Raw genomic sequence first — 57671 nt, 5'->3', positions numbered from 1 at the left:
GCGACAGCCGGAGGAAGTTATTACTTGTATATAGATAAGATTACAAATAACGATCTGTCATATCTGAAATGGACTTCCGGACAAAATATGGACTACCAATTGGGAGGTCCTCAGATGGCATATTATGCAATGTCCGGTCTGGGATGGGAAAAGGTAAAGAAGCTCGATATCGGTGTTGATTTCACGCTGTTCCGCAATTGGACATTTACATTCGACTATTTCTACGACAAGCGTTACGACATCTTTATGAACCGTGAAGCATGGCCGCAGTCTTTGGCATACCATATAGCCAAACCCTGGAGTAACATTGGAAAAATGGATAATAAGGGAGTGGAATTCAGCATTAATTATGCCAACAACTTCTCTAAAGATTTGTCAGTCAGCCTGCAGGCAAACTTCACATACAACAAAAACAAAATGGTCTATGTAGACGAACCGGAATATCCGACTATATGGAAGTCAGAAACCGGAAAGCCTTATTCACGCATTACCGGCTACATCGCAGAAGGTTTGTTTAAATCGCAGGAAGAAATAGACAACAGTCCCGCACAGAACCTGGGGTCTACACCTAAAGTCGGAGATATTAAATATCGTGACCTCAACGGTGACGGAATCATTGACTCGGATGACCAGACGATGATCTCCAAATATGGAAGTACTCCCCGCTTGCAATATGGGTTTGGCGGAACACTCAACTACAAAAAGTTTGATTTGGGTATCTTCTTCAGTGGCTCTGCCTTGCGCTCTATCATGACAAACGGCATTGATCCTTTCCAAGAAGGAATTGCCGTCGGCAACAGAAATGTATTGAAATATATAGCCGACAATTATTGGTCGGAAGAAAAGCAGAACTGGGATGCAACCTATCCTCGCTTGGGACTACTTGCAACAGACGTTGCCAACAATACGGTAAACAGCAGCTACTGGCTAAGAAACGGCTCCTTCCTCCGCCTAAAGAATGTAGAGATAGGATACAAAATACCTTACGGACGCATTTTCGTCAGTGCAGCCAATCTATTCACATTCAGCCCGTTCGACCTTTGGGACCCGGAACTTTCATCCTGGAACAGTTATCCTATGCAAAAGACTGTCAATGTGGGAATTCAACTTCAGTTCTAATTTATTATGATAAAAAATATGAAACTAACACGCATTTTTCAACATATAAGTATAGCAGTTATGATAACTGCATTTAGCTTAACTTCCTGTGATTATCTGGACGTTGTTCCACCTGAACAACCCAATATCGACGATGCTATGTCAAGCCCCACCAGAGCTTTGGGCTTCCTTTATTCCTGTTACGGAGGCGTCGGTACAGATTTACCTTCCGCCTATCTGGGAGAAATAAATTCTACGACAGACGAATACGTACTTCCGTATTCATGGAACACAGATGGCTACTGGGGCGCATATGCTTTCAATACCGCATCATCTACTAACCAAAACTGGCTATGGTCAACTACCTATCAATATATAGGTCAATGCTACCTCTTTTTACAAAAGCTGGAAAATGCAGGAAGCGACATTGCATCCGATGCCGAAAAAGAACTATGGAGAGCTGAATGCCAGTTTCTGGTAGCTTATTATCACTTTGTGACCTTAAGAAGATATGGCCCCATTCCAATCACGGACTCGTATATTCCGATGGATACCCCAACGTCAGAGTACAATGGACGTTTCCACTTTGACTATTGTGTAGACTGGATTGCGAATCAGCTGGATGAAGCAGCTAAAGTGCTTCCAGCCAACCGTACTGTTACTAATGAATGGGGACGTGCTACCTCTACTATAGCGAAAGCCGTAAAAGCCCGCTTGCTACTTTATGCCGCATCTCCTTTATGGAACGGAAGCTTTCCTTATCCTAACTGGCAGAATGAGAATTTCGAAACTCCGGGTTACGGCAAAGCACTGGTTAGCAATACTTATGATAAAAGTAAATGGGAAAGAGCACTGGCAGCATGTCAGGAAGCACTGACATTGGCTACCACTTCCGGCGACCGTGAACTGTACGATGACGATGAATATTATTCAAGACAATCATTGAGCTTGCCTTTCGTTCCCGGAGTAGCGGACGTAGATGATAATAAAGAATTTCTGAAAAACGTAATGAAGATGCGCTATGCAGTAAGTACACGCGAATCTGAAGGAAACAAAGAAATTATCTGGGGATTATCAAACCAGTTTGATTTTTATTCCCGTTATCCACTTCGCATTCTGAAGAAATCTGATGGTACCTGGCATGCAGGTTACAGTGGCGTGTCTCCTACATTATATACAATCGAACATTTCTATACAGCTAACGGAAAATTACCGGAAAAAGACCTCGATTTCACTCCGTCTTCGGAATGGTTCGAGTCGGCAGGACTTTCTTCCCGCGAAGACATTATCAAGTTGAATGTAGGTCGTGAGCCCCGTTTCTATGCATGGATGGCTTTTGACGGTGGCGACTACGGAACAAAATTTGCCGCAGGTTCTCCGCTGAAGCTGGAAATGAGAAATGCAGAAATGCACGGTTATAATCCGTCTCTGTTCAACCGAGACCATAGTGTCACAGGATTCCTGACGCAGAAATTCGTTGATCCGGTAACAGAATTCTATACAGCCGGCGGTTCTACAAGCGGAACAAGTGCACCTACTATTTTATTCCGTCTGGCTGAACTCTATCTGAACGTGGCAGAATGCCAGGCAGCATTGGGAAATACCCAGGAAGCCATTGATGCGTTAAATCCTGTTCGCGAACGTGCCGGTATTCCTAAATTAACGATAGCTGATGTCACAAGCAATATGACTATCAAGGACTGGGTACACAACGAGCGTTTTGTTGAATTATGGAATGAAGGCCATCGCTTCTTCGATGTCCGCCGTTGGGCAGAAGGAGCAAAATACTTCGGAGCAGGCAAACGGGAAGGTTTGAATGCAGAAGTTCAAAGCCCCACATTTGAAGAGTTTAACAAGCGGACCATCGTTGATGCACCCTATGTTTGGGAAAACCGCATGTACCTGAATCCGGTATTCTATAACGAGGTATACAAAAATCCGCAGATGGTACAAGCGCCCGGATATTAATTATTTTTTATTCATTCATAACAATACATAGAATATATGAAACATATATCAATAGCCTTGTGTTTGTGCGGGATGATTCTGATGAATACTTCCTGCGACAATTATGACGATACGTATCCACAGGAATATGAAAAAATACTATCATTGCAAACCACCGGTGAGCAAGCTGTAGATCTTTACAAAACAGGAGAAGCTACCAACTATTCAATCACGGTAATCAAATCCGGAAGCAACCCCACACTGACAGCTTCTGCTCATATCGGTGCAATGGATGCAGCCAATTTCGAACAGTACATCTCCGAAAGAGGTTTGAACTATGTAGCAATGCCTGCTGACTGTTACTCATTCAATATGGAAGACCTTGATTATTCTTCTGCGGAAACCTACAAAATCATCAATCTGCAGTTGAACACCAGCGAAATAGACCGTTTTGAGCAGACTCTTGAAGAAGGACAAACATGTGTTCTTCCAATCATGCTGACCAGTACATCCGATTCTATTCTGGCTGATAAGAATACATTAATTCTGAAACCGGAGGTCATTATTCCATCTCTTTCTGTCACCGAATCCAGCTCAGGAACCGTGACTAAATACTTGCCACAAAGTGGAGGTACAATCAGTCTTTCTTTAGGACTGCAAGTTGAAAACCAATGGAGTTTCACCTGTAAAGTGGCAATTGACGAAGCTACCACTACATTACAAGGAGCGACATTAGCATCGGATATCATCTCATTTGAACCGGGAAATACTTCTTCCGTACAAGTCAATATTCCTAAATTTACGCAAACCTCCGGTAATGTCGGCATCAAGATTCTGGAAATAAATGGAAAAGACGGTTTCGAATTCAATCCGGACCCATTTATTCTGGTTGCCTCCGTCGAGAAATACAATCTGACGACAGACATGCTTTCCAGCAACGCGACAGAACCGTCAGAGGGTTCATTGGCTAATTTGTTGGATGGAGATGTAGGTACCTACTTCCATAGTGCATGGAGTGTATCGGTAGCTGACAAACATTATGTACAGGTAAAACTACCCGTATCTACCAAGACATTCCGTTTCACCTATACCAACAGGTCCAATAACGGAAATGCTGCTCTGGCATGGTTCAACTTATACACCGGAGCCACTGAGAACAATTTGCAACTCTACAAGCGTTTTGCATGGGATGTGGACAATCTACCGTCCGGTGCCGCAGGTGTTTATGTTTCCCCCGACATCACAATAGACAATGCAGCAAGCACATTACGCTTTGAATGTGAGCAAAACTGGACGGGTGGTTCCTTCTTTGTATGGAGTGAATTCAGTCTGTTTATACTGTCTGAATAATAAAAAGGAAACAGAGGGCGAGTCGGGAGTCTGACTCACCCTCCCCCTCCTATCTTAAAAACTAATACTGCAAAAAGATGACAATCAAAAGATTTCTTATTAACCTATTAGCCCTTTTTTCCCTATTTACAGTGTCACTGGCATGTAAGGATAGCGAAAAATCACTCATAACCCCCTCTTTCAGTATCAACGAAGAGTACCTGATACAGAATCTGGACAAATCGAGTACATCTGTCCAGATCCCAATCAACACATCCCTGGAGTTAACTCAATGGAATGTCTCTTATGAGGCAAACTGGTTGCAATGCTCGAAACAAAAAACAGCGGCAGAAGGAACCTTCCTGAAAATTACAGTGAACGAAAATACAGGCGAGGCCAAAAGAACAGCCAGTATAAAAGTAACATCGACCACTGCAACCTATACCATCACTGTCAACCAATATGCTAAAGGTGAAGTGATTGTAGAGGGAGACATCAAGGTGACTCCAACCGGTGGCAAAGCAAGTGAACATCAGAGTGGACAAGATATTGAGAACACCTATGACGGCAAATTTTCGACTGATGGTGCCGATCCTTTCCATACCCCATGGGGACAATCCGCCAAATTCCCTGTCACGCTGGAATATTATTTCAAAGGAGATACAGAAATAAACTACTTAATTTATTATACCCGATCCGGTAACGGAAATTTCGGAAAGGTCAATGTATATACAACCACAAGCCCCGACCGGTCGGACTATACACTGCAAGGAGAATATGACTTTAAAGAGCAGAACGCTCCATCCAAAGTCTCATTTTCAGAAGGCATAAAAGCGACTGGAATCAAGTTCGAAGTCTTAAGCGGACTCGGAGATTTTGTAAGCTGTGACGAAATGGAGTTTTACAAGACCAATACGGATAAAACGCTGGACAAACAGCTGCTTACCGTCTTCACCGACATCACCTGTACGGAAATAAAAGACAATGTCACCGATGAGCAGATACAGGCTCTGCCGGACTACTTCGTCAGAATAGCAGAAGCAGTCCGCGACAACACATACGACAAATGGGAAAAAGAATTCCGTATCCGTAATTATGAGCCATACAGTAATATCACCGAGTGGGCAGACAAACTAATGACCAAGAAATACAGTGATCTCGACAATCCGACCGGCATATCAGTGAAAGCAGGAGATGACGTTATTGTATTGGTAGGTGACACATACGGACAGAACGTTTCAGTGCAGTGTATCTGGGAAACGGGCACCGAATACAAACAAACAGCCTCTTCAGGAGATGTCTATATGCTAACCCCCGGCGTCAACAAACTGACAATGAAAGGAGAAGGCCAGTTGTTTGTCATGTACAACACCGACCTGGCTTCAAATTCAGCAAAACCTATCAAGATTCACATACCTCTGGGAAGTGGTACAGTAAACGGCTTCTTCGACCTGAAAGAACATAAGACAGACGAAAAGTACGCTGAACTGTTAAAAAAATCAACACACAAATACTTCTGCATACGCGGAGAAAAGATCATGTTCTATTTCCACCGCAACAAATTGCTGGAATATGTACCGAACAATATCCTCTCTGCCATCCATTTATGGGATAACATTGTCAGCTGGCAACAAGAATTAATGGGAATCGATGATGTACGCCCATCGCAGGTCAACAACCACTTGTTTGCCATCTCACCGGAAGGAAGCTATATGTGGGCATCCGACTATCAAATCGGATTTGTTTATACCTATTTAGGTAATATACTGCTAGAAGATAATGTAATGGCAGCGGAAGACAACGCATGGGGACCTGCCCATGAAATCGGACATGTTCATCAGGCCGCCATCAACTGGGCCAGCTCTACGGAATCATCCAACAATCTGTTCTCCAACTATATTATCTATAAATTAGGTAAATACAAATCGCGCGGCAACGGACTGGGAAGCGTTGCAACCGCCCGTTACGCCAATGGTCAGGCATGGTACAACATGGGAGACGCGACCCACCAGAACGAAGATACGGAAACTCACATGAGAATGAACTGGCAATTGTGGACTTACTATCACCGTTGTGAATATAAGACTGATTTCTGGCAAACTCTTTTCAAACTGATGCGCGAAGTGAATATGACCGAAGGAGAAGACCCCGGAAAGAAACAACTTGAGTTTGCTAAAATGGCAAGCAAAGCCGCCAACGAGAATCTGACTGACTTTTTCGAAATGTGGGGATTCTTCGAGCCTGTCAATACCACTATCGAGCAGTACGGAACATACAAATACTATGTAAGTGACGCGATGATTCGTGAAGCCAAAGAATACATGGCACAATTCCCTACTCCGAAACATGCTTTCCAGTACATCGAAGACAGGAAGAAAAGTGAATTCCCATCGGATGACTACCGTTATTCGGCAGTCGGAGATGTCGGATACTACACGCAATTCAAAGAAAACCAGAAGATTACCAAAACAATCACGGCAGAGATAACGGGACGTAAGGTTTCCATCCGAAACGGAGATGAAGCGGTTGCTTTCGAGATCAGAGAAAATAATGAAAACGGAAAATTACTTTATTTTTCTACCTTCACGACTTTCGAGATTCCATCATCCGTATCAATGGTAAATGCCAAAACATACGCCGTACAAGCTGACGGAAAACGTATTTTGTTATAAGAACAAATTAACTTAACACACATTGCAGCTATAAAAACGGCATCGCCCAACATGGGGCGATGCCGAAAATATCACGATAGCGCAGGAAATAGTGAGACTCTTTTTCTACCAAAAAGATGAATGGACAGTGAAAATATCTACAATAATTACACCAGATTGATTAATTAATTAGTATTTTTGACACCGAAATGAAAAACCAATTAATAACCCCCAATTAAAAACCTAAAAGAAAGATGAAGAGACTACTACTTAACACACTCATCGGTCTTGCATTGTTGACCTGCCAGACCAGTTTTGCTCAAAAGACAAAAGCAAAATTCTCACCGATTAAAGTGGAAACTCCGGCTCGTCCGGCAAATCAGCAAGACGTTATCCAACTTGTCACTCCAAAACTTGAAACTGTCCGTGTAGGCTTTATCGGGTTAGGAATGCGTGGTCCCGGTGCCGTTGAACGCTGGACACATATTCCGGGAACTCAAATCGTAGCTTTGTGCGATCTCCTCCCCGAACGTGTCGAGAGTGCACAAAAGATTCTGGAGAAAGCCGGTCTGCCTAAAGCCGCTTCATATGCGGGAGACGAGAAGGCATGGAAAAAACTCTGCGAACGGGATGACATCGACATCGTATATATAGCTACCGACTGGAAACACCATGCGGAAATGGGTGTATATGCTATGGAGCACGGTAAGCATGTGGCTATCGAAGTACCTGCTGCCATGACACTGGACGAAATCTGGAAACTAATCAATACTTCCGAAAAGACTCGCAAGCATTGTATGCAACTGGAAAACTGTGTATATGACTTCTTTGAATTGACATCACTCAATATGGCACAGCAAGGTGTATTCGGTGAAGTACTTCATGTAGAAGGTGCGTATATCCACAATCTGGAAGACTTCTGGCCGTATTACTGGAACAACTGGCGTATGGATTACAACCAACTGCACCGTGGCGATGTATATGCCACTCACGGCATGGGTCCGGCTTGTCAGGTACTTAATATCCACCGTGGCGACCGCATGAAAACGTTAGTATCTATGGATACCAAGCCTGTGAACGGTCCTGCATACATCAAAAAGAAAACCGGAAAAGAAGTGAAAGACTTCCAGAACGGCGACCAGACATCCACTCTCATCCGTACCGAGAATGGCAAGACAATGCTGATCCAGCACAACGTAATGACACCACGTCCTTACAGCCGCATGTATCAAGTGGTCGGAGCAGATGGTTATGCCAGCAAATATCCGATTGAAGAATACTGTCTGAGACCTTCGCAAGTAGACTCAAATGATGTACCGAATCACGAAAAGCTGAATGCACACGGTTCCGTATCCGAAGATGTGAAAAAAGCATTGATGGCTAAATACAAAGACCCGATTCACAAAGAACTGGAAGAAACTGCCAAGAAAGTAGGCGGTCATGGCGGTATGGATTATATCATGGACTATCGTCTGGTATACTGCCTGCGCAACGGCCTGCCACTCGATATGGACGTTTATGACCTGGCAGAATGGTGCTGCATGGCTGAGCTGACCCGACTTTCTATCGAGAATGGTTCTGCTCCGGTAGAAATACCCGATTTCACCCGTGGCGGATGGAATAAAGTGCAAGGCTACAAACATGCTTTTGCCGAATAAGCCATTATACCTTATTAATATGTAAACTTACGGATAGCCCGACTGAGAAAAAGTGGGGTTATCCGTAAGTTTATGTTCGGCGCTCCACTGATTATTATAATCACCTATATGAAAGCAGATATTTTAAAACCCTCTAGACAGACTATCCTTCGGGAAGCCAAAGATTATGTGATGATCGCCGTAGGTATGATACTATATGGCATCGGATGGACCGTTTTCCTACTCCCCAACGACATTACGACGGGCGGAGTGCCGGGTATTGCATCTATTGTATATTGGGCAACGGGATTCCCGGTACAGTATACATATTTCAGCATTAACTTTTTCTTATTGTTGCTTGCCCTCAAGCTGTTGGGATTAAAGTTCTGTATTAAAACCATTTTCGGAGTATTTACCCTGACTTTCTTCCTTTCCGTTATCCAGCAACTGACCTCCGGTGTCGCCCTTCTTAAGGACCAGCCTTTCATGGCATGCGTCATCGGAGCATCGTTCTGCGGCGGCGGTATCGGAGTCGCCTTCTGCGCCAACGGAAGTACCGGCGGTACGGACATCATTGCCGCTATCATCAACAAGTATCGGGATATCACCTTGGGAAGAGTCATACTGATCTGCGATATGATTATCATTACCTCCAGTTACTTCGTTCTGAAGGATTGGGAGAAAGTAGTATACGGATTTGCAACCCTTTACATTTGCAGTTTCGTCCTCGACCAGGTAGTGAACAGTGCACGTCAGTCCGTCCAATTCTTCATCATATCCGGCAAGTATGAAGAGATAGGACGACACATCAACGAGTACCCTCATCGTGGAGTAACGATTATCAATGCAACCGGCTTCTATACAGGCAAAGAAGTGAAAATGATGTTTGTACTTGCCAAAAAGCGGGAGTCTACCATCATCTTCCGGCTGATCAAAGATATCGACCCCAACGCATTTGTATCGCAAAGTGCCGTTATCGGAGTTTACGGAGAAGGCTTCGACCACATCAAAGTAAAATAAATAAAGAAACAAGATTGAGAAACATGAAATATAGATCATATCACCTATTACTGGCAGGAATATTCTCTCTGTTAACAACAGGCGCTATGGCCGAAAAAACATCCGATAAACCTTACTGGCAGGATGTACAAGTCGTATCGGTCAATAAAGAATATCCGCGTACCTCTTTCATGACGTACGACAACCGGACAGACGCATTGACCGGAAAGTTTGAGAAAAGCAATTATTATCAATTATTGAACGGCACCTGGAAGTTCTTCTTTGCAGACAGTTACAAAGATCTTCCGGCCAATATCACCGATCCTTCCGTGAGCACTGACTCCTGGAATGATATCAAGGTTCCGGGCAACTGGGAAGTACAAGGATATGGAGTGGCCATATACACCAATCACGGTTATGAATTCAAGGCACGCCATCCGCAGCCTCCCATACTTCCGGAAGCCAATCCCGTCGGAGTCTATCGCCGTGATATCGACATCCCTGCCGATTGGCAGGAACGTGATATCTACCTCCACCTCGCCGGAGCCAAATCGGGAGTATATGTATACGTCAACGGACAGGAAGTAGGATACAGCGAGGATTCCAAAAATCCGGCAGAGTTCCTGATCAGCCCATACGTAAAACCGGGCAAGAATGTACTTACACTGAAAATCTTCCGCTGGAGCACCGGATCTTATCTGGAATGTCAGGACTTCTGGCGTATCAGCGGCATTGAACGGGATGTATACCTGTATTCACAGCCCAAAGCTGCCCTGAAGGATTTCCGTGTGAAATCAACTCTGGATGACAGCTATAAGAACGGAGTATTCGCTTTGAACGTTGATTTACGGAATCATCGTCCGGCTGCAACCAATCTTACACTGGTATATGAACTGCTCGACGCTCAGAGAAAAGTAGTTGCCAGCGAAGAGAAGACAACTTATGTCCCCACCAACGAGACACGCACCCTTTCTTTTGACAAGAATCTGGCAGACGTCTGCACATGGACATCGGAACAACCGAACCTCTACAAACTGATGATGACTGTCAAAGAGGACGGCAAAGTCAACGAGATTATTCCTTTCAATGTAGGATTCCGCCGCATCGAGATCAAACCAATCGACCGGAAAGCCGCCAACGGGAAACCTTATGTATGCCTGTTCATCAACGGGCAACCCCTGAAAATGAAAGGAGTCAATATCCACGAGCATAACCCGGAAACAGGACATTACGTCACTGAGGAACTGATGCGCCGGGACCTCGAACTGATGAAACAGCATAATCTGAACAGTGTACGTCTCTGCCATTACCCGCAGGACCGCCGTTTCTATGAACTTTGTGACGAATATGGCCTTTACGTGTACGATGAAGCCAATATCGAAAGCCACGGTATGTATTACGACCTTCGCAAAGGCGGCTCATTAGGCAACAATCCCGAATGGCTGAAACCACATATGGACCGTACGATCAACATGTTCGAACGCAATAAGAACTACCCCAGCGTCACTTTCTGGTCGTTAGGCAATGAAGCCGGAAACGGATACAACTTCTACCAGACGTACCTCTGGCTGAAAGAAGCTGACAAGAACATCATGGAACGCCCCGTAAACTATGAGCGTGCCCAATGGGAATGGAATACCGATATGTACGTACCACAATATCCGGGAGCCGACTGGCTGGAAGATATCGGTAAGAATGGCAGCGACCGCCCCGTCGTTCCGTCAGAATATGCGCATGCGATGGGCAACTCTACCGGAAACCTGTGGGGACAATGGCAAGCCATCTACAAATATCCGAACCTTCAGGGAGGATACATCTGGGACTGGGTAGACCAGGGCCTGCTCCAAAAAGACAAGAACGGAAGAGAATACTGGGCTTACGGAGGCGACTTCGGAGTAAATGCCCCCAGCGACGGCAATTTCAACTGCAACGGGCTGGTCAACCCCGACCGTAGTCCGCATCCGGCAATGGCAGAAGTGAAGTATGTACATCAGAACATCGGTTTTGAAGCGATCGATGCCGCATCGGGCAAGTTCAACATAACCAATCGTTTCTATTTCACTAACCTGAAAAAATACCAGATACACTACAGTGTAGTAGCCAACGGAAAAACGGTCAGAAGCGGAAAGGTATCACTGGATATCGCCCCACAAGCCTCGAAAGAGTTTACCGTACCGGTCAATGGTCTGAAGGCCCGTCCGGGAACGGAATATTTCGTTAACTTCAACGTAATAGCAGTAGAGCCGGAACCACTGATTCCCGCAGGATACGAAATCGCATACGATCAGTTCCGTCTGCCTGTCGAGGCCGAAAAGAATACTTATAAAGCAAACGGACCCGCATTGCAGACCCATACCCAAGGAGATGAACTCACTGTTTCTTCTTCAAAAGTAAACTTCGTATTCAATAAGAAGAGCGGCCTGGTCACCTCATACAAAGTGGACGGAACAGAATACTTCAAAGACGGATTCGGCATCCAGCCCAATTTCTGGCGTGCGCCTAACGACAACGATTACGGTAACGGTGCTCCCAAACGCCTCCACGTATGGAAACAGTCCAGCAAAGACTTCCACGTGACGGATACGAAGGTAAGTACAGAAGACAAAGCTGTCCTGTTGCAGGCTACCTATCTGTTGGCAGCCGGCAATCTGTACGTTGTCACCTATAAGATATACCCGAGCGGAGTGGTGAATGTGAATGCCAGATTTACTTCTACCGATATGCAGGCCACCGAGACAGAAGTTTCCGAAGCTACCCGCATGGCTACCTTCACTCCCGGAAGTGATGCAGCCCGCAAAGCTGCTTCCAAGCTGGAAGTTCCCCGCATCGGTGTACGTTTCCGTCTGCCGGCCCGGATGAACAACGTGCAGTATTTTGGCCGTGGTCCGGAAGAGAACTACATCGACCGCAATCATGGAACCATAGTAGGTGTCTATCAGACTACTGCCGACAAGATGTACTTCAACTACGTACGTCCTCAGGAAAACGGGCACCACACGGATACACGCTGGCTCACCCTGTCTCCCAACAAAGGAAGCGGACTTGCCATCGTAGCCGACAGCCTGGTGGGTTTCAACGCTTTGCGCAATTCCATCGAGGATTTCGACTCGGAAGAAGCACTGCCCCACCCCTATCAATGGAATAACTTCAGCCCGGAAGAGGTAGCCAACCACGACGAAAATGCCGCCCGCAATGTATTACGTAGAATGCATCATGTCAATGACATCACTCCGAGAGACTTCGTCGAAGTTTGTGTCGACATGAAGCAGCAGGGAGTAGGCGGTTATGACAGTTGGGGAGCACGTCCCGAACCTTTCCACCAGATTCCCGCCAACCGCGAATATAACTGGGGATTCACCCTGGTACCGGTTCGCTCGGGCAGTCAGGCTGCCGAAGCCGCCCAATATGATTATCGATAACCTTAGTATAAATTTAAAGAAAAGACTCATGAAAGATTTATCAAGTATTGTAGCTAAGTTCAACACCCAAGGCACTATCACCGAAATCAAGCCTTTGGGAGCAGGACTCATCAATGACACATACAAAGTGAATACACAAGAAGCAGACGCCCCCGACTATGTTCTGCAACGCATCAACCATGCCATTTTTCAGAATGTAGAAATGCTTCAAGCCAATATTGCCGCAGTCACCGGACATATCCGCAAGAAACTGACCGAAGCCGGAGAAACAGATATCGACCGCAAAGTTCTCTCTTTCCTCGAAACCGGAGAAGGAAAGACTTACTGGTTCGACGGAGACAGCTACTGGCGTGTCATGGTATTCATCCCGCGTGCCCAAACGTATGAGACCGTAAACCCCGAATATTCCAATTATGCAGGTGAGGCTTTCGGAAACTTCCAGGCTATGCTTGCCGACATTCCGGAAACGCTGGGAGAAACCATCCCTGACTTTCATAACATGGAATTCCGTCTCAAGCAGCTACGTGATGCTGTCGCTGCCAATGCTGCCGGACGAGTAGCCGAAGTACAGTATTATCTGGACGAGATAGAAAAACGTGCGGATGAAATGTGTAAGGCAGAACGCCTGTACCGCGAAGGAAAGCTTCCGAAACGTGTATGCCACTGCGATACGAAAGTGAACAACATGATGTTTGATGAAGACGGAAAAGTACTCTGCGTCATCGATCTGGATACGGTAATGCCAAGCTTCATCTTCTCCGACTACGGCGATTTCCTCCGTACAGGTGCCAATACCGGCGATGAAGATGACAAAGACCTGGATCGTGTAAACTTCAATATGGAGATATTCAAGGCATTCACCAAAGGATATCTGAAAGGTGCCAAGTCTTTCCTCACTCCTATTGAAATAGAGAATCTGCCTTATGCTGCTGCCTTATTCCCTTATATGCAATGCGTACGTTTCCTTGCCGATTACATCAACGGTGATACTTACTACAAAATCAAATATCCCGAACATAATCTGGTTCGTACCAAAGCACAGTTCAAACTACTCCAAAGTGTAGAAGAACATACCCCGGAAATGACCGCATTCATCAACAACTGTCTGAGAAATGAAGAATGAAAAATAAATGTGAGAATGGAGGGGAGTTTATCTGATAAACACTCCATTCTTCCACTGGTAAATAATGGGACGGCGGAGAAACGGTTTAAGTTTTTCTGCCGTTTCTTTCGACATATAGTCGGGAGTGGACAGAGTGACGGTCAGTTCTGTGTTTTCTTTGCTCAGTTCCACTTTCATCAATAAGATATCTGCCGAACGGGAGGCTTCATCAAATTCATATATGGAAGTGGAGTCGGGAGTTATCAGAAAATCGCTCATGACCGGAAGGGTAATGAATGAATGGTCAGTCAGCAGTTTCCAGTCCGTTGTATAGAAGCGGATGCTACTGTCACATGCCGGAGCACATGCCGTAGCTACTGTACAAATCACGTTTGTCGTATCATTCAAAGCCAATACTTTCATTTGCCAACTGGTTTCCGGTGTCATCTGCATCCGAATATAGTCCTTGCTCAGGTCGGTCATTTCCGATTTCTGTCCGAAGCGGTTTTCCACTTGCGCTTTCATCTTGCTGCTCAGGAAGTCGATGCAGTCTTCACGATTCACCTTCGTAAGTAAGGGACAAAGTGAATCCGGAATATTGATAAAAAAAGTCTTGGCTTCCTGTGCCTGCAGCGAGGTAAAAGAGAACAGACCGATGGCGAAAAATACGATGGCAAGAGTTATCTTATTTGATTTCATATTGTACTTATTATTTAGACCCCAAATATAAGAATATCATTCCGATTAACACGAGGATAAGGTCAATCGCTTTGCTTTTTAAATTCTTTTCACGGAAGAAGAGCGCTCCGAAAATGAAAGACACAATCACACTTCCCCGACGCACCATCGAAACTATGGAAATCATGGAATCGTCATAGCTCAGTGCATAAAAGTAGACAAAGTCCGCTGCCGAAAGGAAAACGGAGATCAGGATGATGGTCCAGTCCCAGCGGAAAGGAGTCGTTGACTTCCGTTTGGGCCACCAGAGGAGGAACACGATGGTTCCCATAATAAAGAGCTGGTAGACATTATACCACGATTGCACCAGCATCGGATTCAGTTGTTTCATCAGAAACTTGTCATACAGTCCGCTGATGGCTCCCATCACTGCCGCCAAGACAATAAAGAGAATCCATTTGTTATGTTTGAAGTCGATTCCTTCTTTCTTACCTGAACGGCTCAACATGAAGAAGGAAGCTACTGCCAGCATTACTCCGATCCATTGGTAAAGATTCAAACGTTCGCCAAATACCAGCATCGCTCCGACAAGCACCATCACGGGACGAGTAGCATTGATGGGCCCCACAATGGTAATAGGCAGGTGCTTCATTCCGAAGTAACCGAATATCCACGATGACAGCACGATAAACGACTTGATGATAATATATTTATGCTGCTCCCACCCTGCAACGGGAACATTAAAAATGGTTCCCCCAAGGATATCAGGCTCGAATGCCGATACCAAAATGAACGGCAGAAAAATCAGACTGGAGAAAAGCGTATTCAAAAACAATACAGGCAACACCGCATTATCTTTCAACGACTGTTTCTTGAATACATCATAAAATCCCAGCAAAGTAGCCGAGAGAAAAGCTAATAATAACCACATGGTGAAATAAGTATTAAGTATCAGGTATTAAGTATTTCTTCCGGATATTCCACGTTGACAAGGAAGAGCGCATTTCCCGGAGCGGAAGTTCCGGCTTTGCAACGGTCCCGTTGTTCTATCACTTTGCGAAAACCTTCTACGGTCAGTTTGCCGCGTCCTACCTCGAGCAGTGTTCCTACGATGGCACGCACCATGTTACGGAGAAAGCGGTCGGCACGGATGGTAAATACCCAAGTGGTATCTTCCCCCTCCATCTTTGTCCATTCGGCATGGGAGATGTGGCAGATATTGGTCTTTACGTCCGTATGCAGTTTACTGAAACTTGTAAAATCGATGTATTCGAACAGCGTTCGTGCCGCCTCATTCATGAGGTCATAATCCAATGCCCCGTACACACGGCAACGATACTGACGGTTGAAAGGATATTTGGCAGTCGTCACATAATACTTATACGTCCGGGCAGTCGCATCAAAACGGGCATGCGCATCCGGTTTCACCCGGCGGATACGGTAGACAGAAATATCGGGAGGCAACAGACGGTTCAACTTGTCGGCAACGGTCACTGTATCGAGCACTTCTTCCTGATCAAAATGTGCCACCATCAGCGAGGCATGCACCCCCGCGTCTGTTCGCCCGGCACCTATCACTTCCACATCACGACGCAGAAAAGTAGACAAAGCTTTCATCAAGCATTCCTGCACACTACTCCCGTTGGGTTGTATCTGCCAACCGTGATAGTTGGTTCCATCATAAGCCAAATAAATAAAATACCTTTGCACGCCGATTCCTTATTTTAGGGTTTTCGAGTGCAAAAGTAGTCATTTTTTTCATTCATACGTCGAAGGAGTCGTACCAAATGCATCTACAAAATGTTTGCGGAACGTCGGGATATCATTGTACCCCACCATTTCGGCCACTTCCTGCACCGCATATTGTTTCGTTTTCAACAGCACTCCGGCACGACGCATACGTACACCTCTGATCAGTTCTATAATGGTATAGTCGGTACTTTGCTTCACTTTTCGGTAGAGAGTGGGCTGGCTCATATTCATTTCCGCTGCCAGTTTCTTCACACTGAAGTCCGCCTCGCAAATATTCTCTTCTACAATTTTGATAACGGCTGTGATAAACGGATCTTCCGTCTTCACTTCCTCACCCGTCTGTTCCTGCTCGTTCGCGGCAATCGTATCTGTTCCCGGCAACTTGAACAATTTCGTATACATCTGCTTCAATGTCTGGCGACCGTTAATCAGATTACTGACTTTCGCTTTCAGAATGCCCGGAGTAAAAGGTTTCAGCACATAATCATCCGCACCCAACTCTAATCCGCGAATAATGTCATCATCCTCCACCTTCGCTGTCAGCATAATAAAAGGAATACTGCATGTTTCCGGATTCTCCTTTACCTCACGGCAACATTCAAAGCCGTCTTTAACCGGCATCATAACATCACTGATAATCAAATCGGGCATCTCCTTGGTTGCCATATCTACCCCCTCCTGACCATTCGTTGCCATCAGCAGGTTATATTCATTGCCAAACAGCACTTTCAGATAGAGGCGGATATCTTTATGGTCTTCTACAATCAATATCGTCTTTTTATTTCCACCCACTGCAGAGGGTGCTGCTTCTTCAGGCGTCTCCTCCGTAAAAAGTGGTAATTGCTGATCTTGTTTTACTTCTGTATCCTCTATTATCACCTCCTGTTTCGATAGTTCTTCAGCCGATGCCGGTTCTGCCACATCCGGCAGTTCCTCCGGATCGGTAAACTGAATATTCGGGTTATTTTCGAAGACAGCTCTGTCGACAGGAAGATTCACCGTCACTTTCGTACCTTTTCCTTCGGCACTTTCAAGAGCAATCGTTCCCAAATGCGCTTCCACCATCTGCTGCATGATAGTGAATCCTAATTGTGCAGCTGATAAATCATGCCCCAATCCCTCATCCTCTCTCATCAGTTGTTCGGCGGTTCTCACTTTTTCTTTTCCATTATCTTCTATTACCAGACTGACATAATGCCTGTTGTCACTTACGATCTCACAGACAGATAAGGAAACGACTCCTGCATAATGCGTATGAGTGAAAGCATTCGTCAGCAGATTATGAATAATAAATTCGACCTTCTTTTTATCCACATAGAATTCCGTCTCCTTCTTGATTCTCTTCTCGCAATGAAAATCAATGGTGTATGCCTTCAACAGATCTCGGATACCCAAAAGAGAACTGTCGATCATCTTGTCTACCGAATACGGAGCAACCTTCAGTTTTTCTTCCAGATCTCCCTGTCCATATACCGACATTAGCTGGTCGCAAGCATCCACCATACGAAGTGAATTCCGGTATGCCACTTGCAGAGAAAATTTCGAAATCTGAAAGTTATCTTTCTGCAAATCCTTCAGCGGAGCGATGATAAGCGACAACGGAGTACGCAGTTCCTGCACAAACAGCATAAGCAAGCGGTTCCTCATCGCTTCTATCTCTTTCTTCTGCTCCCGCTTCAACTTTTCCATGTTTAGGTTTTCCTTCAATATCATCTCCCGATCGCGATGCATCTGTTTACGCTGATCCCTCTTTCTGAAATAGCCATAGAAGAAATAAGATAATCCGAGCAGTAACAAACCATATATGATATAAGCCCATATCGTCTGATACCACTTGCCCTTCACTACGAGAGGAATCTCGATCAACTCTCCCTCTTTTCCATCCGGGAAAACAAGTTTTGCTTGCAAAGTATATTTTCCGGCAGACAATCCATTGAACCACAAACCTTCCGCAAGTGGTATCATCTTCCAGTCTTTATCCACTGGAAGCAGACGATAGGCAATTTTGCGCTGTGCCAGTCCGTAGCGCAAGTCGGAGAAGTACAAATGAAAATCATTATTATCGGAAGCGAACGCCAGCTTCTCCTGCCTTTCCGGAGAAACAGACAGAATTATCTGCCCGTTCCGTTTCTCTCCGGCCAGCACTGTTTCTCCGCCGACTTCCACGTCCGTCAGCATCAGATGCTTCTTGCCGCTGTCTCCTTTCGTAGCAGACGGATCAAAGAAAATCAGTCCCCACGAATTCGCCCATAGCAAGCGCCCATCATTCAAACGGCATACCGCACTACAGTTTCCCGCTGACAGATAATTATAGAAAGCTTCCTGTCCGTTTCTGATTGTCATCACGCCGACATTGTTTCCTGCCCAGGTATTTCCGATATGATCATCGACCATACAACTGACGTGTCCGTTTGTCAATCCGTTCCGCAGGGTATAAACCGATTCTATTTTTTCTTTTTCTCTTCCGTCGATGCGGACAACGACATTCAGATAAGCCGCATAAATCTGATTATAATTATTCACATAGATGGTACGGACACCGGCTTCCTCCAGCCCGTTCTCCTTTTCGTAGTTTCCTTCCACCCGTATCTGGTTACCGGTCGTTTCAATCCTCTTCAGTCCTTTGTCTGTACCGATCCACACATTACCTTCCTTATCTTCGGCTACTGCAAATACACTCTTGATTTCACCGGGCAGTCTTATACTCTTACATCCGTGAGTTTTCGGGTCAACCTGTATCAATCCATTCGAAGTACCTACCCACAAACGGTTCCAGGAGTCCAGGCAGAAACAATGAATAATTGTTTCCATTTTCCCGCCTTCGCTGTTTTTCAATTGAAAAGTTTCTATGCCTTCCGTAAGCGGATTGACAACGACTACTTCTCCGAAATTATTGCCCAGCCAGATATTTCCGTTCCTACCTTTATATATATGGTAATGCCCGGAGAAACCGGGCCCTTTTTTCCAAGGCTCAAAATGTGTATCCATCGAAAGCATCGGAGTAGTACTTCTCATAATGCCCCCGTCAGTCACCGTCAGCCAGACATATCCTTTCAAATCTTCAACTATACCGTCTACTCTGGACTTAAAAATCTGCCGCACCCGGCTATACATACTATCGCTGATATCAAATTTCACCACTCCGCCACCAAAGGTACCCACCCAGAGAATCTGCTGTTTATTATCCCATAGCAGACTGGTCATCTTATTTTCAATTCTCGAATGGAATGCTTTCTCATTCTGCGTCAATAGTGTCAAAGTAAACGGACTCTCACACAAATACTGGTTCTCAAAATGCAATTTGTATAATCCGTCCCAAGTAGTCAGATAAAATGTCTGCTTATCTTTCATCACCATATCCGTGACATATGAATTGGAGAAATCCGACTGATCACCTCCTTCGAGAGAGATCACCCGTTCCTTATGCGTTTTAAGGTCATAACATACAATGTCATTCCATAATCTGCAAATCCACAAATATCCCTGCCGCAAAAAGAGTCTGTTCACTACATTATATTCTCTGATCAGAGCACTCTTTTTCGTTACAAAATCATAATGCATCACCTTTTCACGATCAACAGAAAAATACAGATTTGTTTTTCCGTCCGTACAAAGATTGGCAACTTTCCCTTTTATCAAAGGTTCGGGATTCAATGTACAGAGTACAAAATCATCTTTTCCTTCTTTCTTACGGATGGGATGTGATTCAAACAATCCTTGCGAAGTAGCCAGATACAAGTTTCCGTCATACCAACAAAAATCATGAATCTCTTTAAGTTTCAATGGCCGGTCAAAACGTACAGGCAAATATTTTTCAATCTCTTTGTCAAAACAAGTCATTCCTCCCTGATAAAGTAAAGCATAATATAAACCGTCGGGAGCTTCCTTCAGCGTTTTTACAGCCTGATGCAGAGGAACAGAGAGAGAGTCGATGCTCATAATAAGGGGATAATCACGGAATCTGAAGCCGTCATAACGGGAGATTCCCTTATCGGTGGAGAACCACATAAAGCCTTCGCTTCCGTAACAAACATGATAAATTGTATTATTTCCGACTCCGTTTTTAATGACTAGCGGTTCCAGGTCCCAGTGGATATCTATAGAGTATGTCGGGAGAAAACCCGTCAGCAGTAGCAACAGAAAGAAGAACTTCCTCATATCTTAATTGTATTTTGTTTATGTGTATTGGCAGATAAAGATAGATAATTTAATCATTAGCAAACCGTATAACAACTGTTTTTTAGCAATAATTCACAATAAAATAAAAGCCCGCCGATCCGTAAAAGAATCGGCGGGGCTCCTCATTGTTTGTTTCTTAATTGTCTGAATGACTAAAGCGATACTATTGTTTGCTGTTTGGTTCCTCTTTTAGTTTGATGGAATCTCCTTGCACGGCGCAAGGAGTCCTCTTATATAGTTGTATATATTGTAACGTAATACCTAAAATCAATCAATTAGTGTAGTATTTTAATTGGCTGCTTTGGAAAGAGTAAAGCTATAAGTTCCCTGATTGTTTTTAAAGTTGTAATTGCCTTTAAAGTTTACCGGAACCTTTACGAGACAATTGTTCTGGTCGCTCACACGGAAATAAAGATAAGAAGTTGAACTGAATACGCTGCTGCCTTCGGCAGTGGTAGATAAAGAAGCTCCGTAACCTTGCCAGTTGAACAGATCAGTTGAAGAAGAATATGTAGTACCTATATAGTATACGGCATCTTTATCTATATTAAAGTTGAGTGAAACACACAATGCGAATTGTTCTACGAAAGCACCGCTTCTGGTACGGGCCTGATATTCGGCGGTCATCTTTACTTCTTTTCTGTCACTACCTGTACCGTAGTATCCTTCGGAAGTTTCAGATTCACAGTTACGAACCGTATTTCCGTTCTGACGAAGTGCTTCAAGTACACTTGCCATTTCTTCTGCAGTCACAGAAGGTACATCGCCTACTTTTGAATCAGTAGTTGCAGTTTGTATACCATATAAAGATATCATGGATTCAAAGCTTGAAGAGTTGTCTTCAAAACTATCACTTTCAGCATTAGAACATGCTACAAAAGTTAATGCCAATACACATGCGAAAAAGAATTTAATTGATTTCATATTAGTTCCTCCTAATTATTACTTGTTTGTTTAACTTGCTTGCGAATTGTTGTTTGCCAGTTCGCGGTCATTTTACACTTCTTATTGTTTATTTGCTCATGTTCCTTAGGAGGGAATCTTTAAACTTAAGTTGTCTTATTTGTCTTTCCTTATTTGTTTGTACATTGCAAACATAGGTGTTTTATTCAATAGAAAAAACTTTTTTAGAAGGAAAAATGAATGAATTACCACTCTTTAACGAAGGAAATACAGCTTATTCAAGCGTTTGAATAAGATATGCAAGTATTAAAACACCACTCATCTGCAAATCATTCAAAACAGGCGATAAAAATACCATCTATCACCCATGAATTATACACCACCTATAAAAGAATGATTTACCACTTCACTTATTAATTTCCATTGCAAGCGAAGAAAAGAAAGATGAATCCACCAATTAACGTCTATTCAGATAACAGCTACTTTTGTAGCATCAACAAACAAAACCCATCATGCGATGAAAAAGAAAAGAATCTTATTTTTGTTCGTTACCTTGTTTGCTTCTACCTTATTATATAGCCAGGTAGTCGGAGTGAAAACGAATCTTGTAATGGACGCGATGAAAATGATCAATCTCGGAGCCGAAGTCGGTCTGAGTAAGAAGTTAACTCTGGACTTGTATGCCAACTATAATCCGTGGAAATACAAAGATCAGAAGATGATGAAGATGCTCGCCATCCAGCCGGAACTCCGCTACTGGTTCTGCGACAAGTTCAACGGACATTTCGTGGGATTCCATGTACATGGAGGCGTTTATCAGGCTGCCGCCATCAATATACCCTGGGGCATCTGGCCGGAACTGGAAGACCACCGCTTCAAAGGACACTTCTATGGTGCAGGCATTTCCTACGGTTACCAGTGGATTCTCGCCAAGCATTGGAATCTGGAAGGAAATATCGGTGTAGGTTATGCGCGTGTCAAGTACGAGCAGTTCGAATGCAAGACATGCGGTGAGAAAGTAAGCGAAGGACATAAAAACTATGTAGGTCCTACAAAAGCTGCTATCAGTTTAATCTATTTATTCTAAAACAAAACAAATATGAAAAAGATATTATGCATACTCTTCTGCCTGCTGCCTGTATTGGGCGGGAAAGCGCAGACACTCTACAGAGATCAGGTGCGTATAGAAAAAGAATCTATCACGCGTAATGAAGATAATAATGTGCTAAGCATCGATATGGATATCGTGATGCAGGAAAATCTGAAACTCTCCTCCAATCATGTAGCTACACTCACTCCATTTCTCGAATCAAACGGACGTACCAAGATATTGCCGTCTATCGTAGTTTACGGACGCAAACGTGAAATAGTAAATCGCCGCAATAATATAACTCCGACTCCGGAGAGCATTTACAGCACCATCCGTCGTAAACATAACAAAGAGCAGATTGTAAACTACCGGCAACAATTTCAGTTCGAAGCATGGATGCGCGATGCGGAAATGAAACTAAATATTGATGTATGCGGCTGCTGCGACCTGCAAGAGGAGACCGGTGGTGAATTAATCACCCGTCTGAACATTTCACCCCTGCAAATACAGCCGTCCATTTCTTATATCACCCCACAGGCAGAAGCCGTGAAGCACCGTGCCATCGAAGGAAGTGCCTTCCTTGATTTCCCGGTCAACAAGACTATCATTTATCCGGAGTATCGCCGTAACACAGCAGAGCTGGCCAAAATACGTGCTACCATTGACAGTGTACGCAATGATGACAAGACTACACTTAGCAGTATAAGAATTCACGGTTATGCGTCACCGGAAGGCAGTTATGCCAACAATACCCGACTGGCGAAAGGTCGTACACAGGCATTGGTAGATTATGTGACCAGTTATTACAAGTTCGATACGAAACTGATTACTTCCGAATATACTTCCGAAGACTGGGACGGATTCCGCAAGTTTATCGTGGCATCTTCATTGGAGAAGAAAGACGATATCTTGAAACTGATGGATGATTCCACGTTGGATATAGACAAGAAAGAACGTCAAATCGCCCAATTGGCAGGTCCGCAAACCTATAAATACATATTGGAAGAATGTTATCCGGCTTTGCGCCATTCAGATTACACGGTCAACTATACCGTGCGCGGATTCAATCTTGAAGAGACCAAAGAGATTATCAAGACACGTCCGCAACTGTTGAGCCTGCAGGAAATTTACCGGATCGCAGAAAGTTGCCAGCCAGGAAGCGAAGAGTTCAACCATTCATTCCAAGTAGCAGCCACCATGTTCCCGGACGATCCTATTGCCAACCTGAACGCAGGGGCCATGGAGATTCAAAAAGGCGGCGACCTGACAGCAGCCAAGAAGCATCTTGCCAAAGCTGATCAGAAAGCAGCAGAAACACAGAATAACCTGGGAGTCATCGCTCTGCTGGAAGGCAACTATGATGCAGCGGAGAAGTATTTCAATGCAGCCAAAGCAGCCGGTCTTGCTACTCAGGCTGACGCAAACTTGAAAGAATTAAAAAGAAAGAAGAATTATCCCACAAAATAATAAGACACAGACAAGTTTTGTTTTTACCCCAATAATTTTATTATTAATAATTTAAAACCCAAAAACAAACAGGAACGCACCACCTGAGAAGGCAGTGCGTTTTTTATATCATTAAATTCCCATTCAACGAACTAAAAAACAGATTTTATCAGTACTTTTATCTGATAAATCAATAATTTTGCAGATAGAATACCAATATCAAAGTAGAATAAGATGGAACAACTCGAAGTAATACAAAGTAAGATTTACGACATACGTGGGCAAAAGGTGATGCTAGACCGTGATTTAGCAGAAATGTATGGAGTCGAAACACGGGCTTTAAATCAAGCGGTGAAACGCAATACAGACCGTTTCCCGGTGGATTTCATGTTTCAGTTGACAGATGAAGAAACGGAAATTTGGAAATCACAAATTGTGATGTCCAATTCTATAAAGATGGGCGTTCGCCGGAATCCTTATGTGTTTACAGAATTAGGCGTAGCAATGCTTAGTAGTGTGCTCAACTCAAAGACGGCAATACAAATAAATATGGGCATAATGCGTGCTTTCGTTGCGGCTCGTCAGTTACTGTTAAACCCGCCGACCGACCCAGTACGTGAGCTTCAAAGCGAAGTCAAGGAACTAAAGGAGTACATCGAGGAAGTATTTGCAGACTATAACGACATCAACGATGACACCCGGATGCAGTTAGAACTTATTAATCAGACCTTAGCTGAGTTACAGGCACAAAAGGCTTTGGCAGACAAGCCGCGTAATCCTATCGGCTTCATTACTCCTAAGAAGAGATAATAAACAGGCTGTCCGATTGGCTGTCTCATTGGCATAAATCAATAATAAAAAAATACTTGTTTTTGTCTATTCGTTATCTCTTGTTTTCATTGGTTGAAATACTGTTCCGCTGATTACTCGCAAAGGATAGGGAATGGATTATCGCTGAACTTACAAGAAGTCTATTACAAAGAAAACGCACCACCAAAAAAGGCAGTGCATTTTTTATATTCAGATGATTCAGCCTCTTCAGCCACACTCCACAACCGCCTGCCAACGGGCAAAAGCGGCTGAAAGCACCCCTCGAAAAAGACACCTTCCGGCCTTCAGCCCCTTCAGCCGAAAAATCACCGGAGCGTCGGCTGATCTCTGGATGTCCCGTAAAATCCGGGGACAGGCACATAGATCGGCTGATTGCGCAGACCAATATTCTGCAACTTACCTTCCCGGCAAATTCTCCGGATATGAATCATAGCCGTAGAACGCAACATGCCGCACAATGCCTGAAAGTCGCTGCGCTGCATCATCTGATGTGTACTGAAATATCCCTTCAGCAACATGTCAATTTCCACTTCCGACAGTTTGGCTGAATGAAAATTCTTCTTCAGCTGCTTTACCTTAATTAATCCGATTGAGTTTTTCAATTTCTGATCCGAGCGAAAGCGGATCGCTTTCAACTTTATTTTCATATTCCGGCGTGGGGTATCGGCAGCGATCTCTTCCGTAGCAGTCAGCGTGGGATAAAAATACCCGATGCCGTCCAGATGGATCTGCCGTCCTTCGCCCAATTCCTCTCCCATTACTTGCGAAAGCGCATCCAGCACTGCCCTCACATCTACCTCATTCAGCGTGCAGCGGGATTGAATCTTACTCCTGATTTCGTCCGTATCGACCTGACCATTGTAAGCAATACGAGGATGGAATCTTTTTTTCTTCGGTTGGTCCGGTGATACCGGATTCTCATACCAGTCAAATAATATAGCCATAGCTTTTCTTTTATATAAGTACTTCTGATCTGTTATTCCTATAGAAACTTCCGATGAAAGAAGCCTCATCTTCAACGGCTAACGAACTATGACTGCCCGGCTAATGGAGATTAGCCGATTGACTAATGAAGGATAGCTGTTCAGCTAATCTTCATTAGCCTCTGATGTTTGCGGCTCCAAAGTTATAACATAAAGGCAGGAAAACCTAATGTTTCCTACGCTATTTCATAAACAGAAGTACTTGGAAGATTCTTGCGGAAACACTTGCAAACCCCTATCCTCAGATGGTAACTTTGATGCACGAAACTTATAAAAAACAACAGATATGATGGAAAAAGTAACCCAAATGATTGCCATGCTGATAAAGGCGTGGAAAACAGAGAACGTATTTATGCCAAACGCCGCAGCCATTACCGGCAGCACTGAAGTCAAATCTCCGGAAGCCCCTCCCCTGCCGGCAACACCGGCCCCCCCCGTCCCCGCTATGCCCGAAGCGAAGCAGCAGCCCTCCAATGGTTCCGCCTGCCTGACGGAGCGGGTAAACTCCTTTTTGCGGGCCAACTATGACTTCCGCTACAACCGACTGACGGAAGAAACCGAATTTCGCCCATTAAGCGGAACCAACAAAGAATTCCGTCCCATCGGGAAACGTGAACTGAACACGCTCTGCATGGAAGCTCATGCGGAAGGTATCTCCTGCTGGGATAAAGATGTGAGCCGCTACATCTATTCCACTCAGATCGGAGAGTACCATCCCTTCCGGCTTTACATGGACGAACTGCCTCCCTGGGACGGCATCGACCGATTGACTCCGCTTGCCCGGCGTGTATCTGCCCTGCCCTTATGGATAAAGGGATTCCACACATGGATGCTGGGACTTGCCGCCCAATGGACAGGAAAAACGGGCGTCCATGCCAACAGCGTAGCCCCCATCCTGATAAGTGCTGAACAGGGACGGATGAAATCAACTTTCTGTAAGTCTCTGATGCCCAAAGTGCTGCAACGTTACTATATGGACAATCTGAAACTGACATCAGAAGGACAGGCAGAACGGCTTCTATCAGAAATGGGACTCATCAATCTGGATGAATTCGACAAATATGCGGAAAAGAAGATGCCGCTTCTGAAAAATCTGATGCAGATGTCGAGCCTCCACGTCTGCAAAGCTTACCAACGTAATTTTCGGGACTTGCCACGTATCGCTTCTTTTATCGGAACTTCGAACCGTTTCGATCTGATGAGTGATCCGACAGGCAGCCGTCGTTTCTTCTGTGTGGAAGTAGAAAAGCCGATAGATTGTGAGGGAATCGAGCACGAACAGATTTTTGCCCAACTGAAGGCGGAGCTTGCCGACGGGCATCCGTATTGGTTCAGCAAAGAAACGGAGCGGGAAATTCAACAGAACAATGCTCCCTTTTATCGCACCAGCTCAGCCGAAGATGTATTTTTCAGTTGTTTCCGCATGGATGCCTCGGCAGAAGAGAAATATTTGCAACTTTCCGCAGCCGACATTTATAAAGAACTGAAGAAACGGAATGCCGCCGCTCTACGAGGTTTCAATCCGAACCACCTGGCACAAGTCTTAATAAAACTAGGAGTAGAACGGAAGCACACGGAATACGGAAATGTATATTTGGTGGTACGCCGATAAGTCAATTTTAACATTCCGGCTGAAAGCACTGAAAGCAATATTTTTTATTTCCCGGTAGTGCTTTCAGCCGAAATGCCGAAAAACAGAGGGATACGGCAAGGCTGAACAAGCTGAATCCCAACAGGTGGCATCCTTCAGACTTCCTCACAGCGCACCATGTCCCAGCCGCGAAACTGGATCAGCAACCGGTGAAAAGTCGTCCTCGACACCAATTGTCGGGCCACTTTATCTTCGCTGTATTGAAGAAGTTGGCGATGCCCTTCGTCGGCTTGCATTGCAAGTTCCGCATCGGTAGCGGTGCGGGCAGCGTATTTGAGTTCGATGATGTAGCTGTGCTCAATGTCCGGATAGCGCTGCTTGTCGGGCAACAGGAAGAAATCGCAGTAACCATAGTTCATTTCCAGTTCCGGTTCTACCAGATAATAGGAAGCAAGAGCAAGATAGGCTTTGAGGAAGCCTTGCAGATTTCGCTCTCCTTCCATGCCGTCACGAACGGAGGAGTTTTCGCGATAAGCACAGGCGATGGATTCGAAAAATGGCTTCCAAACGCCATCGTAAGCGAGATCGTCTATCTGATCTTTCAAACGAGAAAGATCTAACGGATGAGCCTGCTGATAATATTCGCGCAGAAAGCCGAAATATTGCTCACGCACACAATGATTGGGAATGCACATTCGCAGGCGATCTCCGCGTGTGCCACACATGGCGAGCAATCCGTAATAATAGAGCAGGCTACGAAAATTGTCGACATCCGCTACCCGTTCTGCCGGAAACGAAGTATGGAGGTTCACCAAAATCTCTCCTTTCGCCGCTATCTCCTCAATGGTACTCATGCGGCTTCCTTCGTGAGCGCTGTCATGGTCGATACGGACAAGCATCTTTAACTTACTGTAATCGGTACGGATGTTTTTGTCAACCATTTCTTCGGGAGAACGATGAAAATCAAACTGGCTACGTAAATAATATAAAGTCATATCACAATTAAAAACTCTATCATCTCCCAAGCTCATTCGTGCAAAACAATAATTATCATACCAAGGCTTCATTTCCGCTATCATCGCCTCAATATCACCGGGCAATGCATCGTTTTCCTGATAATACCGAAACATTTCGCGTACTTCCGTTTCACTGAATCCCATCATAGCATTAAAGCGGGAATCAGTCGATATATTCCAGTCTATATTGTATCCGCTGGACAGGTCATCCAGCGTGACCGGACTAACCCCCATCAGGAATATACGGTGAACATACCTTTATATTGCTTGAAATATTCACGATAAAAGCCACTGGCATGTGTCAGATCGTGAAACATCTTCTGACCGTGTTCGCTCAATATGACATTCGTGAAGTTATCGTATTCATCTATAATAAGGTATAAGGGATACCCCTTGGCTTTTGCCTTCAGTTCGATATAAGACAACTTTGCCTTGGCGCTGCTTATACTTTCGACAGTCGACTTGAAATCCGGATCGTAGAAAGAAGCGTAATCATCTGCGAACTGATTGATGACAAGACTGGAATATTCATTGAAACTAGCCATCATGCCATCTCCCGGAACAGAACAACCGGCTTTCGAGAAATCGAAATAAAGTACCTGATAGTGGTTTCTCTGATCAGTGGGATGAGCGCCAATCCACAAATCACCGAAATACCTGTCGAAGTTGTCCCGCTGCAACTGGTCATAATAAGTACGCATCATGCTCAGGAACAGGCTTTTCCCAAAGCGACGGGGACGGGTAAGGGAAAGATAACTCGGCATTCTTTCGATAAGAGGCAGGTATATGGTCTTATCCACAAAATAAAAATTGTCGTTCCTCAACCGGTTGAAATCCGATATTCCGTAAGGTATTCCTTTCAATCGATTCATATTGGCTGACCTTTTTATAATTAACATGAACAAAGTTAGTTTATTCCATGAGATTAAACAACGATTTGCAAAGATAATGTTTTCTATCTGCTATGGCTCCCCCTGTTCAGCACCCATTCTTGATACTCATTCTTGCTATCGATTACCATTACTCTCATGTAGTGGATTCACCTGCCACTAAAAGCCCAATCTGAGATGATGGCAGAATCATTCAAAGTCGAAGACAGAAGGGCTAATTTGCTCAATCAGCACAAATAGTTGCATATTCTAGCCAAGAACAAAGAAATAAAATAAAAAAAGATCGGATTTTATAACGGTGGTAAAAGCAAAATAAGGGTGGCAAAACATTCATCCGAGCTGAAAATCGTTCAAAAAGCGACTGATTCACCCATCAAAAAAAGACCATTTCAAAGATTGACAAAAACACCTTAAAATTTGAAAAAAACACCGATTAGCAATCTCGCATTTCCCCCATATCTTTGCAATGTCGATAAGGGACAAAGGTTCCTTAGCCAAAGACAAGAGAATTAAAACAAACAAGTATAGTAACAAACAAATAAAAGTAACATTGCCTATAAAGAACAAACAAAAAGAATGCCCCCCTCGGAAGTATCTCTTATTCCTTATCATATAATAGGGACTTCCAACCAAAAGAACTGATGTTTAACAAAACAAACGACCCTCATCTCTCGGATGACTCTCACCCCAAAAAATCAAAAAACAAAAAACAGCATTGCTATACATATTATATAGTATATGCGACCATAAAAAAGAATTATTGCATCACACATTAAAATCAAAACGAAAATGAAAGTAAAAAATTTATTATTAGCAGGTTTGGCAGTAGCAGCCATGACAGCTTGTAGCAACAATGACATTGACGAGATCGTTGATAACGGTACTCAACCAACAACAGGTGAAAAAGCGAGCATGAAAATCAATTTCACATTCGCTGATTCAGGAACAGGAACCAGAACTGTTACAGCAGGTGGTACAGACGCAGGCGAAGAATTTGAATGGAAAGCAGCAGATATTACTGTAGTACTTAACTATGATCGCGGAGACAAGCGTATCGTAACAAAAAATTTGAAACTGGAAAAAGAGCCTGCTGACAATGGCAAAGTTGCACAATATTCAACTGAACAATTTGAAGTAGATGGTAGTGCTGGTGGTACTGATATTTACGCATTCGTTAATCCTAGTGATGCATTGATAGCCAGCCTTAGCACTGCAGACTTGGCTACGTTGGCAGTAAATAAAATAGCATCATTGCCTGCAACTTTAGATTACCTGACTGGAACTGGTTTAGCTGCTGAATCAAACAGTTTCCTCATGACCGGTACAGCAATGAATCAAAAATTGACTTATGGAGAAGTTGTTACTGTTCCTATTACTGTTAGCAGAGTTGTTGCCAAATTAGATGAAATGACAGAAGCAACAAAAGCATATCCTATCTCTGAAACTTCTGAACTGACTAACAAGGATGCTATCACTATCAAGATTACTGAGCATTCTTATTCAAATTTATCTGATGATTCTTACGCACTGAAAGCAAGTACTTCTATCACTAGCAGCTATCTACAACCATATATTGCACAAAATAATACAGCATCATACGACAGTTACAAGTGGATTGCAGCTGGCAATACATACTGCTATGAAAACTTCGGTAATGAAACTCCGACTCGCGTTCATTATGTAGGAGAAGTATTATTCGACGGTGAAGCTATTACAACAGACTTCTATGTTTGGGCTAGATTTGAAGGTGCTGCTAAAGTAGTTACAGCATACAAAAATTGGGAAACATTGACAGCTGCTGTTTCAATTCCAGAAGAATTTAAAACAAATGATCAAGTTTTGAAAGAAGCTTATGGAGTGAAAAGATATAAATCAGGTCGTTGCTACTATGAAGCAGAAATCCTGCATGCAACTGAAGGAGCATCTATCATCCGCAACAACTGGTACAAATTGTCTGTTAGAACCATTAGTGATTTAGGAACGCCAGATCCAGTTAAAGAACCGGAAGATAAAAAGACATATCTGATTATCAATGCTAACGTAGAGCCTTGGACAGTAAACATTAACGATTTCGATCTCTAATCTAATTATACATATTTGGGGAGGGATTCTTTCCTCCCCAAATATTTTTCCTTCTACATCAAAAGTAGAGCATCATATTCAAACAAAACATACGCTTCTCCACAAAAGCATAAAAAGAAAAGATAATGAAACGAACACTAACTACCATACAGAAAAAAGCAAGCAAAGTATTGTTACTTGCAATATTGGCTGGTGCAATTACATCCTGCGATTCAGTGTTGAATTACAATGAAGATTGCGACATCGAATATTGTGTAAAATTCAAGTATGACTATAATATGGAAGAAGTAGACGTTTTTGCAGAACAAGTAAGAACGGTTTCTCTTTACGCTTTTGATGAAAATAACAATCTTGTTTATCTGAAAACAGATGAAGGTGAACAATTGGGTGACGGAAATTATGTTATGAATGTAGACATAGATCCCTCCCAGTATCGTTTGATTGTATGGGCCGGGTTAAATGATGAATCATTTGCATATCCATTGTTATACCCTAACCAATCAAATATTGAAGAATTAAATGTAAAAACATTACGCAAACAAGCCACTCGAAGCCACACTGAAGAGGAAAAGGGACAATATATTGTAGAAAGCAGTCTCCATTCACTTTGGCACAGCGAAGTTAAAAAAGGAGTTACCACTCGTAACGGAAAACAGCAGATCACCAATGTGTCATTAGTAAAAAACACCAATACTATACACATCGTAGTTGCACAAGTCAATCAGTCCGGGGGACCGATAACAAAAGCATTGACAGAAAAAACATTTGAATGTGCAATTTATGATGACAATGGCTACATGAATTATGACAACTCACTACTCGAAGATAATCTATTGACGTACAAGCCCTACAATATACAATCAGAGATGGTTACCACTCATGCTTTTAGCACAACTGGTGAACCTGCAAAAGAATACAATGGGGTTAGCAGTGATTTGAGTATAGCAAGACTTGTAGAAGGTCAGAAACCAGAGTTAACAATAAGAAACTCAACAACACAAGAAGTTTTATTCCACAGTTCAGACCTCATAGAGTACTTCAAAGAAGTAGATGCCGAAAAATATAAAAATCGGAACTATACACTTCAAGAATATCTAGACCGAGAAGACGAATATACAATAAAGATATTTGTAGACGAAAAGCTTGCACTGATTAAAACTGTAATCGATGTAAATGACTGGATTATCCAAATCAATGATATTGAACTTTAAAAGACAAACAGTATGAAAAAGTACTTCTACATATTCATATTATTCTTTATACAAGCAACAGTTCTCTCTTGTACGGATGAAGAAATCTATGAATCACCTACTGATGGTAAAAGCAGTATAAAGATAACACTTAATGTTCCGGTAGACAATGGAAAGACCCGTGGATTAATCTATGGACCAGACGAGGTTCCAGTAGATGGTGAAAGCGAAATAAAAGACATATACGTCTTGGCTTTTGACAAAGAAAGTAAGTCGTATTTAGGAAAATTCCAATCATATATAACTAATAATACATTAGTTGCAAACGTCAATTTAACAGAAGATGAGTTTAAAGAATTAACCATCGTAGTCTTAACTAATTTGGAAAAGTTGACGAATGGTTACGAAATTATTGGTCAAATCAATGCTTTTGAAAAAGGAGCCCAATCAAAGGAAGAAATACTGAAGTCTCTCAAATATACATTCAACGAGATATGGGACCTTAACGGTCGTCCTCTTCCGATGTGGGGAGAAACAGACATTACTCCGGTAAGAAACAGCATTGCAACTGGAGAAGTCAATTTGTATCGTGCCATATCTAAAATTAATGTAGTCGTTAATTATGGAAAAGGTAGAAAAAAGGATGGAGTAGAAGTATTCAAGTTGAAAAGCGTCCGTGTATATTATGCCCGTACTAGTGGATTAGTAGGTTCATTGTACGCACCACAGCATAATGAGGAAGGCTCAAATACTATTACCAACCCTTCTATCCCTGAAGACGTAAGCTATTTCCCTAGATATAACGAAAATGCGGAAAATAACTTATTGTTCACAGAAAGCCAAGAAGGTGGTAGCTATGCTATTGAAAATAAAATATATGTTCCCGAATCTGATCAGAAAAATACAGAGGAACCAATGTGCCTTGTTGTAGGCGGTTACTATATGGGAAGTGATAAAGAAACTTATTACCGTGTAGACTTCAAACAAGGGAACAAAGGAAGTGAGTACTATAATGCAATCCGTAACCATATATATACATTCAACATCAACAATGTGACTCGTCCTGGTACAGATGAACCAGACCCAGCTTTAGATCATGTGGTGGTTGGCATGGATGTAACAATCAAAGATTGGACAACAGAATGGATGAGAGGTATTGGTGGACAATATACTTTGGATGTAAGTACAGGTGGATTTGTATTAACAGCAGGAGCTTCATCAAGCCCGCTCATTATTAATACAACACATAATGAAGGTTGGGAAGCCGAAAGTCTATCAAGCTGGATTACTTATACGAAAACAGAAGAAGGAATCCTTATTAAGGTTACTGAGAATAGCGGTGGTGAACGTCGCGGTTCAATAATAGTAAAAAGTGGTAATTTAGAAAAAGTTATCACCATCCGCCAAAGAGGAAAAGGTACTGCTAACAGCTATATTGTAAGTGACGATGGACACCAGATGGAACAACAATTAATCGTTACTGTAAAAGGTAATGGTGAGGTTGGCCTTGTAGCCGATGGCGTTGCATTAGAAGAAAAAGATCCCTATATCGCAGCAGAGAACATCGGTGATGTTAAGATCATTTGGGAGACAGCTGATGGATTGGTTACAATCGCAGAAGAAAATGGTAAAGCTAAGCTAGATATGGAAAGCGGCACTATTAAATATAAAGTTAATTTAGCCTGTAAAAATTCTGATATTGAAGCTAGCAACACTCTGAATAGTCAAAACTACAAAGGTGGGAATGCGTTGATCGGAGCTTTCGGTAAGAATCAGGATGGTAGCGTGAACTATAATGACTTATTATGGTCATGGCATATCTGGGTATGTCCAGATATTGATACAGACAAAGATGGTTATATTGGAGAGACAGAATTAGCAGCCATAGATCAGAAATGGGCTACTGGCTATACATTTATGGATCGCAATATGGGAGCATTGAGTAACAAGCCAGGAGTACCATCATTAGGACTGCTTTACCAATGGGGACGTAAAGATCCATTCATTGGAGCAGCGAGAGTTAGTACTGAGCAAGTTAACAATCAGATGTACACTCATCTTCCTCTTGAAAGCTATGGCTATAATTGGCATAATTCATCAGGAAACATGACTATTGAGGAAACGACCAAAGCACCCACCACCCTAATTAAGGGAATTATTACAGGTATCGACTATGCATCTCTTTGGGGAACTGCTACGGGACTAAAAGGTGAAACGAATGCCGGTAATAAGACAATATACGATCCATGTCCTTACGGATACCGTGTACCTAATGTAGCTGCTATTATATTCAAAGGGAAACCATATTCAGGTGCAAGTAGTTCAACTAGTGAAGACGCCAATTGGTATTCCAATAATGAATTTTGGCCGCTGCAAACAAATGGATCAGAAGGTGGCTGGACTAAGTATAAGCAAGTAACAGATCAAAGTTCTTATGGTTTTTGGTTAAGATATGATAAACATGATAGTGAACCTAATATTACTCAATATAGTGATACTAATAAAAAGAATAACCAGCAAAGCACTGAAGATAACAGAATAACATGGTTGCCTTTAAGTGGTGTTTATGATGGAGATGTAAATCAACTAGCATTAGTCGATAATCAGAATTCACTACTAACTAATAGCATTATGTGGACCAATTCTTCTGTTACCGTAAACGGTAACGACCGTCCGGCTGGATTATTCTTACATGGTGTACAAGCATCTTCATCAATTGATGGAAATCACTTCCACAAACTAAAAGAAAGCGGAAATAATAGTAACCTTTACGCAAAACCTCAACATGCCGGTGCTCTACGCTGCGTAAGAGACGTCAAGGTTGATATGGGAGAGGAAAATGCTATTAAAATGCCAGATGATGTTTATTTAGAAGCAACGGCTGGTAGTACTCAAACAAAAGAGCTAACCTCCCTTCTGGATAGTTGGGAAGTTGTAGACCCAGGAGCTACTTGGTTTGTAATGACACCAGACGCTGGTTCTACGGGCAGTAAACAAAAGCTGACATTTAAGGCCACACAATCCAATACTGGAGGCGCGCGAACAGCTTATATTAAGATTAAATTTAATGATACAGAAGGAACTATTAAATCTATAAAAGTAACCCAAGCTGGTCTAAATCTTAATGATCATACTGTTACCTCTCCTATTAATCTTACAAGTGCAAGTAACAATGATGCAAAAGGAAATATTGTCGCTATCAATGATTCTTGGGAAATCATTAGTGGCAAAGTAAGTTGGTTAGAAATATCACCAATGAGAAGCGAATCTCTAAATAATGGTGGAACGTCGAACGTTACTTATAGAACGACTGAGACAAATACATCAAATAATGCGCGTTCTACAACATTGACTGTACGTTTTGGCAACGGAGAGACCAAAGCCATAACAGTAACTCAAGCTGGAAAATATGAACTTGATGTTTCACCAAAAGAGATGGAGTTTGAACGCAAAAATGCCGCTACTCAATATTTCGCTATTACATCCAATACAACATGGACAATTACTAAAAACGTGAATTGGATTACATTAGGAAATAATTCGGGAAATGGAAACCTAAAGATTTCAGTAAAGTGCAGTGATAACGATAATTGGTTTGCAGAATCTCGAACAGGAACAATTACAATAAAAACATCTGATGGCAGCATAGTCAAAACAATTACAGTCTACCAAGAAGGTTACTACAGGTAAAACAAACTAAAACAATAAAGATATGAAACGTATTCATAACATACTATACAATCTGTTATTAATCGCAGGACTCAGTTCCTGCGTAACAGACAATGCGCTTGATGACTGTCCCAACCAAGGAGGTAACGAGACAGCAACTGCACAAGTTGTGCTTAGTTTGTCTATTCCTGACGGGCAACTGCCTCCTACACGTGTTGTCAGTGAATCAGAAGTAAACTCATTGTGGGTATTAGAGTTTGAAAACGATATTCTGAAAGAAAAAATAGACATTACAGCAAAATATAATAACGCTAATGGCAAGCGTCTTTATATTGCTATTGAAGAAACTGAGCATCCGGTTATTTTATCAATAGTAGCTAACCAAAACGTATCTAGTTTAGATATAGGTACAGAAAAAGAAGTTGCATTACAGAAACTTACATTTGATAATGCTCAGACTCTTAAGTATGTTCCTATGTATGGAGAAACAGTAGAATTTGAAAATATCAATAGAGACAACTCGTACGACACAAGTGTGGAACTAGTTCGTGCACTTACCAAAATAGAAATACAATATAGTTCTACACAAACAGAGGAAGAATTCACTTTCTTAGGTATTAAAGTATTGAATACAAATGCAAAGGGATATGTTAAATCTTTAGGAATCCCTACTCAAACATCTGTAAAAAGTGTAGCTGCTGATCCTGTCTCCATTAATAGTAAACTAAAAACAGCTTCTGTTTATATTGCCGAAACTAATAATAATGAAAGTAATAAGATTCAGATATTAGTTCATGGAAGATATAAGGGAACAGATTGCTGGTATCGCTTGGACATGATAAAAGAGAATGAAAAGGATGAAATTACAATTCTAAAACGCAACTATAAGTATGTTTTCGCCCTTCAAAATGTGAATTTCTTAGGACGCACTGAATCTGATGTTATGGAAGGAGATCCTGATAATAAAGCTTTTGATGCCCGCCTTATGACTCTCAATGCAGAAGAAGCAGACATTTTGGATATTACAACCGATGATGAATATTTTTTAGGAGTAAACTCATCCACACTTCAATCAACTGTAAACGATGGAGGTCTCTGTTTTGCAAAACTAAAGATTCTGACGAACAATGTCTTTCAAGGTTGGGCCATCGTAGATGCACCTGAAGGCGTAACATTCAACCCTGGAACAACCGGAGGATTGGCTAATTCTGACGAACAAAGAAAAGTGGAAACAGTGTGGATATATATAGATAAAACCAAAGTAACAAAAGACTTCGATTTTTATGTAACTACCGGTAAAATCAGAAAAGTAATTACTGTATCATTTTCTAAATGATGTATTAATAAATATAAAACCAGTACTATAATATTATGGAACCAAAAGACATCCTACAACTAGAATCATCAGATGAGCGACAAGCCTATCTGTTTGAAGAGAATGGACGGTGGTACGCTTATGAGCATTCAGCCCACCGGATCAACAAATTTGTAGAAGGCTTTGTAGACTTCAAACACAAGGTGCAAGATGTCTGCGGTCGAATCAAAGTGGAAATAGATCTCAGTGTATTGGAAAAGTGTTCCATCACACTGTGTGAAGATTCACTGCTTGTACTTGATTGTCCTGCAGCATAAAAGCTGTAGAAGAGTATAAGTTTCATAACTTTTATTTAATATAATTACACAATATATTGTTTGTTTTGTTTGTGTTCCTCAGTCCACTCAGAGGCAGCTTGTGAAAGTAGCGCTGAGTGGGTGGGGATTTTTTGTGCATAAGTTAAACAAGTTGGCTATCTATGTATTACATAAAATGTGTAACGCAAAATATGTAGTAGCCAAGAAGCCTAATCTTCCTTCCCCGTACACGGTTACAATATCTCCGAATCCTTCTGCGACCAAAAAAACAGAAAAATGATTTCTTCTTTGCAAAATGAGCGTAACCTGATCCTGATAACACCCCGCAAATAGAAATTATTTATTTTTTGACTAATAATCTTTGTTTATCTCCTATAAACCTGTATATTTGGAGTATGATAACTGATACTCTTATATTAATACAGAATTACTATGAGCCATACCATTTTCCTAATCATCGCCCTCGTCACTACAGGAATTTTTCTTATTCAATTCGTATTATCGATCTTCTTCGGAGATATGGATGCAGATGTAGATGTGGATGCTGACATCAGCAGTGTAGTATCTTTCAAAGGTCTCACCCACTTCGGGATCGGATTCGGATGGTATATGTACCTCGTAGGAAATGCCGATATAACAAGTTATGCAATCGGAATTTTGGTAGGTCTGTTCTTTGTCTTTGCCGTATGGTTTCTTTATAAGAAAGCCTATCAGCTGCAACAAGTGAACCGGTCTGAACAAACGGATCAGCTAGTAGGACGTGAATGTACGATCTACTTCAAGCAAACCGACAACAAATATACAGTACAGACAAGCCGGGACGGCGCCATGCGCGAAGTGGACGTGATTTCCGAAACCGGCAAAGCATATCAGACCGGAGACAGAACGATCATCAGCAGCTACAAAGACGGAACTTTATACATTAAATAACTATTCAAATACACAATTTTATGACACAAGAAATGCTAATCATGGCTGCTATCCTAGTGGCGGTCATCCTACTTACCTTTATCGGCATCCTGTCGCGCTATCGTAAATGTAAGAGTGACGAAGTCCTCGTAGTATACGGTAAAACAGGGGGAGAAAAGAAATCAGCCAAGTTATATCACGGTGGAGCTGCTTTCGTATGGCCGATTATACAGGGTTACGAATTCCTTTCCATGAAACCATTGCAGATTGACTGTAAACTGACAGGAGCACTATCTGCCCAAAATATCCGTGTGGACGTACCGACCACCATCACCGTAGCGATCAGCACAGACCCGGAAGTGATGCAAAACGCTGCCGAACGTATGCTGGGACTGACGATGGACGACAAACAAAACCTGATTACTGATGTAGTATACGGTCAAATGCGTCTGGTCATTGCGGACATGACAATTGAGGAACTGAACTCCGACCGGGACAAATTCTTATCGAAAGTAAAAGATAACATCGACACGGAACTCCGCAAGTTCGGTTTGTATCTGATGAACATCAACATCAGTGATATCCGCGACGCTGCCAACTACATTGTCAACCTAGGTAAGGAAGCCGAAAGCAAGGCGCTGAACGAAGCACAAGCCAACATCGAAGAACAGGAAAAGCTGGGTGCTATCAAAATTGCCAATCAGATAAAGGAACGCGAAACAAAGGTTGCAGAAACCCGCAAGGACCAGGATATCGCCATTGCCGAAACCAAAAAGCAACAGGAAATCTCTGTGGCAAATGCAGATAAGGAAAGAATCTCTCAGGTAGCCTTTGCCAACGCAGACAAAGAATCGCAAGTGGCAAAAGCGGAAGCAGAAAAGAACATCCGTATCGAACAGGCAAATACCGAAAAGGAAAGCCGCGTTGCCGAACTGAACTCCGACATGGAAATCAAACAGGCAGAAGCTGCAAAGAAGGCAGCTATCGGACGAAATGACGCGCAAAAGGAAGTGGCTTTATCAAATGCCGAATTAGCTGTCACACAGGCAAATGCCGACAAGCAGGCCGGTGAAGCCGCCGCAAAATCGGAAGCTGCCGTACAAACTGCCCGGGAAATAGCCCAGAAAGAGGTGGAAGAAGCAAAAGCGAAGAAAGTAGAATCTTCATTGAAAGCAGAAAAGATCGTTCCTGCAGAAATCGCCAGACAAGAGGCTATCTTACAAGCAAACGCCATCGCTGAAAAAATCACCCGTGAAGCTGAAGCACGCGCAAAAGCAACTCTGGCACAAGCGGAAGCAGAAGCAAAAGCCATCCAGCTGAAACTGGAAGCGGAAGCGGAAGGTAAGAAAAAGTCATTGCTTGCAGAAGCAGAAGGTTTTGAGGCAATGGTAAGAGCTGCCGAATCAAATCCTGCCATCGCCATACAATACAAGATGGTAGACCAGTGGAAGGAAATAGCCGGAGAACAAGTGAAGGCTTTCGAACACATAAACTTGGGCAATATCACCGTATTCGACGGAGGAAACGGAGGAACAAGCAACTTCCTCAATACGCTGGTGAAAACAGTAGCACCGAGCCTCGGTGTACTGGACAAACTGCCAATCGGCGAAACAGTAAAGGGAATCATCAACCCGGAAAGTAAAACGGAAGAGAAACCTGCCGGAAAGACGGAAGAGAAGAAAAAATAAATCTTCTGACATCACAAATGAACTGCCGATAGAATATCTTAATATCTATCGGCAGTTTGTAGTTTTAATCACACTAATTATACCCAATAGGATACAATTAGAGAATTATTGCCTATCCACAAGGAAAACTAAAGCAAAATAACATATCTTTGCAGGCAAAAAATTAAAAATGAACCGCTATAAACTCCACTTTCTGCCTTTATTTATATTGATCACGGGATTTATCACGCTTACTGCCGGCTGCAAAAAGAAAGATATGTCTCTCAAATTGAATGAACCCCGCAACATCCACGGTGTGGTCAGTTACAAACGTTCTTTCCCCGACTTAAACGACACGCACTTAGCTGTGGCAAAGACCATCGGCATCTGCCCGCCAGAAGACAGGGATGCTGCCGAAAAGATGAAAGACAAGCTTATCCATATCACCGACAATCAATTTTATGCGATAGACTCACTGACACATTCCATCCCCTACCTTATACCTCGTGCCAGCGAATTACTCGATACCATTGGTGCCAACTTCCTTGATTCACTGACAGCAAAAGGTTTGAACCCAAACCAAATAATCGTCACTTCCGTACTGCGTTCACAAAGTGATGTGAAACGTCTGCGCCGCCGCAATGGAAATGCTTCCGCAAACTCCGCCCATTGTTATGGTGCAACCTTCGATGTTAGCTGGAAACGATTCAAAAAGGTGGAAGACAAAGACGGACGTCCCTTGCAGGATGTCAATGCCGACACGCTGAAACTCGTTCTGTCCGAGGTACTGAGAGACTTGCGCCAAGCCGATAAATGCTACATAAAATATGAATTAAAACAGGGATGCTTCCACATCACAGCAAGATGAACTGTATTTCCGGAAATTTGAATGAGGGAAACACAAAACCTTCAAACTAAATTTTGTGTTATAACGGGAAACGGCTATCCTTGTATGAATCCAACGTTAAAAGAATCAGATCATGAACAAGCTATACTCCATTGGCATACAGAATTTTGAAAGTCTACGAAAAGACGGTTACTTCTATGTTGATAAAACCGCTTTGATTTCTTCAGCAATGAAACAAGAAACATCGAGAAGTGGATAGTAGAATAATTGCAATAAAATTCACCCGTAAACAGCCGAAGAATCCAAAACGTTTCACTAAATTTGCAGAAATTTTTCTTTAATACGATTCAATGATAGAGAAACTGATTGTTCTTGAGGATATTGACCCGGTTATTTTTTACGGCGTAAACAACGCCAACATACAGTTAATTAAAGCTTTATATCCAAAGCTACGTATTGTTGCCCGCGGCAATGTCATCAAAGTGCTGGGCGATGAGGAAGAAATGTGTGCCTTCGAAGAAAATATCACCAAACTCGAAAAATATTGTGCCGAATATAATTCGCTGAAAGAGGAAGTCATCATCGATATTATAAAAGGGAATGCTCCGCAAGCGGAACAAACCGGAAATGTGATTGTTTTCAGCGTTACCGGCAAACCTATCATCCCACGAAGCGAAAACCAACTGAAGCTGGTGGAAGGCTTTGCCAAAAACGATATGGTATTCGCCATCGGTCCTGCCGGCTCGGGAAAGACATATACTGCCATTGCCCTCGCCGTTCGTGCACTGAAAAACAAGGAGATCAAGAAGATTATCCTCAGTCGCCCCGCCGTAGAAGCCGGAGAAAAGCTCGGTTTCCTGCCCGGAGATATGAAAGATAAGATCGACCCGTACCTGCAACCATTATATGATGCACTACAGGACATGATACCCGCAGCCAAGTTAAAGGAATACATGGAACTGAACATTATTCAGATTGCCCCGTTAGCATTTATGCGCGGACGTACGCTGAATGACGCAGTCGTGATTCTCGACGAAGCGCAGAATACCACTACACAGCAAATCAAAATGTTCCTCACCCGCATGGGTATGAATACCAAAATGATTGTGACGGGAGATATGACACAGATCGACCTCCCTGCCTCACAAACCTCGGGATTGGTGCAAGCACTCCGTATCCTGAAAGGTGTGAAGGGAATCAGCTTTGTGGAGTTGAACAAAAAAGATATTGTACGCCATAAACTGGTGGAACGCATCGTAGATGCTTACGAAAAATTCGACAAGGAGGCGAAAGCCGAAAGGGAGAAACGAAAGAATGAACAACTGATTATCAACGGCGAACGACCGGTGAAGCAAGTCAACAACTAATCGTTTCTGTGATTTGTAACTTGTAATTTGTAATTATAATAAGACAATGAAAGCATTAACAAAAACAGATTTCAACTTTCCGGGGCAGAAGAGCGTGTACCACGGAAAAGTGCGCGATGTGTACAACATCAACGACGAAAAACTCGTCATGGTAGCAACCGACCGTATCTCGGCTTTCGATGTGGTTTTACCTGAAGGTATCCCTTACAAAGGCCAAATGCTGAATCAGATTGCAGCCAAATTCCTCGATGCCACTACTGACATCTGTCCGAACTGGAAAATGGCTACGCCGGACCCGATGGTAACTGTCGGAGTATTGTGCGAAGGTTTCCCGGTAGAAATGATTGTACGCGGTTATCTGTGTGGTAGCGCATGGCGTACTTACAAAAGCGGTGTACGTGAAATCTGCGGTGTGAAACTGCCGGACGGTATGCGCGAAAACGAGAAATTCCCCGAACCGATCGTTACTCCCACTACTAAAGCCGAAATGGGACTGCACGACGAAGATATCTCTAAGGAAGAAATTCTGAAACAAGGACTCGCTACTCCCGAAGAGTATGAAATTCTAGAGAAATACACACTGGCTCTTTTCAAACGTGGAACTGAAATCGCTGCTGAACGCGGCCTGATTCTTGTTGATACAAAATATGAATTTGGTAAGCATAACGGTACAATCTACCTGATGGACGAAATCCATACACCGGACTCAAGCCGTTATTTCTACTCAGACGGCTATCAGGAACGCTTCGAAAAAGGTGAACCTCAGAAACAGCTTTCTAAAGAATTCGTTCGTGAATGGTTGATGGAAAACGGTTTCCAGGGAAAAGACGGTCAGAAAGTACCTGAAATGACTCCGGCTATCGTACAGAGCATCAGCGATCGTTATATCGAGTTGTTCGAAAACATCACCGGTGAGAAATTTGTGAAAGAAGATACCAGCAATATCGCTGAACGTATCGAAAAGAACGTAATGAATTTCTTGAGCAAATAAGAATGGACTACCCACAACAACATATCAAGCCTTACAACGAAGACGGCAAAAAGACCGAGCAAGTGGAACGCATGTTCGACAACATCGCACATGCCTACGACAAACTGAATCATACCCTTTCTCTGGGTATCGACCGCAGTTGGCGTCGTAAAGCTATTGCATGGCTCCGTCCCTTCCGCCCGCAACACATCATGGATGTCGCTACCGGCACGGGAGACTTTGCCATCCTCGCCTGCCGCGAACTAAAACCCGACGAACTGATCGGAACGGATATATCGGAAGGCATGATGAACGTGGGTCGTGAAAAAGTAAAGAAGGAAGGACTCTCGGACAAAATTTCTTTTGCCCGGGAGGACTGCACTTCTCTCTCCTTTGCCGACAATAGATTTGACGCTATCACCGTAGCATTCGGTATCCGCAATTTTGAAGACCTGGACAAGGGGCTTTCCGAAATGTGCCGCGTACTGAAACCGGGCGGACATCTGGTTATCCTGGAACTGACTACTCCGGACCGCTTCCCCATGAAGCAATTGTTCGCCATCTACTCGAAAATAGTGATCCCATTGCTAGGCAAACTCCTCTCCAAAGACAACAGTGCCTACCATTATCTGCCGGACACTATCAAAGTATTTCCCCAAGGGGAAGTCATGAAAGGAGTCATATCGAAAGCCGGATTCGGCGAAGTTCATTTCCGACGGTTAACATTTGGTATCTGCACACTTTATACGGCGACTAAATAATGAAGAATGATGAATAATTAATTTAATCCTTTCGTGTCATGGAAAAATACGGTTTAATCGGCTACCCTTTGCGACATTCGTTTTCAATCGGCTACTTTAACGAAAAGTTTAGATCCGAAGGCATCAATGCGGAATATGTGAATTTCGAGATTCCCAATATCAATGACTTTATGGAAGTTATCGAAGAGAATCCCAACTTGTGTGGGCTTAATGTTACCATCCCTTACAAGGAACAAGTGATTCCTTTTCTGAACGAACTAGACCGGGATACTGCTAAAATTGGTGCGGTAAACGTCATCAAGATTATCCGCCAACCGAAAGGGAAAGTAAAGCTGGTCGGCTACAACTCCGACATAATCGGTTTTACACAATCTATTCAGCCACTGCTACAGCCACAACACAAAAAAGCGCTGATTCTTGGTACCGGAGGCGCCTCTAAAGCTGTCTACCACGGACTTAAGAACCTTGGCATCGAAAGCGTATTCGTATCACGGACCCACAAAACCGACGATATGCTGACTTATGAAGAACTGACTCCGGAAATTATGGAAGAACACACCGTAATTGTCAACTGTACTCCGGTAGGAATGTATCCCAAAGTAGATTTCTGTCCCAATATACCTTACGAGCTACTGACTCCAAACCATTTGCTTTACGATTTGTTATATAATCCGAACGTCACTCTTTTCATGAAGAAGGGAGAAGCACAAGGTGCTGTTACGAAAAACGGTTTGGAAATGCTGCTTCTACAGGCATTTGCCGCTTGGGAAATATGGCACCGATAAGAAAGGTGCCGACATCCGTTTTCTGGTAAATTAAGAATAAAGGCGTGTATTCAATTAAGGGGATTTATGATGAAAAAGAAAGTAGTCTATAGCATTATTATTATCATGCTGGTGTTTACCAGCTGTACTATCGGCGGGAGTTTTTATATGTTGAATTTCTCCTTGACACCGAATGCCAAAATATTGTCTAAAGATGCCGATTCTTATCCTTTTATGTACAGAAACTATCCCTTCCTGCGTCCGTGGGTGGATAGTCTGAGACAAGCAGATGCGCTGAAGGATACTTTCATTATCAATCCACAGGGTATTCAGCTGCATGCCTTTTATGTTGCTGCACCTGCACCAACCAATAAAACGGCTGTCATCGTGCATGGATATACCGACAATGCAATCCGTATGTTTATGATCGGGTATCTGTATAATCGTGATCTGGGATATAATATTCTGCTGCCCGACCTGCAACATCAGGGAGAGAGTGAAGGTCGTGCCATTCAAATGGGATGGAAAGACCGGATCGACGTTCTGCAATGGATGAACATTGCGAATGAAATCTTTGGAGACAGCACTCAAATGGTGGTACATGGCATCTCCATGGGAGGTGCCACCACAATGATGGTATCGGGCGAAAAGCAAAAGCCCTTCGTGAAATGTTTTGTAGAAGATTGCGGTTACACAAGCGTATGGGATGAATTCTCGCACGAACTCAAGTCTTCTTTCCATCTGCCTGCTTTCCCATTAATGTATACTACAAGCTGGCTATGCGAAAAAAAATACGGATGGGATTTCAAAGAAGCTTCTTCACTGAAGCAAGTGGCGAAATGTGAACTGCCCATGCTTTTTATTCATGGAGACAAGGACACATACGTACCTACATGGATGGTTTATCCACTCTATGAAGCAAAACCGGACCCCAAAGAACTCTGGATCGTACCGGGAGCAGCCCATGCTGTTTCGTACAAAGAGAATAAACAGGAATACACCGACAAAGTAAGGGATTTCGTCGGACAGTATATTCATTAAACCTATTATATGAAATCAATATCAACACTTATACTTGCTATTTTTCTACTGATTCCACTGCAAGCCCAAGATAAAGTATATACGGTAGACAACTTGCCGAAAGTACATCTGCAGAATAAAATGCAATATGTATGCAACCCGGCAGGGATACTTTCTCAAGCAGCTTGCGACACGATAGATTCTATGCTTTACGCACTGGAACAACAGACAGGGATTGAAACGGTAGTTGCCGTAGTACCTTCTATTGGCGATATGGAGTGTTTTGACTTCTGCCACCAGCTACTCAACCAATGGGGTGTAGGCAAGAAAGGGAAAGATAATGGATTGGTCATCCTGTTGGTTACGGACCAGCGCTGTATTCAGTTTTATACCGGATATGGTTTGGAAGGAGTACTTCCCGATGCGATATGCAAACGCATTCAGACTAAATACATGATTCCCTATCTCAAAGACGATAATTGGAACGAAGGGATGGTAGCCGGTATCAAGGCAACCTGCCAGCGACTTGACGGTTCGATGAAAAATGACTCGCTTTCCGAATCGAATAATGAATCAATGGATTTCATATACTCTATTATCCTGTTTGCCGTAATCGGTGTAGGAATCGCCTTTTTTGCTGCAAGAAAACAAAGCCGTTGCCCCAAATGCGGGAAACATACGCTGCAAAGGAGCGGAAGCAGAGTTGTCTCACGGGTTAATGGAGTAAAGACAGAAGATGTCACCTATACTTGCAAGAACTGTGGAAATACCATCATACGCCGTCAGCAAAGCTATGACAGTGACTACCACCACAGAGGTGGCGGCGGAGGCGGCCCGTTCATCGGTGGCTTCGGAGGCGGCGGTGGCTTCGGAGGCGGTGGCGGAGGCTTTAGCGGAGGCAGCTTCGGCGGAGGAATGGGTGGCGGAGGAGGAGCCGGTTCACGGTTCTGACCCCAACAGATAATATTAAATAATCAAATACTCATAAAAAAGTAAGAAACATGAAAAAGTCAATTATCATCATTTTAGCCGTTGTGGCTATCCTTGTTATATGGGCAGTCAGTGTATATAACGGCCTTGTTACCATGGATGAGAATGTAACCGGTCAATGGGCGAATGTAGAAACTCAATACCAACGTCGGGCAGACTTGATTCCTAATCTTGTAAACACAGTGAAAGGATATGCTTCGCATGAAAAAGAGACGCTGGAAGGAGTGGTAGAAGCACGTAGCAAAGCTACCCAGATCAAAGTTGACGCCGACGGACTGACTCCGGAAAAACTCGCTGAATATCAAAAAGCACAAGGCGCTGTTACTTCCGCACTTGGTAAACTGCTCGCTATCAGCGAAAGTTATCCTGACCTGAAAGCAAATCAGAACTTCCTTGAACTACAAGCTCAACTGGAAGGTACTGAAAACCGTATTAATGTAGCTCGCAAAAACTTCAATGATGCAGCACAATCGTATAATACAAATATCCGCCGTTTCCCGAAGAATATATTTGCAGGAATGTTCGGATTCGATAAGAAAGCATACTTTGAGGCGGAAGAAGGGACTGAAAAGGCTCCGAAAGTAGAATTCTAAAAAATGATTTCTTAAAAAGCTTCTTAGCAAAAGTTGGAAGAACCGCCACAACAACACTTCCATAAAAGAGCGTTAAAAAGGAACTTTAGCCCACGTTCCTTTAACGCTTCTATTTCTCTCATTCTTCTCTTTATCAGCAGAATGCTAAAAAAACGGCAAGTCACCAATTAACACTTTTAGGTTTTATTCCTCTTCCGAACGAAGCTTGATAAACAAATAGTTGGCTGTACGAAAAAAAAGCAGTACTTTTGCAGCCGTATACAAAAAATAATTCTTTAACTCATGAGTAATCAACGATACATGATGCGGGGTGTAAGCGCATCAAAAGAAGATGTGCACAACGCCATCAAGAACATCGACAAAGGAATTTTCCCAAAAGCATTCTGCAAAATTATTCCTGACATACTGGGTGGAGACCCGGAATATTGCAACATCATGCATGCCGACGGTGCCGGGACTAAATCTTCCCTTGCCTATATGTACTGGAAAGAGACTGGCGACCTGTCTGTATGGAAAGGTATTGCACAGGACGCATTGATTATGAATATCGACGACCTGCTTTGTGTAGGTGCCGTAGACAACATCCTCGTTTCTTCAACTATCGGACGTAACAAACTGCTGATTCCCGGCGAAGTAATCTCCGCTATCATCAACGGCACAGACGAATTGCTGGCTGAACTCCGTGAAATGGGGGTAGGTGTATATGCTACCGGCGGAGAAACTGCTGACGTCGGCGACTTGGTACGCACAATCATCGTAGACTCTACCGTAACTTGCCGTATGAAACGTTCAGACGTCATCAATAATGCCAATATCCGTCCGGGAGATGTCATTGTTGGCCTCGCCTCTTACGGACAGGCTACTTATGAAAAAGAATATAACGGCGGTATGGGCAGCAACGGCTTGACAAGTGCACGTCACGACGTTTTCGGCAAATACCTCGCTGAAAAATATCCGGAAAGTTATGATGCCGCTGTCCCCGAAGAACTGGTCTACTCCGGAAGATTGAAATTGACAGATACTGTAGAGAATTCTCCAATTGACGCAGGCAAACTGGTACTCTCTCCTACCCGCACCTATGCTCCGGTAGTGAAAAAGTTGCTTGACGCCTTACGTCCGGAAATACACGGTATGGTTCACTGCTCCGGTGGTGCGCAAACCAAAGTCCTGCATTTCGTAGAAAATGTCCGTGTAGTAAAAGACAACCTTTTCCCCGTTCCTCCTTTGTTCAAGACCATCCAGGAACAGAGCGGCACAGACTGGGCAGAAATGTACAAGGTATTCAATATGGGACACCGTCTTGAAGTATACCTGTCACCGGAACATGCAGAAGAGGTTATTGCTATTTCCGAATCATTCGGTATCCCTGCACAGATAGTAGGACGTATCGAAGCATGTGACCAGACAGAATTAATTATTAAAAGCGAGTTCGGAGAATTCAGATATTAAAGAATGGCAGATAACAGCACCATATTAGAAAAATTGGACGGACTTGTAGCCCGTTTTGAAGAAATATCTACCCTTATCACCGACCCGGCAGTAATTGCCGACCAGAAACGTTATGTCAAACTGACTAAAGAATACAAGGATCTGGATGACTTGATGAAAGCCCGCAAAGAATATATTCAACTGCTGGGTAATATCGAAGAAGCCAAAAATATTCTGTCGAATGAGTCGGACGCCGACATGCGTGAAATGGCTAAAGAGGAGATGGACAATAGTCAGGAACGTCTTCCGGTATTGGAAGAAGAAATCAAACTGATGCTTGTTCCTGCCGATCCGCAAGACAGCAAAAATGCAATCCTCGAAATCCGAGGCGGTGCGGGGGGAGACGAAGCCGCTATCTTTGCCGGCGACCTTTTCCGTATGTATGCCAAGTTTTGTGAGACCAAAGGATGGAAAATGGAAGTATCCAACGCGAATGAAGGAACTGCCGGAGGATACAAAGAAATTGTTTGCAGTGTCACCGGAGACAACGTCTACGGAATATTGAAATATGAATCGGGGGTACACCGTGTACAACGTGTCCCTGCTACAGAAACACAGGGACGAGTACATACCTCCGCCGCCTCAGTAGCCGTGCTTCCCGAAGCTGAAGAATTTGACGTAGTCATCAACGAAGGAGAAATCAAATGGGATACTTTCCGAAGCGGTGGTGCAGGCGGCCAGAACGTCAACAAGGTAGAATCCGGCGTGCGCTTGCGCTATATCTGGAAGAACCCTAACACAGGCATTGCAGAAGAAATTCTGATTGAATGTACCGAAACCCGTGACCAGCCGAAAAACAAAGAACGTGCTCTGGCACGTCTGCGTACCTTTATCTACGACAAAGAGCATCAGAAGTATATCGACGACATAGCTTCCAAACGTAAGACAATGGTATCTACCGGCGACCGTTCGGCCAAAATCCGTACTTACAACTATCCTCAAGGACGTATCACCGACCATCGTATCAACTATACAATCTATAATCTTGCCGCCTTTATGGACGGAGACATTCAAGATTGTATCGATCATCTGATCGTAGCAGAAAACGCGGAACGTCTGAAAGAAAGTGAACTCTAAAAAATTATAGTATAGACATGAATAAACAACAGTTATTTGAAAACATAAAACGCAAGAAATCATTCCTTTGCGTAGGACTTGATACTGATATCAAGAAGATTCCTGAACACCTGTTGAAAGAAGAAGACCCGATTTTTGCATTCAATAAAGCGATTATCGACGCAACAGCCGACTTGTGTATCGCCTACAAACCCAATCTCGCTTTTTACGAAAGCATGGGCGTTAAAGGCTGGATCGCATTTGAAAAGACAGTAAAATATATCAAGGAGAACTATCCTGACCAGTTCATCATTGCCGATGCAAAACGTGGGGATATCGGAAACACTTCTGCCATGTATGCCCGTACTTTCTTCGAAGAACTGGATATAGATTCTGTAACCGTAGCTCCTTATATGGGTGAAGACAGCGTGACACCGTTCCTGACTTACGAAGGCAAATGGGTGATCTTGCTGGCATTGACTTCCAATAAAGGTTCTCACGACTTCCAGTTGACAGAAGACGCAAACGGTGAACGCCTCTTCGAAAAAGTGTTGCGCAAATCGCAGGAGTGGGCAAATGACGAACGTATGATGTACGTAGTCGGCGCTACTCAAGGACGCGCTTTTGAGGATATCCGCAAAATTGTCCCCAACCATTTCCTCCTTGTTCCGGGTGTCGGAGCACAAGGTGGTTCGCTTGAAGAAGTTTGCAAATACGGAATGAACAGTACCTGCGGCTTGATTGTTAATTCTTCCCGTGGAATTATCTACGTTGATAAAACAGAAAAGTTTGCCGAAGCTGCCCGCACCGCTGCACAAGAAGTACAGGCACAAATGGCAGATCAACTGAAAGCGATTCTCTAAAGAAAAGGAATGCCTTACGAAAGAAAGATAATCAACGATCCGGTATTCGGATTTATCAATATACCAAAGGGGTTACTGTACGACATCGTACGGCATCCCCTTTTGCAGCGTCTTACCCGCATCAAGCAGGTAGGTCTCTCGTCAGTGGTATACCCCGGCGCGCAACATACTCGTTTCCAGCACTCATTAGGTGCTTTCTACCTGATGAGCGAAGCGATCACTCAGCTAACCTCCAAAGGCAATTTTATCTTCGACAGTGAAGCAGAAGCCGTACAGGCAGCTATCCTGTTGCATGACATCGGACATGGTCCGTTTTCTCATGTACTTGAGGATACGATTGTACAGGGAGTTTCTCATGAAGAAATCTCTCTGATGCTGATGGAACGAATGAACAAAGAGATGAACGGGCAACTTAGTCTCGCCATCCAGATATTCAAGGACGAATATCCGAAGCGATTCCTGCATCAACTCGTCAGCGGCCAGCTGGATATGGACCGCCTCGATTATCTTCGCCGTGACAGTTTCTATACCGGTGTTACAGAAGGAAACATCGGCTCTGCCCGCATCATCAAGATGCTTGATGTAGCCGATGACCGACTTGTCATTGAATCCAAAGGCATCTACTCCATCGAAAATTTCCTGACGGCACGCCGCCTGATGTATTGGCAGGTATACCTGCACAAAACATCAGTAGCTTATGAACGAATGCTTATCAGCACGCTGCTTCGTGCCAAAGAACTGGCATCGCAGGGAGTAGAATTATTTGCCTCACCGGCATTGCATTTCTTTCTATATAATGACATTAATCATACGGAGTTCTATAACAATCCCGATTGTCTGGAAAATTTCATCCAATTGGATGACAATGATATCTGGACTGCCTTGAAAGTATGGAGCAATCATCCGGACAAAGTTCTTTCCACACTCAGCCTGGGCATGATTAACCGAAATATCTTTAAAGTGGAAATTTCTTCCGAACCTATTGGCGAAGACAGAATAAAAGAGTTAACTTTGCAAATCAGCCAACAACTAGGCATAACCCTTTCCGAAGCGAACTATTTTGTCTCTACCCCCAGCATCGAAAAGAATATGTACGACCCGGCAGATGACAGTATTGATATTATCTACAAAGACGGCACTATCAAAAATATTGCCGAGGCATCGGACATGCTGAACATCTCATTATTGTCCAAAAAGGTAAAGAAATACTATCTCTGCTACCAGAGATTGCATAGATAAGTATAAAATATTCATTCAATAACACGGAAATCTGAAAAAAAAATCCGTTATTTGTGAACTAATTTAATTTAAAATAAAGACATGGAGTTCTCGGCTAAGCAAATTGCAGCATTTATCCAAGGGGAAATCATTGGAGATGAAAACGCAACGGTACACACATTCGCTAAAATAGAAGAGGGAATGCCCGGAGCTATTTCTTTCCTGTCGAACCCTAAATATACGCCTTATATCTACGAGACACAATCAAGCATTGTATTAGTTAATAAAGATTTTGTCCCTGAGCATGAGATTCATGCTACTCTGATCAAAGTAGACAATGCTTATGAAAGCCTGGCGAAGCTGCTCAATCTCTATGAAATGAGCAAACCCAAGAAACAAGGTATCGATTCACTGGCTTTTATTGCCCCCAGTGCTAAAATTGGCGAGAACGTATATATCGGTGCCTTCGCCTATATCGGTGAAAACGTCATTATCGGAGATAATACCCAAATTTACCCTCATACTTTCGTTGGAGACGGTGTGAAGATAGGCAACGGTTGCCTTCTTTACTCAAATGTAAATGTTTATCATGACTGCCGCATCGGTAACGAATGTATCCTGCATTCAGGTGCAGTAATCGGCGCCGATGGATTCGGCTTCGCTCCTACCCCGAACGGATACGATAAGATTCCGCAAATCGGAATTGTGATTCTGGAAGATAAAGTGGATATAGGTGCCAACACCTGTGTAGATCGTGCTACTATGGGAGCTACGATTGTACATAGCGGTGCTAAAATAGATAATCTGGTACAGATTGCCCATAACGACGAAGTCGGCTCACATACAGTAATGGCGGCACAAGTCGGTATAGCAGGTTCTACCAAAATAGGAGAATGGTGTATGTTTGGTGGTCAGGTAGGTATTGCCGGACACATTAATATCGGCGACCGGGTCAATCTGGGAGCACAATCAGGCGTACCAAGCAGTATCAAAGCAGACAGCGTACTGATCGGAACTCCTCCCACAGAACCGAAAACTTACTTTAAAGCTGCTGTTGTAGCTAAGAATTTGCCGGATATGCAAAAAGAACTACGCAATCTGCGCAAAGAAGTAGAAGAATTAAAACAACTATTAAATAAGTAAATAAGTAACCAATGCTGAAACAAAAAACGCTGAAAGATAGCTTTTCACTGAGCGGGAAAGGTCTTCACACTGGACTTGATCTCACTGTAACTTTTAATCCTGCCCCGGACAATCACGGATACAAAATCCAGCGTATTGACGTGGAAGGACAACCAACTATCGATGCAGTAGCCGACAATGTGACGGAAACAACCCGTGGCACAGTATTGTCGAAGAACGGAGTCAAAGTAAGCACTGTAGAGCATGGTATGGCAGCCCTTTATGCATTGGGCATCGATAACTGCCTCATCCAGGTGAATGGTCCGGAATTTCCGATTTTGGACGGTAGTGCACAATATTACGTACAAGAAATAGAGCGTGTAGGAACAGAAGAGCAAAGTGCTGTCAAGGATTTTTATATCATCAAATCTAAAATTGAATTCCGGGATGAATCAACAGGGTCTTCTATCATCGTACTACCGGACGAGAATTTTAGTCTGAACGTACTGGTTTCCTATGATTCAACCATTATTCCTAACCAGTTTGCAACGCTTGAGGATATGCATAAATTCAAAGACGAAGTGGCTGCCAGCCGTACTTTCGTCTTTGTTCGCGAAATAGAGCCGCTTCTCTCTGCCGGCCTCATTAAAGGTGGAGACCTGGACAATGCGATCGTTATTTACGAGCGCAAAATGTCACAGGAGAGTTATGATAAACTGGCTGACGTAATGGGAGTTCCTCACATGGACGCAGACCAGTTGGGCTACATTAATCACAAGCCATTGGTTTGGCCGAACGAATGTGCCCGTCACAAACTACTGGACGTTATCGGTGATCTTGCTTTGATTGGTAAACCGATAAAAGGCCGCATCATCGCCACCCGCCCCGGTCACACGATCAACAATAAGTTTGCACGCCAGATGCGGAAAGAGATTCGTCTGCACGAAATTCAGGCACCGACCTATGACTGCAACCGCGAACCGGTGATGGACGTGAACCGTATCCGCGAACTGCTGCCGCACCGTTATCCTTTTCAATTGGTAGACAAAGTAATTGAAATGGGTGCCAGCTATATAGTAGGCATCAAAAATATCACAGCAAACGAGCCTTTCTTTCAGGGACATTTCCCACAGGAACCAGTGATGCCGGGCGTACTTCAGGTAGAGGCAATGGCACAGGTGGGCGGTTTGCTCGTTCTCAATTCTGTTGACGAACCGGAACGCTATTCCACCTATTTCATGAAAATAGACGGTGTGAAGTTCCGCCAGAAAGTAGTACCGGGAGATACACTGCTTTTCCGTGTAGAATTACTAGCTCCGATCCGTCGTGGCATCTCTACAATGAAAGGTTATGCATTCGTCGGCGAAAAAGTTGTTTGTGAAGCAGAATTCATGGCACAAATAGTAAAAAATAAATAAACCCAAACTAAAGACATGGTAAGTCCTCTAGCGTATATTCATCCCGAAGCTAAAATCGGAGAAAATGTAGAAATTGCGCCTTTTGTATTTATTGATAAAAACGTAGTTATTGGCGATAATAATAAGATTATGGCTAATGCGAACATCTTGTATGGTTCGCGTATTGGCAATGGAAATACGATCTTTCCGGGTGCTGTCATCGGAGCAGTTCCACAAGACCTCAAGTTTCGTGGAGAAGAATCAACTGCTGAGATCGGAGACAATAATCTGATTCGTGAGAATGTTACAGTCAACCGTGGTACGGCAGCTAAAGGGCGTACCATTGTAGGAAGCAACAACTTATTAATGGAAGGAGTGCATGTAGCACACGATGCACTGATCGGTAACGGATGTATTATCGGCAACTCTACCAAGATGGCAGGTGAAATCGTTATTGACGACAATGCTATTATCAGTGCCAATGTATTAATGCATCAGTTTTGCCATGTAGGCAGCCATGTAATGATTCAGGGCGGATGCCGGTTCAGTAAAGATATTCCCCCTTACATCATTGCAGGACGCGAGCCTATCGCTTTCAGTGGAATCAATATCATCGGGCTTCGTCGCCGTGGTTTTTCCAATGAAGTGATTGAAAGTATCCACAATGCCTATCGTATCATTTACCAAAGTGGATTGAATACGACAGATGCATTGAAAAAAATTGAAGATGAAGTTGAATCTAGTCCGGAAATAGACTATATTATTAACTTTATCCGTAATTCAGAACGTGGTATTATTAAATAAACAGTTCAAAATAGTCATATTATGATATACAGATTTACTATCATATCTGATGAAGTTGACGATTTTGTCAGAGAAATACAAATTGATCCGGAAGCTACATTCTTTGACTTCCATGAAGCAATACTGAAATCAGTAGGGTACACAAACGACCAGATGACTTCTTTCTTCATCTGTGATGATGACTGGGAAAAAGAAAAAGAAATTACTTTAGAAGAAATGGACGACAATCCGGAAATGGATAGTTGGGTAATGAAAGACACTATTATCAGCGAACTGGTAGAGGATGAAAAGCAAAAACTGTTGTATGTATTCGACTACATGACAGAGCGTTGTTTCTTCATCGAATTGTCTGAAATCATCACCGGAAAAGAGATGACCGGTGCCAAATGTACCAAAAAATCGGGTGATGCTCCGAAACAAACGATAGACTTTGAAGAAATGGCTGCCGCAAGTAGCTCACTCGATCTGGACGAAAACTTCTATGGTGATCAAGATTTCGATATGGAAGATTTTGATCAGGAAGGATTCGACATAGGCGGTAACGCAAGCAGCTCCTACGAAGAAGAGAAATTCTAATTAATTGACAGTTGACAATTGACAGTTGACAATTGGCTGCACACTAAGAATAACAATAAAAATTAGTTGTCCAGTCACTTATCACCTGTCAATTGTCAGTTGTCAATTATCAATTGTCAATTAATCCATGCCCACTCTCATCGTTTTAATCGGACCTACAGGAGTAGGAAAAACAGAATTAAGCCTGCGACTGGCAGAAAGCTTTCACACCAGCATTGTCTCTGCTGATTCAAGACAACTTTATGCTGAACTAAAAATAGGAACAGCGGCTCCTACCCCAGATCAATTAAAACGTGTACCTCATTACCTGGTAGGTACTCTCCATCTCACCGATTATTACAGTGCCGCTCAATATGAGCAGGAAGCTATGGAAATCCTTCGTCAATTATTCACAAAACATGAGGTAGTAGTACTGACAGGTGGATCTATGATGTACGTAGATGCCATTTGCAAGGGCATTGATGACATTCCCACCGTTGATGCGGAGACGCGTCAGGTAATGCTACAAAAGTATGAGGAAGAAGGACTGGAACAACTTTGCTCAGAACTACGCTTATTAGATCCGGAATATTATCGTATAGTAGACTTGAAAAACCCCAAGCGTGTGATTCATGCACTGGAGATTTGCTATATGACTGGAAAGACATATACATCTTTCCGTACCCAACAGAAAAAACAACGTCCCTTCCGTATCCTTAAGGTCGGACTGACCCGCGACCGGGAGGAACTCTATGATCGCATTAACCGCCGTGTAGACCAGATGATGGAAGAAGGATTACTGGACGAAGTACGTTCCGTACTTCCTTACCGGCATTTAAACTCTCTCAATACGGTAGGGTATAAAGAACTGTTCAAATACCTGGACGGGGAATGGGAGCTTTCTTTTGCTATCGAAAAGATAAAGCAAAATTCACGCATTTATTCACGTAAACAGATGACGTGGTTCAAAAGGGATGAAGAAATACGCTGGTTTCATCCAGAACAAGAAACGGAGATACTTGAGTACCTCCGCATGGAAAAAGACACTATGAAATAAAAACTATTTCAGTTGGGACTATCCATCTGATTGTGTAAATAGAAAACTACGGGATTTTTCTCGTAGTTTTTTTATTTATGTATTAACTTTGTAAAAATCAGATTTAATG

General features: G+C 43.1%; 42 protein-coding genes and 2 pseudogenes (1 of these 44 running past the window's edge). 37 read left to right on the top strand and 7 right to left on the bottom strand.

Features of this window, described 5'->3' with window-relative positions:
• The 8 genes from BLW31_RS19765 to BLW31_RS19730 all read left to right on the top strand — a co-directional run.
• A protein-coding gene (locus BLW31_RS19765) for a TonB-dependent receptor (protein WP_022302102.1) crosses the window boundary here: on the top strand, positions 1-1119 show its 3' end. 2235 nt of this gene lie to the left of the window's left edge; only the last 1119 of its 3354 coding nucleotides appear in the window; its start codon lies beyond the left edge, outside the window; its stop codon occupies positions 1117-1119.
• A 6-nt stretch (positions 1120-1125) separates the two neighbouring features.
• Entirely contained in the window at positions 1126-3066 is a 1941-nt protein-coding gene (locus BLW31_RS19760) for a RagB/SusD family nutrient uptake outer membrane protein (RefSeq protein ID WP_032836781.1), read from the top strand.
• 36 nt (positions 3067-3102) lie between these two features.
• Positions 3103-4395: a BT_3987 domain-containing protein gene (locus BLW31_RS19755; RefSeq protein ID WP_029425346.1), complete on the top strand. Its 1293-nt coding sequence runs from the start codon at positions 3103-3105 to the stop codon at positions 4393-4395.
• Between the two features lie 77 nt (positions 4396-4472).
• Entirely contained in the window at positions 4473-7046 is a 2574-nt protein-coding gene (locus BLW31_RS19750; protein ID WP_010536849.1) for a M60 family metallopeptidase, read from the top strand.
• A gap of 233 nt (positions 7047-7279) precedes the next feature.
• Positions 7280-8683, top strand: coding sequence for a Gfo/Idh/MocA family protein (locus BLW31_RS19745; protein ID WP_010536848.1), 1404 nt, complete (start codon positions 7280-7282; stop codon positions 8681-8683).
• A 108-nt stretch (positions 8684-8791) separates the two neighbouring features.
• Positions 8792-9682, top strand: coding sequence for a YitT family protein (locus BLW31_RS19740; protein WP_010536847.1), 891 nt, complete (start codon positions 8792-8794; stop codon positions 9680-9682).
• A gap of 23 nt (positions 9683-9705) precedes the next feature.
• The gene (locus tag BLW31_RS19735; protein ID WP_010536846.1) at positions 9706-13080 is read left to right on the top strand and encodes a glycoside hydrolase family 2 TIM barrel-domain containing protein; all 3375 of its coding nucleotides are present in this window, start codon (positions 9706-9708) and stop codon (positions 13078-13080) included.
• Positions 13081-13108: 28 nt separating this feature from the next.
• The gene (locus BLW31_RS19730; RefSeq protein WP_010536845.1) at positions 13109-14203 is read left to right on the top strand and encodes a phosphotransferase enzyme family protein; all 1095 of its coding nucleotides are present in this window, start codon (positions 13109-13111) and stop codon (positions 14201-14203) included.
• 27 nt (positions 14204-14230) lie between these two features.
• Here BLW31_RS19730 and BLW31_RS19725 read toward each other — a convergent pair whose 3' ends face one another.
• The 5 genes from BLW31_RS19725 to BLW31_RS19705 form a co-directional block, all read right to left on the bottom strand.
• Complete coding sequence (locus BLW31_RS19725; RefSeq protein WP_010536844.1) at positions 14231-14881, bottom strand: DUF3256 family protein; 651 nt, start codon at positions 14879-14881, stop codon at positions 14231-14233.
• A 10-nt stretch (positions 14882-14891) separates the two neighbouring features.
• Positions 14892-15791 (bottom strand): DMT family transporter, encoded by a 900-nt coding sequence (locus BLW31_RS19720; protein ID WP_010536843.1) that lies wholly within the window; start codon positions 15789-15791, stop codon positions 14892-14894.
• A 20-nt stretch (positions 15792-15811) separates the two neighbouring features.
• Positions 15812-16570 carry a tRNA pseudouridine(38-40) synthase TruA gene (truA, locus tag BLW31_RS19715; protein WP_022302094.1) on the bottom strand — a complete coding sequence of 253 codons (759 nt, stop codon included), beginning with the start codon at positions 16568-16570 and terminating at the stop codon, positions 15812-15814.
• Between the two features lie 48 nt (positions 16571-16618).
• Positions 16619-20770, bottom strand: a complete 4152-nt coding sequence (locus BLW31_RS19710) for a response regulator (protein ID WP_010536841.1) — start codon at positions 20768-20770, stop codon at positions 16619-16621.
• 309 nt (positions 20771-21079) lie between these two features.
• Entirely contained in the window at positions 21080-21715 is a 636-nt protein-coding gene (locus tag BLW31_RS19705) for a DUF5033 domain-containing protein (protein ID WP_010536840.1), read from the bottom strand.
• A gap of 496 nt (positions 21716-22211) precedes the next feature.
• On the opposite strand from BLW31_RS19705, the gene BLW31_RS19700 reads away from it, so the two are divergent.
• The 3 genes from BLW31_RS19700 to BLW31_RS19690 all read left to right on the top strand — a co-directional run bounded on the left by BLW31_RS19700 (position 22212) and on the right by BLW31_RS19690 (position 25040).
• A complete protein-coding gene (locus tag BLW31_RS19700; RefSeq protein ID WP_010536839.1) occupies positions 22212-22781 on the top strand; it encodes a DUF3575 domain-containing protein in 570 nt (189 codons plus the stop codon).
• A 12-nt stretch (positions 22782-22793) separates the two neighbouring features.
• Positions 22794-24251, top strand: coding sequence for a DUF3868 domain-containing protein (locus BLW31_RS19695; protein WP_010536838.1), 1458 nt, complete (start codon positions 22794-22796; stop codon positions 24249-24251).
• Between the two features lie 213 nt (positions 24252-24464).
• On the top strand, positions 24465-25040 hold the full coding sequence (locus BLW31_RS19690) for an ORF6N domain-containing protein (protein WP_010536837.1): 576 nt from the start codon (positions 24465-24467) through the stop codon (positions 25038-25040).
• Positions 25041-25366: 326 nt separating this feature from the next.
• Here BLW31_RS19690 and BLW31_RS19685 read toward each other — a convergent pair whose 3' ends face one another.
• Positions 25367-26005 (bottom strand): HU family DNA-binding protein, encoded by a 639-nt coding sequence (locus BLW31_RS19685; protein WP_010536836.1) that lies wholly within the window; start codon positions 26003-26005, stop codon positions 25367-25369.
• A gap of 391 nt (positions 26006-26396) precedes the next feature.
• Here BLW31_RS19685 and BLW31_RS19680 point away from each other — a divergent pair, with 391 nt between their 5' ends.
• Positions 26397-27656: a DUF3874 domain-containing protein gene (locus BLW31_RS19680; RefSeq protein WP_373169474.1), complete on the top strand. Its 1260-nt coding sequence runs from the start codon at positions 26397-26399 to the stop codon at positions 27654-27656.
• 134 nt (positions 27657-27790) lie between these two features.
• Here BLW31_RS19680 and BLW31_RS19675 read toward each other — a convergent pair.
• Positions 27791-29523, bottom strand: a pseudogene (locus tag BLW31_RS19675) (ATP-binding protein).
• A gap of 807 nt (positions 29524-30330) precedes the next feature.
• Between BLW31_RS19675 and BLW31_RS19670 the strand changes: the two are divergent.
• The 25 genes and pseudogenes from BLW31_RS19670 to miaA all read left to right on the top strand — a co-directional run bounded on the left by BLW31_RS19670 (position 30331) and on the right by miaA (position 57562).
• Positions 30331-31623: an Mfa1 family fimbria major subunit gene (locus BLW31_RS19670; RefSeq protein ID WP_010536834.1), complete on the top strand. Its 1293-nt coding sequence runs from the start codon at positions 30331-30333 to the stop codon at positions 31621-31623.
• A gap of 125 nt (positions 31624-31748) precedes the next feature.
• The gene (locus BLW31_RS19665) at positions 31749-32834 is read left to right on the top strand and encodes a FimB/Mfa2 family fimbrial subunit (protein ID WP_010536833.1); all 1086 of its coding nucleotides are present in this window, start codon (positions 31749-31751) and stop codon (positions 32832-32834) included.
• A 12-nt stretch (positions 32835-32846) separates the two neighbouring features.
• A complete protein-coding gene (locus BLW31_RS19660) occupies positions 32847-36503 on the top strand; it encodes a BACON domain-containing protein (RefSeq protein ID WP_010536832.1) in 3657 nt (1218 codons plus the stop codon).
• 22 nt (positions 36504-36525) lie between these two features.
• A complete protein-coding gene (locus BLW31_RS19655; protein ID WP_010536831.1) occupies positions 36526-37818 on the top strand; it encodes a hypothetical protein in 1293 nt (430 codons plus the stop codon).
• A gap of 35 nt (positions 37819-37853) precedes the next feature.
• Positions 37854-38114 carry a hypothetical protein gene (locus BLW31_RS24545; RefSeq protein ID WP_010536830.1) on the top strand — a complete coding sequence of 87 codons (261 nt, stop codon included), beginning with the start codon at positions 37854-37856 and terminating at the stop codon, positions 38112-38114.
• A gap of 432 nt (positions 38115-38546) precedes the next feature.
• Positions 38547-39044: a hypothetical protein gene (locus BLW31_RS19645; protein ID WP_010536829.1), complete on the top strand. Its 498-nt coding sequence runs from the start codon at positions 38547-38549 to the stop codon at positions 39042-39044.
• Between the two features lie 20 nt (positions 39045-39064).
• Positions 39065-40711 carry a flotillin family protein gene (locus tag BLW31_RS19640; protein WP_010536828.1) on the top strand — a complete coding sequence of 549 codons (1647 nt, stop codon included), beginning with the start codon at positions 39065-39067 and terminating at the stop codon, positions 40709-40711.
• A 169-nt stretch (positions 40712-40880) separates the two neighbouring features.
• Complete coding sequence (locus tag BLW31_RS19635; RefSeq protein ID WP_010536827.1) at positions 40881-41558, top strand: DUF5715 family protein; 678 nt, start codon at positions 40881-40883, stop codon at positions 41556-41558.
• Between the two features lie 112 nt (positions 41559-41670).
• Positions 41671-41772 (top strand): annotated as a pseudogene (locus tag BLW31_RS19630) (AAA family ATPase); the annotation flags it as partial.
• 115 nt (positions 41773-41887) lie between these two features.
• The gene (locus BLW31_RS19625) at positions 41888-42904 is read left to right on the top strand and encodes a PhoH family protein (RefSeq protein ID WP_010536826.1); all 1017 of its coding nucleotides are present in this window, start codon (positions 41888-41890) and stop codon (positions 42902-42904) included.
• A 46-nt stretch (positions 42905-42950) separates the two neighbouring features.
• Positions 42951-43895 (top strand): phosphoribosylaminoimidazolesuccinocarboxamide synthase, encoded by a 945-nt coding sequence (locus BLW31_RS19620; RefSeq protein ID WP_010536825.1) that lies wholly within the window; start codon positions 42951-42953, stop codon positions 43893-43895.
• Between the two features lie 2 nt (positions 43896-43897).
• Positions 43898-44635 carry a bifunctional demethylmenaquinone methyltransferase/2-methoxy-6-polyprenyl-1,4-benzoquinol methylase UbiE gene (gene ubiE, locus BLW31_RS19615; protein ID WP_010536824.1) on the top strand — a complete coding sequence of 246 codons (738 nt, stop codon included), beginning with the start codon at positions 43898-43900 and terminating at the stop codon, positions 44633-44635.
• Positions 44636-44673: 38 nt separating this feature from the next.
• Positions 44674-45420: a shikimate dehydrogenase family protein gene (locus tag BLW31_RS19610; RefSeq protein ID WP_010536823.1), complete on the top strand. Its 747-nt coding sequence runs from the start codon at positions 44674-44676 to the stop codon at positions 45418-45420.
• A gap of 69 nt (positions 45421-45489) precedes the next feature.
• Positions 45490-46440 carry an alpha/beta hydrolase gene (locus tag BLW31_RS19605; protein WP_022302081.1) on the top strand — a complete coding sequence of 317 codons (951 nt, stop codon included), beginning with the start codon at positions 45490-45492 and terminating at the stop codon, positions 46438-46440.
• A gap of 9 nt (positions 46441-46449) precedes the next feature.
• Complete coding sequence (locus BLW31_RS19600) at positions 46450-47370, top strand: TPM domain-containing protein (protein WP_010536821.1); 921 nt, start codon at positions 46450-46452, stop codon at positions 47368-47370.
• 50 nt (positions 47371-47420) lie between these two features.
• A complete protein-coding gene (locus BLW31_RS19595) occupies positions 47421-48002 on the top strand; it encodes a LemA family protein (protein WP_010536820.1) in 582 nt (193 codons plus the stop codon).
• 282 nt (positions 48003-48284) lie between these two features.
• Positions 48285-49451: an AIR synthase-related protein gene (locus tag BLW31_RS19590; RefSeq protein WP_010536819.1), complete on the top strand. Its 1167-nt coding sequence runs from the start codon at positions 48285-48287 to the stop codon at positions 49449-49451.
• A gap of 3 nt (positions 49452-49454) precedes the next feature.
• Complete coding sequence (gene prfA, locus BLW31_RS19585) at positions 49455-50567, top strand: peptide chain release factor 1 (protein ID WP_010536818.1); 1113 nt, start codon at positions 49455-49457, stop codon at positions 50565-50567.
• 17 nt (positions 50568-50584) lie between these two features.
• Positions 50585-51409: an orotidine-5'-phosphate decarboxylase gene (gene pyrF / locus BLW31_RS19580; RefSeq protein ID WP_010536817.1), complete on the top strand. Its 825-nt coding sequence runs from the start codon at positions 50585-50587 to the stop codon at positions 51407-51409.
• 9 nt (positions 51410-51418) lie between these two features.
• On the top strand, positions 51419-52648 hold the full coding sequence (locus BLW31_RS19575; RefSeq protein WP_010536816.1) for an HD domain-containing protein: 1230 nt from the start codon (positions 51419-51421) through the stop codon (positions 52646-52648).
• Between the two features lie 81 nt (positions 52649-52729).
• The gene (lpxD, locus tag BLW31_RS19570) at positions 52730-53770 is read left to right on the top strand and encodes a UDP-3-O-(3-hydroxymyristoyl)glucosamine N-acyltransferase (protein ID WP_010536815.1); all 1041 of its coding nucleotides are present in this window, start codon (positions 52730-52732) and stop codon (positions 53768-53770) included.
• Between the two features lie 11 nt (positions 53771-53781).
• The gene (locus BLW31_RS19565; RefSeq protein WP_010536814.1) at positions 53782-55167 is read left to right on the top strand and encodes a bifunctional UDP-3-O-[3-hydroxymyristoyl] N-acetylglucosamine deacetylase/3-hydroxyacyl-ACP dehydratase; all 1386 of its coding nucleotides are present in this window, start codon (positions 53782-53784) and stop codon (positions 55165-55167) included.
• A gap of 15 nt (positions 55168-55182) precedes the next feature.
• Positions 55183-55950, top strand: a complete 768-nt coding sequence (lpxA, locus tag BLW31_RS19560) for an acyl-ACP--UDP-N-acetylglucosamine O-acyltransferase (protein ID WP_010536813.1) — start codon at positions 55183-55185, stop codon at positions 55948-55950.
• Positions 55951-55971: 21 nt separating this feature from the next.
• Positions 55972-56526, top strand: coding sequence for an IS1096 element passenger TnpR family protein (locus tag BLW31_RS19555; RefSeq protein WP_010536812.1), 555 nt, complete (start codon positions 55972-55974; stop codon positions 56524-56526).
• 127 nt (positions 56527-56653) lie between these two features.
• Positions 56654-57562, top strand: a complete 909-nt coding sequence (miaA, locus tag BLW31_RS19550; protein WP_010536811.1) for a tRNA (adenosine(37)-N6)-dimethylallyltransferase MiaA — start codon at positions 56654-56656, stop codon at positions 57560-57562.
• Positions 57563-57671 lie beyond the last annotated feature (109 nt).

It is taken from the genome of Bacteroides faecis MAJ27 (genome assembly GCF_900106755.1).
In the GTDB taxonomy this organism is placed as follows: domain Bacteria; phylum Bacteroidota; class Bacteroidia; order Bacteroidales; family Bacteroidaceae; genus Bacteroides; species Bacteroides faecis.
The sequence above is the reverse complement of the archived record's forward strand: the minus strand, read 5'-3'. Positions and strand labels throughout refer to the sequence as shown.

Excerpts from the sequence above, each read along its gene's own strand:
- BLW31_RS19760 (WP_032836781.1), top strand. The coding sequence starts at position 1,126 with ATGATAAAAAATATGAAACTAACACGCATTTTTCAACATATAAGTATA.
- BLW31_RS19755 (WP_029425346.1), top strand. The coding sequence starts at position 3,103 with ATGAAACATATATCAATAGCCTTGTGTTTGTGCGGGATGATTCTGATG.
- BLW31_RS19750 (WP_010536849.1), top strand. The coding sequence starts at position 4,473 with ATGACAATCAAAAGATTTCTTATTAACCTATTAGCCCTTTTTTCCCTA.
- BLW31_RS19745 (WP_010536848.1), top strand. The coding sequence starts at position 7,280 with ATGAAGAGACTACTACTTAACACACTCATCGGTCTTGCATTGTTGACC.
- BLW31_RS19740 (WP_010536847.1), top strand. The coding sequence starts at position 8,792 with ATGAAAGCAGATATTTTAAAACCCTCTAGACAGACTATCCTTCGGGAA.
- BLW31_RS19735 (WP_010536846.1), top strand. The coding sequence starts at position 9,706 with ATGAAATATAGATCATATCACCTATTACTGGCAGGAATATTCTCTCTG.
- BLW31_RS19730 (WP_010536845.1), top strand. The coding sequence starts at position 13,109 with ATGAAAGATTTATCAAGTATTGTAGCTAAGTTCAACACCCAAGGCACT.
- BLW31_RS19725 (WP_010536844.1), bottom strand. The coding sequence starts at position 14,881 with ATGAAATCAAATAAGATAACTCTTGCCATCGTATTTTTCGCCATCGGT.
- BLW31_RS19720 (WP_010536843.1), bottom strand. The coding sequence starts at position 15,791 with ATGTGGTTATTATTAGCTTTTCTCTCGGCTACTTTGCTGGGATTTTAT.
- BLW31_RS19710 (WP_010536841.1), bottom strand. The coding sequence starts at position 20,770 with ATGAGGAAGTTCTTCTTTCTGTTGCTACTGCTGACGGGTTTTCTCCCG.
- BLW31_RS19705 (WP_010536840.1), bottom strand. The coding sequence starts at position 21,715 with ATGAAATCAATTAAATTCTTTTTCGCATGTGTATTGGCATTAACTTTT.
- BLW31_RS19700 (WP_010536839.1), top strand. The coding sequence starts at position 22,212 with ATGAAAAAGAAAAGAATCTTATTTTTGTTCGTTACCTTGTTTGCTTCT.
- BLW31_RS19695 (WP_010536838.1), top strand. The coding sequence starts at position 22,794 with ATGAAAAAGATATTATGCATACTCTTCTGCCTGCTGCCTGTATTGGGC.
- BLW31_RS19690 (WP_010536837.1), top strand. The coding sequence starts at position 24,465 with ATGGAACAACTCGAAGTAATACAAAGTAAGATTTACGACATACGTGGG.
- BLW31_RS19685 (WP_010536836.1), bottom strand. The coding sequence starts at position 26,005 with ATGGCTATATTATTTGACTGGTATGAGAATCCGGTATCACCGGACCAA.
- BLW31_RS19680 (WP_373169474.1), top strand. The coding sequence starts at position 26,397 with ATGCCAAACGCCGCAGCCATTACCGGCAGCACTGAAGTCAAATCTCCG.
- BLW31_RS19670 (WP_010536834.1), top strand. The coding sequence starts at position 30,331 with ATGAAAGTAAAAAATTTATTATTAGCAGGTTTGGCAGTAGCAGCCATG.
- BLW31_RS19665 (WP_010536833.1), top strand. The coding sequence starts at position 31,749 with ATGAAACGAACACTAACTACCATACAGAAAAAAGCAAGCAAAGTATTG.
- BLW31_RS19660 (WP_010536832.1), top strand. The coding sequence starts at position 32,847 with ATGAAAAAGTACTTCTACATATTCATATTATTCTTTATACAAGCAACA.
- BLW31_RS19655 (WP_010536831.1), top strand. The coding sequence starts at position 36,526 with ATGAAACGTATTCATAACATACTATACAATCTGTTATTAATCGCAGGA.
- BLW31_RS24545 (WP_010536830.1), top strand. The coding sequence starts at position 37,854 with ATGGAACCAAAAGACATCCTACAACTAGAATCATCAGATGAGCGACAA.
- BLW31_RS19645 (WP_010536829.1), top strand. The coding sequence starts at position 38,547 with ATGAGCCATACCATTTTCCTAATCATCGCCCTCGTCACTACAGGAATT.
- BLW31_RS19640 (WP_010536828.1), top strand. The coding sequence starts at position 39,065 with ATGACACAAGAAATGCTAATCATGGCTGCTATCCTAGTGGCGGTCATC.
- BLW31_RS19635 (WP_010536827.1), top strand. The coding sequence starts at position 40,881 with ATGAACCGCTATAAACTCCACTTTCTGCCTTTATTTATATTGATCACG.
- BLW31_RS19625 (WP_010536826.1), top strand. The coding sequence starts at position 41,888 with ATGATAGAGAAACTGATTGTTCTTGAGGATATTGACCCGGTTATTTTT.
- BLW31_RS19620 (WP_010536825.1), top strand. The coding sequence starts at position 42,951 with ATGAAAGCATTAACAAAAACAGATTTCAACTTTCCGGGGCAGAAGAGC.
- ubiE (WP_010536824.1), top strand. The coding sequence starts at position 43,898 with ATGGACTACCCACAACAACATATCAAGCCTTACAACGAAGACGGCAAA.
- BLW31_RS19610 (WP_010536823.1), top strand. The coding sequence starts at position 44,674 with ATGGAAAAATACGGTTTAATCGGCTACCCTTTGCGACATTCGTTTTCA.
- BLW31_RS19605 (WP_022302081.1), top strand. The coding sequence starts at position 45,490 with ATGAAAAAGAAAGTAGTCTATAGCATTATTATTATCATGCTGGTGTTT.
- BLW31_RS19600 (WP_010536821.1), top strand. The coding sequence starts at position 46,450 with ATGAAATCAATATCAACACTTATACTTGCTATTTTTCTACTGATTCCA.
- BLW31_RS19595 (WP_010536820.1), top strand. The coding sequence starts at position 47,421 with ATGAAAAAGTCAATTATCATCATTTTAGCCGTTGTGGCTATCCTTGTT.
- BLW31_RS19590 (WP_010536819.1), top strand. The coding sequence starts at position 48,285 with ATGAGTAATCAACGATACATGATGCGGGGTGTAAGCGCATCAAAAGAA.
- prfA (WP_010536818.1), top strand. The coding sequence starts at position 49,455 with ATGGCAGATAACAGCACCATATTAGAAAAATTGGACGGACTTGTAGCC.
- pyrF (WP_010536817.1), top strand. The coding sequence starts at position 50,585 with ATGAATAAACAACAGTTATTTGAAAACATAAAACGCAAGAAATCATTC.
- BLW31_RS19575 (WP_010536816.1), top strand. The coding sequence starts at position 51,419 with ATGCCTTACGAAAGAAAGATAATCAACGATCCGGTATTCGGATTTATC.
- lpxD (WP_010536815.1), top strand. The coding sequence starts at position 52,730 with ATGGAGTTCTCGGCTAAGCAAATTGCAGCATTTATCCAAGGGGAAATC.
- BLW31_RS19565 (WP_010536814.1), top strand. The coding sequence starts at position 53,782 with ATGCTGAAACAAAAAACGCTGAAAGATAGCTTTTCACTGAGCGGGAAA.
- lpxA (WP_010536813.1), top strand. The coding sequence starts at position 55,183 with ATGGTAAGTCCTCTAGCGTATATTCATCCCGAAGCTAAAATCGGAGAA.
- BLW31_RS19555 (WP_010536812.1), top strand. The coding sequence starts at position 55,972 with ATGATATACAGATTTACTATCATATCTGATGAAGTTGACGATTTTGTC.
- miaA (WP_010536811.1), top strand. The coding sequence starts at position 56,654 with ATGCCCACTCTCATCGTTTTAATCGGACCTACAGGAGTAGGAAAAACA.